Source organism: Streptomyces sp. NPDC002133 (assembly GCF_040296405.1).
Lineage (GTDB): Bacteria > Actinomycetota > Actinomycetes > Streptomycetales > Streptomycetaceae > Streptomyces.
On record NZ_JBEOXF010000023.1, the window covers coordinates 1 to 57,671 of the forward strand.

Annotated in this window: 53 protein-coding genes and 2 tRNA genes (1 of these 55 running past the window's edge); 34 read left to right on the top strand and 21 right to left on the bottom strand. The window is 68.3% G+C overall.

Annotated features, from left to right (window positions below; all coding sequences use genetic code 11):
* Positions 1–92: 92 nt before the first annotated feature.
* From rplI to rpsF, 4 genes are all read right to left on the bottom strand, one after another.
* Entirely contained in the window at positions 93–539 is a 447-nt protein-coding gene (gene rplI / locus ABT078_RS21865) for a 50S ribosomal protein L9 (protein ID WP_351230175.1), read from the bottom strand.
* A 17-nt stretch (positions 540–556) separates the two neighbouring features.
* On the bottom strand, positions 557–793 hold the full coding sequence (gene rpsR, locus ABT078_RS21870) for a 30S ribosomal protein S18 (RefSeq protein WP_003956534.1): 237 nt from the start codon (positions 791–793) through the stop codon (positions 557–559).
* Positions 794–865: 72 nt separating this feature from the next.
* Positions 866–1,450, bottom strand: a complete 585-nt coding sequence (locus tag ABT078_RS21875; protein WP_351230177.1) for a single-stranded DNA-binding protein — start codon at positions 1,448–1,450, stop codon at positions 866–868.
* A gap of 73 nt (positions 1,451–1,523) precedes the next feature.
* On the bottom strand, positions 1,524–1,814 hold the full coding sequence (rpsF, locus tag ABT078_RS21880; protein WP_004950685.1) for a 30S ribosomal protein S6: 291 nt from the start codon (positions 1,812–1,814) through the stop codon (positions 1,524–1,526).
* 283 nt (positions 1,815–2,097) lie between these two features.
* Here rpsF and ABT078_RS21885 point away from each other — a divergent pair, with 283 nt between their 5' ends.
* From ABT078_RS21885 to ABT078_RS21895, 3 genes are all read left to right on the top strand, one after another.
* The gene (locus ABT078_RS21885; RefSeq protein WP_351230179.1) at positions 2,098–2,412 is read left to right on the top strand and encodes a hypothetical protein; all 315 of its coding nucleotides are present in this window, start codon (positions 2,098–2,100) and stop codon (positions 2,410–2,412) included.
* Between the two features lie 139 nt (positions 2,413–2,551).
* Positions 2,552–3,670, top strand: coding sequence for a lipid II:glycine glycyltransferase FemX (locus ABT078_RS21890; RefSeq protein ID WP_351230181.1), 1,119 nt, complete (start codon positions 2,552–2,554; stop codon positions 3,668–3,670).
* 65 nt (positions 3,671–3,735) lie between these two features.
* Entirely contained in the window at positions 3,736–4,767 is a 1,032-nt protein-coding gene (locus ABT078_RS21895; RefSeq protein WP_351230183.1) for an alanine racemase, read from the top strand.
* A gap of 179 nt (positions 4,768–4,946) precedes the next feature.
* Here ABT078_RS21895 and ABT078_RS21900 read toward each other — a convergent pair whose 3' ends face one another.
* A complete protein-coding gene (locus ABT078_RS21900) occupies positions 4,947–6,461 on the bottom strand; it encodes a glycosyltransferase family 87 protein (protein ID WP_351230185.1) in 1,515 nt (504 codons plus the stop codon).
* A 132-nt stretch (positions 6,462–6,593) separates the two neighbouring features.
* Positions 6,594–9,320 carry a transglycosylase domain-containing protein gene (locus ABT078_RS21905; RefSeq protein ID WP_351230187.1) on the bottom strand — a complete coding sequence of 909 codons (2,727 nt, stop codon included), beginning with the start codon at positions 9,318–9,320 and terminating at the stop codon, positions 6,594–6,596.
* A 360-nt stretch (positions 9,321–9,680) separates the two neighbouring features.
* Between ABT078_RS21905 and ABT078_RS21910 the strand changes: the two genes are divergently transcribed.
* The 3 genes from ABT078_RS21910 (at position 9,681) to ABT078_RS21920 (ending at position 12,876) form a co-directional block, all read left to right on the top strand.
* Positions 9,681–10,397 (top strand): PadR family transcriptional regulator, encoded by a 717-nt coding sequence (locus tag ABT078_RS21910; protein WP_351230189.1) that lies wholly within the window; start codon positions 9,681–9,683, stop codon positions 10,395–10,397.
* A 52-nt stretch (positions 10,398–10,449) separates the two neighbouring features.
* Positions 10,450–11,532 (top strand): inositol-3-phosphate synthase, encoded by a 1,083-nt coding sequence (locus ABT078_RS21915; RefSeq protein WP_351230191.1) that lies wholly within the window; start codon positions 10,450–10,452, stop codon positions 11,530–11,532.
* A gap of 93 nt (positions 11,533–11,625) precedes the next feature.
* Positions 11,626–12,876: an MFS transporter gene (locus tag ABT078_RS21920; protein ID WP_351230193.1), complete on the top strand. Its 1,251-nt coding sequence runs from the start codon at positions 11,626–11,628 to the stop codon at positions 12,874–12,876.
* A 95-nt stretch (positions 12,877–12,971) separates the two neighbouring features.
* Here ABT078_RS21920 and ABT078_RS21925 read toward each other — a convergent pair whose 3' ends face one another.
* Positions 12,972–14,438, bottom strand: a complete 1,467-nt coding sequence (locus tag ABT078_RS21925) for a CCA tRNA nucleotidyltransferase (protein WP_351230195.1) — start codon at positions 14,436–14,438, stop codon at positions 12,972–12,974.
* A gap of 178 nt (positions 14,439–14,616) precedes the next feature.
* Here ABT078_RS21925 and ABT078_RS21930 point away from each other — a divergent pair, with 178 nt between their 5' ends.
* From ABT078_RS21930 to trxA, 7 genes are all read left to right on the top strand, one after another.
* A complete protein-coding gene (locus ABT078_RS21930) occupies positions 14,617–16,914 on the top strand; it encodes a DUF6049 family protein (RefSeq protein ID WP_351230197.1) in 2,298 nt (765 codons plus the stop codon).
* Between the two features lie 45 nt (positions 16,915–16,959).
* Positions 16,960–19,158 (top strand): murein biosynthesis integral membrane protein MurJ, encoded by a 2,199-nt coding sequence (murJ, locus tag ABT078_RS21935; RefSeq protein WP_351230199.1) that lies wholly within the window; start codon positions 16,960–16,962, stop codon positions 19,156–19,158.
* Positions 19,159–19,279: 121 nt separating this feature from the next.
* Positions 19,280–21,001, top strand: a complete 1,722-nt coding sequence (locus ABT078_RS21940) for a protein kinase family protein (RefSeq protein WP_351230201.1) — start codon at positions 19,280–19,282, stop codon at positions 20,999–21,001.
* A 31-nt stretch (positions 21,002–21,032) separates the two neighbouring features.
* A complete protein-coding gene (sigM, locus tag ABT078_RS21945; protein WP_351230204.1) occupies positions 21,033–21,737 on the top strand; it encodes an RNA polymerase sigma factor SigM in 705 nt (234 codons plus the stop codon).
* On the top strand, positions 21,734–22,654 hold the full coding sequence (locus ABT078_RS21950) for an RsmA family anti-sigma factor (RefSeq protein ID WP_351230206.1): 921 nt from the start codon (positions 21,734–21,736) through the stop codon (positions 22,652–22,654). The genes sigM and ABT078_RS21950 overlap by 4 nt, the downstream gene beginning before the upstream one ends.
* 126 nt (positions 22,655–22,780) lie before the next feature.
* A complete protein-coding gene (gene trxB / locus ABT078_RS21955) occupies positions 22,781–23,746 on the top strand; it encodes a thioredoxin-disulfide reductase (protein WP_351230207.1) in 966 nt (321 codons plus the stop codon).
* Positions 23,747–23,801: 55 nt separating this feature from the next.
* On the top strand, positions 23,802–24,143 hold the full coding sequence (trxA, locus tag ABT078_RS21960) for a thioredoxin (protein ID WP_351230209.1): 342 nt from the start codon (positions 23,802–23,804) through the stop codon (positions 24,141–24,143).
* A gap of 91 nt (positions 24,144–24,234) precedes the next feature.
* Here trxA and ABT078_RS21965 read toward each other — a convergent pair whose 3' ends face one another.
* The 9 genes from ABT078_RS21965 to rpmH all read right to left on the bottom strand — a co-directional run bounded on the left by ABT078_RS21965 (position 24,235) and on the right by rpmH (position 31,093).
* Positions 24,235–24,852 carry a GNAT family N-acetyltransferase gene (locus ABT078_RS21965; RefSeq protein ID WP_351230211.1) on the bottom strand — a complete coding sequence of 206 codons (618 nt, stop codon included), beginning with the start codon at positions 24,850–24,852 and terminating at the stop codon, positions 24,235–24,237.
* 301 nt (positions 24,853–25,153) lie between these two features.
* Complete coding sequence (locus ABT078_RS21970) at positions 25,154–26,251, bottom strand: ParB/RepB/Spo0J family partition protein (protein WP_351230213.1); 1,098 nt, start codon at positions 26,249–26,251, stop codon at positions 25,154–25,156.
* Positions 26,248–27,324, bottom strand: coding sequence for a ParA family protein (locus ABT078_RS21975; RefSeq protein WP_351230215.1), 1,077 nt, complete (start codon positions 27,322–27,324; stop codon positions 26,248–26,250). The genes ABT078_RS21970 and ABT078_RS21975 overlap by 4 nt, the downstream gene beginning before the upstream one ends.
* Positions 27,325–27,607: 283 nt before the next feature.
* Positions 27,608–28,324 (bottom strand): 16S rRNA (guanine(527)-N(7))-methyltransferase RsmG, encoded by a 717-nt coding sequence (gene rsmG, locus ABT078_RS21980; protein ID WP_351230218.1) that lies wholly within the window; start codon positions 28,322–28,324, stop codon positions 27,608–27,610.
* Positions 28,325–28,428: 104 nt separating this feature from the next.
* The gene (locus tag ABT078_RS21985) at positions 28,429–28,938 is read right to left on the bottom strand and encodes a Jag family protein (protein WP_351230220.1); all 510 of its coding nucleotides are present in this window, start codon (positions 28,936–28,938) and stop codon (positions 28,429–28,431) included.
* 14 nt (positions 28,939–28,952) lie between these two features.
* Complete coding sequence (gene yidC / locus ABT078_RS21990) at positions 28,953–30,239, bottom strand: membrane protein insertase YidC (protein WP_351230222.1); 1,287 nt, start codon at positions 30,237–30,239, stop codon at positions 28,953–28,955.
* Positions 30,240–30,242: 3 nt separating this feature from the next.
* Positions 30,243–30,569 (bottom strand): membrane protein insertion efficiency factor YidD, encoded by a 327-nt coding sequence (gene yidD, locus ABT078_RS21995; protein ID WP_351230224.1) that lies wholly within the window; start codon positions 30,567–30,569, stop codon positions 30,243–30,245.
* Positions 30,566–30,937, bottom strand: coding sequence for a ribonuclease P protein component (rnpA, locus tag ABT078_RS22000; protein WP_351230226.1), 372 nt, complete (start codon positions 30,935–30,937; stop codon positions 30,566–30,568). The genes yidD and rnpA overlap by 4 nt, the downstream gene beginning before the upstream one ends.
* An 18-nt stretch (positions 30,938–30,955) precedes the next feature.
* Positions 30,956–31,093: a 50S ribosomal protein L34 gene (gene rpmH, locus ABT078_RS22005; protein WP_005482975.1), complete on the bottom strand. Its 138-nt coding sequence runs from the start codon at positions 31,091–31,093 to the stop codon at positions 30,956–30,958.
* A 369-nt stretch (positions 31,094–31,462) separates the two neighbouring features.
* Between rpmH and dnaA the strand changes: the two genes are divergently transcribed.
* The 9 genes from dnaA (at position 31,463) to ABT078_RS22050 (ending at position 44,116) form a co-directional block, all read left to right on the top strand.
* Complete coding sequence (gene dnaA, locus ABT078_RS22010) at positions 31,463–33,229, top strand: chromosomal replication initiator protein DnaA (RefSeq protein ID WP_351230228.1); 1,767 nt, start codon at positions 31,463–31,465, stop codon at positions 33,227–33,229.
* A 943-nt stretch (positions 33,230–34,172) separates the two neighbouring features.
* Positions 34,173–35,303 (top strand): DNA polymerase III subunit beta, encoded by a 1,131-nt coding sequence (gene dnaN / locus ABT078_RS22015; RefSeq protein WP_351230340.1) that lies wholly within the window; start codon positions 34,173–34,175, stop codon positions 35,301–35,303.
* Positions 35,304–35,426: 123 nt separating this feature from the next.
* Positions 35,427–36,305 (top strand): phosphogluconate dehydrogenase (NAD(+)-dependent, decarboxylating), encoded by an 879-nt coding sequence (gene gnd / locus ABT078_RS22020; RefSeq protein WP_351230230.1) that lies wholly within the window; start codon positions 35,427–35,429, stop codon positions 36,303–36,305.
* Positions 36,306–36,399: 94 nt separating this feature from the next.
* A complete protein-coding gene (recF, locus tag ABT078_RS22025; protein WP_351230341.1) occupies positions 36,400–37,521 on the top strand; it encodes a DNA replication/repair protein RecF in 1,122 nt (373 codons plus the stop codon).
* A complete protein-coding gene (locus ABT078_RS22030) occupies positions 37,518–38,054 on the top strand; it encodes a DciA family protein (protein WP_351230232.1) in 537 nt (178 codons plus the stop codon). The genes recF and ABT078_RS22030 overlap by 4 nt, the downstream gene beginning before the upstream one ends.
* Positions 38,055–38,504: 450 nt before the next feature.
* A complete protein-coding gene (gene gyrB, locus ABT078_RS22035; protein WP_351230234.1) occupies positions 38,505–40,574 on the top strand; it encodes a DNA topoisomerase (ATP-hydrolyzing) subunit B in 2,070 nt (689 codons plus the stop codon).
* A 41-nt stretch (positions 40,575–40,615) separates the two neighbouring features.
* Positions 40,616–43,252, top strand: coding sequence for a DNA gyrase subunit A (gene gyrA / locus ABT078_RS22040; RefSeq protein ID WP_351230236.1), 2,637 nt, complete (start codon positions 40,616–40,618; stop codon positions 43,250–43,252).
* 111 nt (positions 43,253–43,363) lie between these two features.
* Positions 43,364–43,957, top strand: a complete 594-nt coding sequence (locus ABT078_RS22045) for a DUF3566 domain-containing protein (RefSeq protein WP_351230238.1) — start codon at positions 43,364–43,366, stop codon at positions 43,955–43,957.
* A gap of 82 nt (positions 43,958–44,039) precedes the next feature.
* A tRNA-Ile gene (locus ABT078_RS22050) sits at positions 44,040–44,116 on the top strand.
* Positions 44,117–44,171: 55 nt separating this feature from the next.
* Here the strand turns inward: ABT078_RS22050 and ABT078_RS22055 are convergent.
* Entirely contained in the window at positions 44,172–44,516 is a 345-nt protein-coding gene (locus ABT078_RS22055; RefSeq protein WP_351230240.1) for a hypothetical protein, read from the bottom strand.
* 582 nt (positions 44,517–45,098) lie between these two features.
* Between ABT078_RS22055 and ABT078_RS22060 the strand changes: the two genes are divergently transcribed.
* The 3 genes from ABT078_RS22060 (at position 45,099) to ABT078_RS22070 (ending at position 48,707) form a co-directional block, all read left to right on the top strand.
* The gene (locus tag ABT078_RS22060; RefSeq protein ID WP_003958712.1) at positions 45,099–45,233 is read left to right on the top strand and encodes a DLW-39 family protein; all 135 of its coding nucleotides are present in this window, start codon (positions 45,099–45,101) and stop codon (positions 45,231–45,233) included.
* Positions 45,234–45,450: 217 nt separating this feature from the next.
* Complete coding sequence (locus tag ABT078_RS22065; protein ID WP_351230242.1) at positions 45,451–47,397, top strand: vWA domain-containing protein; 1,947 nt, start codon at positions 45,451–45,453, stop codon at positions 47,395–47,397.
* Positions 47,394–48,707: a hypothetical protein gene (locus ABT078_RS22070; RefSeq protein WP_351230244.1), complete on the top strand. Its 1,314-nt coding sequence runs from the start codon at positions 47,394–47,396 to the stop codon at positions 48,705–48,707. The genes ABT078_RS22065 and ABT078_RS22070 overlap by 4 nt, the downstream gene beginning before the upstream one ends.
* Before the next feature lie 9 nt (positions 48,708–48,716).
* On the opposite strand, the gene ABT078_RS22075 is transcribed toward ABT078_RS22070, so the two are convergent.
* Both ABT078_RS22075 and ABT078_RS22080 read right to left on the bottom strand, forming a co-directional pair.
* Positions 48,717–50,135, bottom strand: a complete 1,419-nt coding sequence (locus ABT078_RS22075; protein ID WP_351230246.1) for a serine/threonine-protein kinase — start codon at positions 50,133–50,135, stop codon at positions 48,717–48,719.
* A 76-nt stretch (positions 50,136–50,211) separates the two neighbouring features.
* On the bottom strand, positions 50,212–50,760 hold the full coding sequence (locus ABT078_RS22080) for a helix-turn-helix domain-containing protein (protein WP_351230248.1): 549 nt from the start codon (positions 50,758–50,760) through the stop codon (positions 50,212–50,214).
* Between the two features lie 141 nt (positions 50,761–50,901).
* Here ABT078_RS22080 and ABT078_RS22085 point away from each other — a divergent pair.
* Positions 50,902–50,974, top strand: a tRNA-Ala gene (locus tag ABT078_RS22085).
* Between the two features lie 410 nt (positions 50,975–51,384).
* The gene (locus ABT078_RS22090) at positions 51,385–51,780 is read left to right on the top strand and encodes a DUF6344 domain-containing protein (RefSeq protein ID WP_351230250.1); all 396 of its coding nucleotides are present in this window, start codon (positions 51,385–51,387) and stop codon (positions 51,778–51,780) included.
* A 274-nt stretch (positions 51,781–52,054) separates the two neighbouring features.
* On the opposite strand, the gene ABT078_RS22095 is transcribed toward ABT078_RS22090, so the two are convergent.
* Positions 52,055–52,753: a DUF5324 family protein gene (locus ABT078_RS22095; protein ID WP_351230252.1), complete on the bottom strand. Its 699-nt coding sequence runs from the start codon at positions 52,751–52,753 to the stop codon at positions 52,055–52,057.
* A 208-nt stretch (positions 52,754–52,961) separates the two neighbouring features.
* On the opposite strand from ABT078_RS22095, the gene ABT078_RS22100 reads away from it, so the two are divergent.
* Entirely contained in the window at positions 52,962–53,495 is a 534-nt protein-coding gene (locus ABT078_RS22100; RefSeq protein WP_351230254.1) for a peptidylprolyl isomerase, read from the top strand.
* A gap of 119 nt (positions 53,496–53,614) precedes the next feature.
* A complete protein-coding gene (locus ABT078_RS22105; RefSeq protein ID WP_351230256.1) occupies positions 53,615–54,514 on the top strand; it encodes a rhomboid family intramembrane serine protease in 900 nt (299 codons plus the stop codon).
* 266 nt (positions 54,515–54,780) lie between these two features.
* On the opposite strand, the gene crgA is transcribed toward ABT078_RS22105, so the two are convergent.
* Positions 54,781–55,038 (bottom strand): cell division protein CrgA, encoded by a 258-nt coding sequence (crgA, locus tag ABT078_RS22110; RefSeq protein ID WP_351230258.1) that lies wholly within the window; start codon positions 55,036–55,038, stop codon positions 54,781–54,783.
* 138 nt (positions 55,039–55,176) lie between these two features.
* Between crgA and ABT078_RS22115 the strand changes: the two genes are divergently transcribed.
* The 5 genes in view from ABT078_RS22115 to ABT078_RS22135 are tightly spaced (at most 56 nt apart) and all read left to right on the top strand, a layout consistent with a single transcriptional unit that may run on beyond the window.
* Positions 55,177–55,944 carry a DUF881 domain-containing protein gene (locus tag ABT078_RS22115; protein ID WP_351230260.1) on the top strand — a complete coding sequence of 256 codons (768 nt, stop codon included), beginning with the start codon at positions 55,177–55,179 and terminating at the stop codon, positions 55,942–55,944.
* 21 nt (positions 55,945–55,965) lie between these two features.
* On the top strand, positions 55,966–56,682 hold the full coding sequence (locus tag ABT078_RS22120) for a class E sortase (protein WP_351230261.1): 717 nt from the start codon (positions 55,966–55,968) through the stop codon (positions 56,680–56,682).
* A 56-nt stretch (positions 56,683–56,738) separates the two neighbouring features.
* The gene (locus ABT078_RS22125) at positions 56,739–56,900 is read left to right on the top strand and encodes a hypothetical protein (protein WP_189549781.1); all 162 of its coding nucleotides are present in this window, start codon (positions 56,739–56,741) and stop codon (positions 56,898–56,900) included.
* Positions 56,897–57,535: an aminodeoxychorismate/anthranilate synthase component II gene (locus ABT078_RS22130; protein WP_351230263.1), complete on the top strand. Its 639-nt coding sequence runs from the start codon at positions 56,897–56,899 to the stop codon at positions 57,533–57,535. Before ABT078_RS22125 ends, ABT078_RS22130 begins: the two co-directional genes overlap by 4 nt.
* Positions 57,532–57,671: the 5' end (the start) of a class E sortase gene (locus ABT078_RS22135; RefSeq protein WP_351230265.1), read on the top strand. 1,054 nt of this gene lie beyond the right edge of the window; only the first 140 of its 1,194 coding nucleotides appear in the window; it begins with the start codon at positions 57,532–57,534; the stop codon falls past the right edge of the window. Before ABT078_RS22130 ends, ABT078_RS22135 begins: the two co-directional genes overlap by 4 nt.

Consider the following 57,671-nt stretch of genomic DNA (forward strand, 5'->3'; position numbering starts at 1 on the left):
ACCCCACTCTTTTGGCCCTCGTTACACTAAAACCCCCCCCCGGCCCCCCCCCCGGGGGGGGGGCCCCCCTCTCATGCTCTGCGAGCAGTCGCTCAGGCGGCGACGACCTCGACGCCGAGGTTGGCGGCAACCTCGGGGTGCAGACGCACGGACACCTGGTGCGAGCCCAGGGTCTTGATCGGCGAACCGAGCTCGACGCGACGCTTGTCGACGTCCGGGCCACCGGCGGACTTGATCGCCGAGGCGATGTCGGCCGGGGTGACCGAGCCGAAGAGGCGGCCAGCGTCGCCGGAGCGAACGGCCAGACGCACCTTCACGGCCTCGAGCTTGGCCTTGATCTCGTTGGCCTGCTCGATGGTCGCGATCTCGTGGATCTTGCGAGCGCGACGGATCTGCGCGACGTCCTTCTCGCCACCCTTGGTCCAGCGGATCGCGAAACCGCGCGGGACCAGGTAGTTGCGAGCGTAGCCGTCCTTGACGTCGACGACGTCACCAGCAGCACCGAGGCCGGAGACCTCGTGAGTGAGGATGATCTTCATGTGTTGGTCACCCTCCCTTAGCGCGCGGTGGACGTGTAGGGCAGCAGCGCCATCTCACGGCTGTTCTTGACGGCCGTGGCGACGTCACGCTGGTGCTGCGTGCAGTTGCCGGTCACGCGACGGGCACGGATCTTGCCGCGGTCGGAAATGAACTTCCGCAGCATGTTCGTGTCCTTGTAGTCCACGTACACGGTCTTGTCCTTGCAGAATGCGCAGACCTTCTTCTTCGGCTTGCGCACAGGCGGCTTCGCCATGGTGTATCTCCTGTGTGATCAAGAAGTGGGGGTACGAGCTGCCCCTGGGCCGGATCCCGGTGGGACCGATCCCTAGAAGGGAGGCTCGTCCGAGTAGCCGCCGCCGGAGCCTCCGGAGCCTCCGCCCCAGCTGCCACCGCTGCTGCCCTGCTGCTGGCCGCCGGCCGGTGCGCTGGTGGCCCAGGGGTCGTCGGCGGGAGCACCGCCGCCACCCTGCTGGCCACCGCCGCTGGGACCGCCGCCCCAGTTACCGCTCTGCTGGCCGCCGCCGTAGCCGCCCTGGCCACCGCGACCGGTGGTCTTGGTGACCTTGGCCGTGGCGTTCTTGAGGCTGGGGCCGACTTCCTCGACATCCAGCTCGTAGACCGTGCGCTTGACGCCCTCGCGGTCCTCGTAGGACCGCTGCTTCAGCCGGCCCTGCACGACGACGCGCATGCCTCGCTGGAGCGACTCGGCGACGTTCTCCGCCGCCTGACGCCAGACCGAGCAGGTGAGGAAGAGGCTCTCGCCGTCCTTCCACTCATTGGTCTGACGGTCGAAGGTGCGGGGAGTGGACGCGATGCGGAACTTCGCGACCGCCGCACCGGACGGGGTGAAGCGCAGCTCGGGGTCGTCGACGAGATTGCCGACGACCGTGATGACGGTCTCGCCTGCCATGGGTGAACCTCTCGGCGGGATTGCTTCTGGCTGCTTGCTGCTACTCGAACCCGATGACCTCTGAGCTAGGTGCTCAGTGGGTCTCGGGACGGAGGACCTTGGTCCGGAGGACCGACTCGTTCAGGTTCATCTGGCGGTCGAGCTCCTTGACGACCGCAGGCTCGGCCTGCAGGTCGATGACCGAGTAGATGCCCTCGGGCTTCTTCTTGATCTCGTAAGCGAGACGACGACGGCCCCAGGTGTCGACCTTCTCCACCTTTCCGTTGCCCTCACGGACGACGGAGAGGAAGTTCTCGATCAGCGGGGAGACAGCGCGCTCCTCGAGATCGGGGTCGAGGATGACCATCACCTCGTAGTGACGCATGTGGAACCCACCTCCTTTGGACTCAGCGGCCACGGTCGTTCCGTGGCAGGAGGGTCGTGATGCGTGAGCATCGATGTCTACGAGTAAATCAGGCCCCACTGACAATCGGCCTCGCTGAGCGAGAGATCGAGTGCTGGCCTGGGCAGACACCGGTGCAGACCGTACACAGTACCCGCAGACCCGCTTCCGGTTGAAATCCGCCTGCAGGTCGCCGCACTCTGGAACCCATCGGTGTGGGCGGCGTCACAGTGCGCCGCCTTCCGGGAATGCCAGGAGGTGCTTCATGGCACAAACACAAACGAATCCCACCGGCTCTCTCTTCGCCACGGACGGCAAGCCCCATCCCCTGCAGGACGCCCTGATGGTGGCGACCCTGGTCCTGGGCGTTGTGGCCTTTGTGTCCGCGCAGTTCAGCAGCCTGCACCTGCTCAGCTCGTGGTCCGGCCTGATCGGCATCCTGACCGGTGGGTACGGCCAGTTCATCTCGGTCACGACCCGCGAACGTTTCCTGACGATCATCGGGCTCGGCGCCGCTGCCATCGGCTTCTTCCTCGGGATGGCGCACGGCGGGCTCTTCGGGGGCCTGATCGGCTACTAGCCTCCGCTTCCCGGCGGGCCATGCGGGGCGGGCGGTCTGGGGGCATCCCCCAGAAGGTGGTCTCCAGGCCCAGTAGGCTTCGGCGCGAGAGCCGGAGCCCCTGTACCCAGGGGAACACACCTGCCGAGGAGCGCCCCGCATGAGCCTGACCCTGAGGACCATCAGCCGAGAGCAGCATCTGGCATACATCCAGAGCCTGCCTTCGGCGAGTCACTGCCAGGTCCCGGCATGGGCGGACGTCAAGACGGAGTGGCGCTCCGAGAACCTCGGCTGGTTCGACAAGAGCGGTGAGCTCGTCGGAGTCGGTCTCGTCCTCTACCGTCAGCTGCCCAAGATCAAGCGTTACCTGGCGTATCTGCCCGAGGGCCCGGTGATCAACTGGTACGCCCCGAACCTGGACGACTGGCTGCAGCCGATGCTGGCCCACCTCAAGAACCAGGGCGCCTTCTCGGTGAAAATGGGCCCGCCGGTCGTCATCCGCCGCTGGGACGCCCCGGCGATCAAGGCGGGCATCCAGGACCCGGATGTGAAGCGACTGCGCGATGTCGAGGCCACCCACATCGAGCCGCGCGCCTTCGAAGTGGCGGACCGGCTCCGCAAGATGGGCTGGCAGCAGGGCGAGGACGGCGGCGCCGGCTTCGGTGACGTCCAGCCCCGGTACGTCTACCAGGTGCCGCTGGCGAACCGCTCGCTCGACGACGTCCTCAAGGGCTTCAACCAGCTGTGGCGGCGGAACATCAAGAAGGCCGAGAAGGCGGGCGTCGAGGTCGTCCAGGGCGGCTACGACGACCTCGCCGAGTGGCAGCGGCTGTACGAGATCACGGCCGTGCGGGACCGCTTCCGGCCGCGCCCGCTCTCGTACTTCCAGCGCATGTGGACGGTGCTGAACAACGAGGAACCGAACCGCATGCGCCTCTACTTCGCGCGGCACAACGGCGTGAACCTGTCGGCGGCGACGATGCTCGTCGTCGGCGGGCATGTCTGGTACTCGTACGGCGCCTCCGACAACATCGGGCGCGAGGTCCGGCCCTCGAACGCGATGCAGTGGAGGATGCTGCGCGACGCCTACGCCATGGGCGCCACCGTCTACGACCTGCGGGGCATCAGCGACTCGCTCGACGAGACCGACCACCTCTTCGGGCTCATCCAGTTCAAGGTCGGCACCGGCGGAGAGGCCGTCGAGTACGTCGGTGAATGGGACTTCCCGCTGAACAAGCTGCTGCACAAGGCGCTCGACATCTACATGTCGCGCCGCTGATTCTTCCGTAACCTCCCTCATATCTCTGATACACCGCTGCCACCAGAAAGGTTCCGGTCCCGGCCATGGCGCTCACCCTCTACGTCGACACCGCGCGCTGGCGGGCGCACCAGAAGTCCGTGATCGACCAGTTCCCGGGCCTCGTACCGGTCTGCAAGGGCAACGGCTACGGGTTCGGCCATGAGCGGCTCGCCGAGGAGACGACGCGCTTCGGCTCGGACATGCTCGCCGTCGGCACGACGTACGAAGCGGCCCGGATAAAGGACTGGTTCAGCGGCGACCTCCTCGTTCTCACCCCGTTCCGGCGGGGCGAGGAGCCGGTGCCGCTGCCGGACCGGGTCGTCCGCTCCGTCTCGTCGGTCGACGGGGTGCACGCCCTGGTGGGCGCGCGCGTCGTCATCGAGTGCATGAGCTCCATGAAGCGCCACGGCGTCTCCGAGCAGGAACTGGGCCAGCTGCACGCCGCGATCGAGGACGTACGCCTCGAAGGCTTCGCGCTGCACCTGCCGCTGGACCGCACGGACGGCTCCGACGCGGTCGAGGAGGTCATCGGCTGGATGGACCGGCTGCGCGCCGCCAGGCTGCCGCTGCACACCATGTTCGTGAGCCATCTGCGCGCCGAGGAACTGGCCCGGCTGCAGCAGCAGTTCCCGCAGACCCGCTTCCGCGCGCGCATCGGCACCCGGCTGTGGCTCGGCGACCACGAGGCGACCGAGTACCGCGGCTCCGTCCTCGACGTCACCCGCGTCACCAAGGGCGACCGCTTCGGCTACCGCCAGCAGAAGGCCGCGTCGGACGGCTGGCTCGTGGTCGTCGCCGGCGGCACCTCCCACGGTGTCGGTCTGGAGGCGCCGAAGGCCCTGCACGGCGTCATGCCGCGCGCCAAGGGCGTCGCCCGCGCGGGCCTGGCCACGGTCAACCGCAACCTCTCGCCGTTCGTCTGGGCGGGCAAGCAGCGCTGGTTCGCCGAGCCGCCGCACATGCAGGTCTCGATCCTGTTCATCCCCGCGGAGACCGAGGAACCGAAGGTGGGCGACGAGCTCGTCGCCCATCTGCGCCACACCACCACGCAGTTCGACCGCCTGGTCGACCGCTAGGCGACCCGACACGAGGCTCCGGGGACCACGGCGTGGCCGTGGTCCCGGTTGGCCCTCGGACCGCCCCGGTTCCCCGCGGTTCCACGCGCGGAGAACCGCTCGCGCCGGGTCCCGGTGAACTCGCCGCGGTACCGGTGAACCCCCGCCGGGCAGTACCGATGACTCCCGCCGCGGCCCTGTCAGCCCGCCGTGGGCCCTGCGGGCCCTGTGGCCCCCGACATGCCCCACTCCACCCGCGGCCCCTCCACCGCGTGCGCCGCGTGCCGCGGCGGATGCGCGGCCCGGCCGAGCACGAACGCGTCCGGAGCCCGGTCCAGCACCCCGCCCGAGGGATCGTCGGACCCGTCCTGGCGTACGACGTCGCGCTCCGGCATCAGGACGTCCCGGACGACCAGCGCGCACAGGTAGAGCGTCCCCAGCAGATGCAGGGCGATCGCCAACTGGTAGCCCTCCGGCGGCAGGCCCTGGTGCTTGTCGCCGCTCGTCGTGTACGCGAGGTACATCCAGATGCCCAGGAAGTACATGACCTCGCAGGCCTGCCAGATCAGGAAGTCCCGCCAGCGCGGCCGGGCGAGGGCGGCGAGCGGGATGAGCCACAGCACGTACTGCGGTGAGTAGACCTTGTTGGTGAGGATGAACGCCGCCACGACGAGGAAGGCGAGCTGCGCGAAGCGCGGCCGGCGCGGGGCGGTCAGCGCCAGCGCCGCGATGCCCGCGCACGCCAGGATCATCAGCAGCGTGGCGTATGTGTTGACGGCGTCGACGTCCATCTGCTCGCCCGTACGCTGCGTGATGATCAGCCAGAAGGAGCCGAAGTCGACCTGCCGCTCCTGGCTGAAGGTGTAGAACTTCTTCCACCCCTCGGGAGCAAGCAGCATCACCGGCAGGTTCACCACCAGCCAGGCGCCTGCCGTGCCCAACAGGGCCGCCCCGTACGCGCGGTACTTGCCGGCCCTCCAGCACAGGACGAGCAGCGGTCCGAGCAGCAGCACCGGATAGAGCTTGGCCGCGGTCGCCAGCCCGATGAGGATGCCGAAGGCCAGCGAACGCCCACGGGACCACATCAGCATCGCCGCGGCCGTCAGGGCCACCGCGAGCAGATCCCAGTTGATCGTCGCGGTGAGGGCGAACGCGGGCGCCAGAGCGACCAGCAGCCCGTCCCAGGGGCGCCTGCGGTGGGTGCGGGTGACGCAGACCGCGATGACGGCGGCGCAGACCAGCAGCATGCCGGCGTTGACCATCCAGTACATCTGCTCCCGCTGCTGGACGGAGCCGTCGAAGGGCAGCGTCAGCCAGGCGGCGACCTGCATGAACAGCCCTGTGAGGACCGGGTACTCGAGGTACTCCATGTCACCGCCGAGCCGGTCGAAGTACGGCACAAGGCCGTCGGCGAAGCCTCGCCCGAGGTAGAGGTGCGGGATGTCGGAGTAACAGGCGTGCGTGTACTGCGAGCCGGCACCGCGGAACCATGCCCACTCGTAGCAGGGGATCTTCTGCACCATGCCCAGTGCGAACATCCCGATCGCGACCAGCGCGACGACCCGTACGGGCGTCAACCAGCTGCTGCCGACCCACGCGAAGCGGCCCAGCGGACCGCCGATCAGCTCACTGCCGGCCGCGGCGACCTCGTCCCGCTGTGTGGGACGCACCACCGGCTGGTCCTGGCGCACGCTCGTCTTCTCTGGGCTCGGCATACGCACATCCTGCCGTACGGGGCTGTGCCGAGGGGTGGCGGTGAGGCCGGACGCTGCCGGCGCGAACGCAACCGGCCTCCCCGACGGGATTCGTCCGTCGGGGAGGCCGGTGTCAGCAAGCGACTCGGAGCGTCAGCTCTCCGATCCTCCGAGCCAGCCGCTGCCGTTGCCGTTGCCGTTGCCCCCATTGCCACCGTTGGTCGTGCTCGGTGAGGGGCTGGTGGTCACGCCACCGTCCGTGGCACCGCCGTCCGTGGTGCCACCCGTATCGGTCCCGACGTTGGTCCCGCCGTTGTCCTGGCCCTTGGTGGGCGTGCAGTTCCAGTCGAACCGCCCGCAGGTGTTGCCGGGGTCGGGCGTCTCGGAAGGAATCCCCGAGGGCGTCTCGGACGGCGTCTCGGACGGGCTCTCCGAGGGCGTCTCGGTCGGCGTCGGGGTGGGGCTGGGCTGGCCGCCGCCGTAGACGGTCTCGGCGTCGAGGGGCTCCGGCTCCGGGAAGGGGATCACTTCCTCCTTCTCCAGCGCCCCCGACATGTACATCCTGAAGATGTCGGACGGGAACGACGCACCGTGGATCTTCTCCTGGCCACCGGTCCCGAACATCTTGAGGAACTCGCGCTTCTTGTTCTCCGCGTTGTCGTCCAGGCGGTACATGTCGATCGCGGTCGCCAGCTGCGGCGTGTACCCCACGAACCAGGCGGACCTGTTGCCGTCGGTGGTACCGGTCTTGCCGGCGACTTCACGGCCCGGGACCTGGGCGTTGGCGCCCGTGCCCTTCTCGACGACATCCGCCAGCACATCGGTCACATTGCTCGCGATGGCGGACGGGAAGGCCGACTTGGCCTTGTCCTCGTGCTCGTAGATCGTCTTGCCGCGCCGCTCGACCTTGGTGACCGAGTACGGGTCGCGCTGCTTCCCCTCGGCCGCGAAGGTCGCGTACGCCCCTGCCATACGGATGGCGCTGGGGGAGGAAATGCCGAGCGAGAACGACGGAACGTTGGCCTTGACCAGGCTGTTCTCCCGCAGACCGGCCTTGATCGCCATCTGCCTGACATTGTCGATGCCGACATCCATGCCCAGCTGGGCGAAGGGCGAGTTGGCCGATTCGATCATGGCTTCGCGCAGGGTGATGTCCTTGTACGACTTCTGGCCGTCATTGGTCTGCAGCCACTCCTCGCCCTTCTCGTTCCGCCAGACACTCCCGTCGTAGTTCTTGATCTTGAGCTTGTTGACGCCGTTGTACTTGCTCGTGTCGGGGTCGACCCGCCTGCGGCTCTCCGCCCCCTGGTCCCTACCGAGCTCGGGTTTGCGCACACCGTCCTGCATCGCGGCGGCAAGCACGAAGGGCTTGAAGGTCGATCCGACCTGGGCACCGGTCTCGTCGGCGTTGTTGGTGAAGTGCTCGGTCGCGTTCTCACCACCGTAGATGGCGACGATCGCGCCGGTCCTCGGATCCACCGAGGCGCCGCCGAACTGGACATGGGTGTCCTTGTCCGGGCGCTTCTTCGGGTCGATGTTCTCTTTGTAGACCTTCTGGACGGACTCCTCGAGCAGTTTGACCCTCTCCTCGTCGAAGGTCGTGTGGATCTCGTAGCCGCCCTTGGTCAGGTCGTCGGTGGTGATGCCGTCCTTGTTGCTGTTCACGAAGTTGGACTTGGCCAGGTCGACCAGATAACCGATCTGACCACTGAGCTGCGCGTTCTTCGCCTGCTTCTGGAGCTCGGGGAACGCCGTGTACTTGGCCCGCTCCGCAGCGTCGAGGTGCTTGTCCTTGACCATCTCGTCGAGGATCCACCGCCAGCGCTTGGTCGCGCGTTCGGTGTTCTTCTCCTTGGTGGCCCCTACCGGGTCGATCCCCGGTGCGCCGGCCGGGTCGTAGTACGTCGCGCCCTTGAGCAGCGAGGCAAGGACCGCGGACTGGCTGGCGTTGAGGTCCTTGGCGTCCTTGTTGAAGTACGTGCGAGCCGCGGCCTGGATTCCGTACGCACCGCGCCCGTAGTACGAGGTGTTCAGGTAGCCCGCCATGATCTCGGACTTGTCCAGCTGTGTGCCGACCCGCATGGAGATGAACAGCTCCTTGAACTTACGGCTGAGGGTCTGCTCCTGGCTCAGCCGCGTGTTCTTGACGTACTGCTGCGTGATGGTCGAGCCGCCCTGGGTCTGACCGCCCGTCGCCATGTTGAAGACGGCACGGGCAATGCCCATCGGGTCGACGCCCGAGTCGGTCAGGAAGGTCTTGTTCTCCGCCGAGATCACCGCCTGCTGCATGTCCTCGGGGATCTGCTCGATCCCGACGATCTGCCGGTTGACCTCACCACCGGTGGCGGCCATCTGCGTGCCGTCCTGCCAGTAGTAGACGTTGTTCTCCGCTTCCGACGCGAGATTGGGGTCGGGCAGCCCCACCATCGCGTACGCGATGGTCCCCGCCGCCATCAGGCTGCCGAGGAAGGCCACGCAGAGCCCGGTGACGAGCTTCCACGACGGCACCCAGCGCCGCCAGCCGTACCTGTCGTGGCGCGGATAGTCGATCAGCCGCTTCTTGCCGGGGCCGCCGCCCCGCCCTCGGCCACCCGGTCCGCCGTGGCCACCGCCTCCGCCACGTCGCCCACCGCCGTGGCCTCCGTAGCCGGCTCCACCGCCCTCGGCGGCCCTTCTGCGGCCCCCACCTCCGCGTTGCGCGGCGCGCCGGGCCTCGGCGCGGCCGCCGTACGGCTGCTCCTGCCCGTACGCGTCGGATGGGGATCCTGTGCTGGCGCCCCTGGGGGCTGCGCGGCGGCCTGAGGGCTGCTGGGCGCCGCGCCTGGCCGCGGCACGTCCGCCACCCTGGGGCTGCGGCAGTTTGCGACGGTGCTCGCTCATGGAACGACTACTCCTCGGGCAGGCATGAACGCCTGGAAGCGGCAGTTGAGATCCGGTCCCCCGCAATGAATACGGACGAGCCCGGCGACGGGCTCATCCGTGATGCATCCAGGACGATGACGCTCCCTGGCGTCACACGGTTCCCGGTGGTCTGCATGCCGCACAGACTACGCAGGCGCAAAAACCAACCATGGACGTAATTCACCTCAAATCAGGCATCTCAATTGCTGCGAATTGACGATGTGACGCCGGTCACTACGCCCCCTCTTGTCGCGGCGGGAGCGCCGCTCTATCGTCTGGATGTATCGAATCGATACATCAGAGCGGCATAAGAGCCGAGGAAGACGGAGGAGGCGATCGATGAGCAGGCGCTCCGGCATCCTCGAGTTCGCTGTTCTCGGCCTGCTCCGTGAGGCTCCTATGCACGGATACGAGCTGCGCAAGCGGCTCAACACGTCGCTGGGGATCTTCCGGGCTTTCAGTTACGGGACGCTCTACCCCTGCCTCAAGACGCTGGTCGCCAACGGCTGGTTGATCGAGGAGCCGGGCAGCGCTCCCGAGGACGCCCTCGCCGCCTCTCTCGCAGGCAAGCGGGCCAAGATCGTCTACCGGCTCACGGCGGAAGGTAAGGAGCACTTCGAGGAGCTCCTCTCCCACACCGGCCCGGACACCTGGGAGGACGAGCACTTCGCCGCCCGGTTCGCCTTCTTCGGGCAGACGGAGCGCGAGGTAAGGATGCGGGTGCTGGAGGGCCGGCGCAGCCGGCTGGAGGAGCGCCTGGAGAAGATGCGCGCCTCTCTCGCCCGCACTCGCGAGCGCCTCGACGACTACACGCTTGAGCTGCAGCGGCACGGTATGGAATCCGTGGAGCGCGAAGTGCGCTGGCTGAACGAGCTCATCGAGAGCGAGAGAGCGGGGCGGGACCAGCGACGGTCTCCTTCCGCCGGGGGCGACGCTCAGCAGGACCACACATCTGCAGAGGGCGGCCTGCCCCGGCACCGGGGCGAAGTGGCCCCCGAGGGGAGCGCCTCCGGGCACCCCGACGCGCCGGATCCGTCCGATGACACCACCAAGTGAGGCCTTGCATCCACGCAGGGTCTCGTACGAGAACAAACAGGGAGCAACCGGAATGGGTTCGGTTCGCGTAGCCATCGTCGGCGTGGGCAACTGCGCCGCCTCGCTGGTGCAGGGCGTCGAGTACTACAAGGACGCCGACCCGGCGGCCAAGGTGCCGGGTCTGATGCACGTCCAGTTCGGCGAGTACCACGTCCGGGACGTCGAGTTCGTCGCCGCCTTCGATGTCGACGCGAAGAAGGTCGGCCTCGACCTCGCGGACGCCATCGGTGCCAGCGAGAACAACACCATCAAGATCTGCGATGTGCCGTCCTCGGGCGTGAAGGTCCAGCGTGGCCACACCCTCGACGGTCTGGGCAAGTACTACCGCGAGACCATCGAGGAGTCCTCCGAGGCCCCGGTCGACATCGTCCAGGTCCTCAAGGACAAGCAGGTCGACGTGCTCGTCTGCTACCTGCCGGTGGGCTCCGAGGACGCCGCGAAGTTCTACGCGCAGTGCGCCATCGACGCCAAGGTCGCCTTCGTCAACGCTCTCCCGGTCTTCATCGCCGGCACCAAGGAGTGGGCGGACAAGTTCACCGAGGCCGGTGTCCCGATCGTCGGCGACGACATCAAGTCGCAGGTCGGCGCGACCATCACGCACCGTGTCATGGCGAAGCTGTTCGAGGACCGGGGTGTCATCCTGGACCGCACGATGCAGCTGAACGTGGGCGGCAACATGGACTTCAAGAACATGCTCGAGCGTGAGCGCCTGGAGTCCAAGAAGATCTCCAAGACGCAGGCCGTCACCTCCCAGATCCCGGACCGGGAGCTCGGCGAGAAGAACGTGCACATCGGCCCGTCGGACTACGTGGCCTGGCTCGACGACCGCAAGTGGGCCTACGTCCGCCTGGAGGGCCGTGCGTTCGGTGACGTCCCGCTGAACCTGGAGTACAAGCTCGAGGTGTGGGACTCCCCGAACTCCGCGGGTGTCATCATCGACGCCCTGCGGGCGGCGAAGATCGCCAAGGACCGCGGCATCGGCGGCCCGATCCTGTCGGCATCCTCGTACTTCATGAAGTCCCCGCCGGTTCAGTACTTCGACGACGAGGCGCGTGAGAGCGTCGAGAAGTTCATCAAGGGCGAGGTCGAGCGCTGACGAGACGGCGCACCGACCGCTTGTCCTGACGGACACGAGAGGGTCCCCGTGGCTTGTGCCCGGGGACCCTCTTCCTGTGTGACGCTTGCGCACATGCCTGTCGTACGTGATCTGCGCGTACTCCTGCGCCTGACGAACTTCCGCCGACTGCTCACCGTTCGGCTGCTCTCCCAGTCGGCCGACGGCGTCTATCAGGTGGCGCTCGCCACATACGTCGTCTTCTCACCGGAGAGGCAGACCTCGCCCGGCGCAATCGCCTCCGCGATGGCGGTGCTACTGCTGCCGTACTCACTTGTCGGCCCCTTCGCCGGCGTCCTGCTTGACCGCTGGCGGCGCCGCCAGGTCTTCCTCTACGGCAATCTCCTCCGAGCCGTACTCGCCGCCGGCACCGCGGTGCTGATGGTCACCGCTGTCCCCGACTGGCTCTTTTACGCCTCGGCGCTCTGTGTCACGGCCGTGAACCGCTTCATCCTGGCCGGGCTGTCAGCTGCACTGCCGCGCGTGGTCGACGAGAAGCGGCTCGTCATGGCCAACTCCATCTCACCGACCGCGGGAACACTTGCCGCAACCGCAGGCGGAGCGCTCGCTGTCGCCGTACGCGTGACCATCTCCGGATCCGACGCGGTGGTGGTGCTGCTGGGGGCCGCACTCTATCTCTGCGCCGGACTCGCCTCCCTGCGTATGGGACGGGAGCTGCTCGGCCCCGATCCGGAGCTCGTGCAGTCACGGCTGGGTGCCGCGGTCGCCTCGACGCTTCGCGGTCTTGTGGGCGGACTGCGCCACCTGGCGGAGCGGCGGGTCGCCGCCCGCGCCCTTGGCGCGATGACACTGCTCCGCTTCTGCTACGGATCGCTGACCGTGATGGTTCTCATGCTCTGCCGGTACGCATGGTCGGAGACGGAATCGGAGGGGCTCGCTCTGCTCGGCCTCGCCGTAGCAATCTCGGGCGCTGCCTTCTTCGCCGCGGCCGCCATCACCCCGTGGGCTGTGGGCCGGCTCGGTGAGTACGGCTGGGTCGCGACCTGCGCAGGAGTGGCTGCGGTTCTCGTACCGGCACTCGGGTTGCCCTTTACGCCCGCCCCGATGCTCATCGCTGCGTTCGTCCTCGGGGTCATCACCCAGGGAGCAAAGATCGCCACCGACACAGTCGTGCAGACTTCCGTCGATGATGCCTTCCGCGGCCGGGTCTTCTCCCTCTATGACGTGGTGTTCAACGTCGCCTTCGTCGCTGCCGCGGGTGTGGCGGCCCTGATGCTGCCCCCGGACGGCAGATCCGTGCCGCTCGTCCTCTCGGTGGCCGCCCTCTATGGCCTCGTGGCGACGGCCATGGCCCGTTGGCGCTAGGGGTGATGTTTCACGTGAAACATCACCCCCCGATCAACCGGCCCTGCGGTGTTTCACGTGAAACATCACTCGCGTGAAACGCGACACGGCCGAACTCAGCCCTGCTCGCCCCACCACTCCTTGAGCGCGGCAACGGCCGCCTCGTGCTCCATGGGCCCGTTCTCCAGCCGTAGCTCCAGGAGGGCCTTGTACGCCTCGCCGACCACGGGACCGGGGCCGATTCCGAGAATTTCCATGATCTCGTTTCCGTCCAGGTCGGGGCGGATCGAGTCCAGCTCCTCCTGCTCCTTGAGCTGGGCGATGCGGTCCTCGAGTCCGTCGTAGGCGCGTGACAGCGCACTCGCCTTCCGCTTGTTCCGCGTGGTGCAGTCCGAACGGGTCAGCTTGTGCAGCTGCTCCAGTAGCGGGCCCGCGTCCCTCACGTAGCGCCGCACCGCCGAATCCGTCCACTCGCCGGTGCCGTAACCGTGGAAGCGCAGATGCAGTTCAATCAGCCGAGAGATGTCCTTGACCATGTCGTTCGAGTACTTGAGTGCTGTCAGCCGCTTCTTGGACATCTTGGCTCCCACCACCTCGTGGTGATGGAAGGAAACCCGTCCGTCCGATTCGAACCGTCGGGTCCTCGGCTTGCCGATGTCGTGAAGCAGCGCGGACAGGCGCAGCACAAGATCGGGACCGTTCTGCTCCAGCTCGATCGCCTGATCCAACACGGTCAGTGAGTGCTCGTACACATCCTTGTGGCGGTGGTGCTCATCGCTCTCGAGTCGGAGCGCCGGCAGTTCAGGGATGAAGTGTTCGGCAAGACCGGTATCGACCAGGAGCGCCAGGCCCTTCCGCGGGTGCGCGGAAAGGATCAGCTTGTTGAACTCATCACGGATCCGCTCGGCGGAGACGATCTCGATCCGGTCCGCCATCTCCTTCATCGCGGTGACCACATCGGGAGCCACCTCGAAGTCCAGCTGGGCTGCGAAACGTGCGGCCCGCAGCATGCGCAGCGGGTCGTCCGAGAAGGATGCCTCGGGAGTGCCGGGAGTGCGGAGCACGCGCGCCGCGAGATCCTCCAGGCCGCCGTGCGGGTCGATGAACTCCTTCTCCGGCAGCGCGACGGCCATCGCGTTCACGGTGAAGTCGCGGCGGACGAGGTCCTCCTCGATGGAGTCTCCATAGGACACCTCGGGCTTGCGCGACGTTCGGTCGTACGCCTCGGAGCGGTACGTCGTGACCTCGATCTGAAAGCGCTGGGGAGCGCCTCCGACGTGGGCGTCCTTCTGGCACCCGACCGTGCCGAACGCGATGCCCACTTCCCACACCGAGTCCGCCCACGGCCGGACGATCTTCAAAACGTCCTCAGGGCGGGCGTCGGTAGTGAAGTCGAGATCGTTACCGAGCCTGCCGAGCAGCGCGTCCCGCACCGAGCCACCGACCAGGGCCAGGCTGAATCCAGCCTCCTGGAACCGGCGGGCCAGGTCATCGGCGACAGGGGACACCCGCAGCAGTTCACTGACCGCGCGGCGCTGCACATGGCTCAGTGCAGTGGTGTTGTCTTCGTTGGCGTTCGGCACAACAGAAAAGGGTACGTGCCCGCGTCGACCCGGGCTTCCCTGTTTTCGGTGCCCTCGCCACCCTTCCGATCTTGTGGAGCAGTCCCCAGCACTTCGCCACAGCGCACCTCGTTACCATGCGTGGACACACCTAGCGACACCCACCAACGGCAACAGACGACAAGGGACGGACGAACGCGTGGCCGAGGCGGCAGAATTCCAGGGGATGGGTCCCTCTCCTGCCCGCCGGTGGCTGCGGCGCACAGCCGCCCTCATCGCGGGAACACCACTGCTGGCCGCTCTGGTCTGGGTACCGGCGGCCTCACCCGCGCACGCCGCGGAGGACGCCACCGGCTCCCGAACCGTGGACGTGTCTCTCGAGTCGTTGACTCCCAGCGCCCCTGTGAAAGACGACACCCTCACCATCACGGGCACCGTGACGAACAAGGGCAAGGAACCGATCACGGACGCGCAGGTCGACCTGAGGGTCGGGCCGCGGATGTCCGGGCGCCCGGAGATCGATGAGGCCTCCCGGCGCACCGGCTTCTCGTCGGGCAGCGACGCCGGGAAGCTCGGCGACCCGTACGCCGTCAAGCTCCCCAAACTGGCGGCCGGGATAAGCGAGGACTTCGCGCTGACCGTTCCGGTCGGCGAGCTCGGGCTCGACAAAGACGGTGTGTACCAGCTCGGGGTGTCGCTCTCCGGCCAGACGCCGAGCGAACCGTACGAACAGGTGCTGGGCATCGAGCGGACCTTCCTGCCCTGGCAGCCGGAGGCCGCCAAGAAAAAGACCCAGCTCACGGTTCTCTGGCCGCTCATCTCCACGACGCATCTGTCCGCCGAGACCGGCTCGGACGAACAGCAGACGCCGATCTTCGAGAACGACACCCTGGCCGCCGAGCTCGCCCCCGGCGGCCGGCTCGAGCAGCTCGTCTCGCTCGGCAGCGAGCTGCCCGTGACCTGGGTCATCGATCCGGATCTGCTGGCCACTGTGGACGCGATGACCCGGAACTACCGGATCAAGAACGGGACGGACGGCACGATCGCCGGTCGGAACCAGGCCGTGGCCAAGAAGTGGCTGAGCTCGCTCGAAACGGCGGTACAGGGGGGCAAGGTCGTCGCGCTGCCGTTCGCCGACCCCGATCTGGCCTCCCTTGCGCACCGCGGGAAAGAGGTCTCCGGGTCCCTCAGCCAGCTTCAGCCGGCCACCGCGGTGGCCGAGACGACCGTCGAGACGATCCTCCACGTGAAGCCGTCCATAGATTTCGCCTGGCCGGTGGAGGGCGCGATCGACCCATCGATCGTCGATGTCGCGACCTCGGCGGGGGCCCACAAGATCATCGCTCGTAGCGACAGCCTCCGGGAGACCGGCTCGGTGTCGTACACGCCGTCCGCGGCACGGCCCATCGGCGGCGGTACGACGGCCGTCGTCGCGGACGAACGGCTCTCCACCGCCTTCCAGGAGGACATGGCCAAGGCCGGGAACTCGACCCTGGGGGTTCAGAAGTTCCTCGCGCAGACGCTGGCGTTGACCCTTCAGGCGCCGGACAAGCAGCGCAGCATCGTGGTCGCCCCGCAGCGCACCCCGTCGGCCTCCCAGGCTCAGACGATGGCGAGCGCACTGCACGGCCTTGCCGGTCAGCGCTGGACGCAGCCTCTCGACCTGATCGCGGCCGCGGCAGCGAAGCCCGACCCGGATGCCACCACCGACGTGCCCCGCGCCTCTCGGTACCCGGACCGGCTCCGGGCGCGGGAGCTGCCGGTCCAGACCTTCCAGGACATCAAGGCCACCCAGGAGACCCTCGACAACTTCAAGGTGATCCTGACCGCACCGGACCGGGTGGTGACCCCGTTCGGCAATGCCATCAGCCGGGAGATGTCCACGTCCTGGCGCGGCAAGGCGAATGCCGCGGCCGACTACCGCAGAGGTGTACAGAGCTTCCTGGAGGACCTCAGCACGGAAGTGCGGCTGATCCAGAAGTCGGCCGTGACCCTGTCGGGCCGTAGCGCCACCATCCCTGTGACCGTGCAGAACAAGCTTGTCCAGGGGGTCGACAACCTCGTTCTCCGGCTGAAGTCCTCGAACCCCACGCGCCTCGAACTCGGCGAGGACAATGCCGTCGCCGAGCAGCAGATCAAGATCGAGGGCGGGCACAGCCAGTCGGTGAAGTTCACCGCCGCGGCCAATGCCAACGGTCCGGTCCAGGTGACGGCACAGCTCTACACGACGGACGGCAAGCTGTACGGCGGCCCGATGACCTTCACGGTCAGGGTTTCCGAGATCACCCCGACCGTGATGCTCGTCATCGCGGGCGGCGTACTGTTGCTCGTCCTCGCGGGCGTCAGGATGTACACCCAGCGCAAGCGCGCTGCTGCGCGTGAGGCCGTCGCCGTGCCTGATGAGGGCGACGCCGCCGAGCAGCCGAGTGACCCGGCACCGGACACCGAACCGGAAAGCGGGGACCCGTCGGGCACGGGTGAGAAAGTGGACCGTTGAGCGATGTCGTGGCCGGTCGGCCGGGGACGATGAGGTGGGGTAACCATGAACGCGCCGTACGACGGTGACCGTGGGCAGGGCGCGGGCGACACCGCGCCCTTCCCGGGGGCTCCGTACCCCGCGCCAGGTCCGCAACAGGCGGGGCAGTCGGCGGCGGGCCACGTGCCCACGCCGTCGCCCGAGCCCGCCACGGATCCGTACGTCGACGACGCGTACGCGCACGACCCCTACCGGGAACGGGACCTCGCTGCCCAGGACCCCGTGTCGGAGGCGCTCTATGACCGTGCAGCCCACCCGCCGCCACCGCACGGCACCTACCCGCAGCCGCAGCCGCTGTATCAGCAGCCTCCCGCCCAGCAGCATGCGCCGGACCCGCGTATCTGGGCCCAGACCCCGCCGCCCGAGCCGGACGGTCCGTCGCGGCGTCTGCCCTACGGGGACGACACCGGAACTGTCCAGTTCACCGGCGTAGACGAGCTTGTTACCAGGGCCGGCGAGGACGAGCCCGAGCCTGACGCGTTCGCTCACCTCTACCGCGACCAGCAGGGATCCGGTCAGCCACCGGCGCCGCCTGCACCGGCACCCGCACCGGCACCCGCACCGAAGAAGGCGGGCGGCAGGGCATCGGGGCTGCTCAAGTCCAGCGCGGTGATGGCGGCCGGCACGCTGGTGTCGCGCCTCACGGGCTTCCTCCGCAGCCTGGTGATCACCGGTGCCCTGGGCGCCGCCCTGCTCGGTGACGCCTTCACGATCGCCTACACCCTGCCGACGATGATCTACATCCTCACCGTCGGCGGTGGCCTCAACTCGGTCTTCGTACCGCAGCTCGTACGCGCCATGAAGAACGACGAGGACGGCGGCGAGGCCTACGCCAACCGGCTGCTGACCCTCGTGATGGTCGCGCTCGGCGCCATCGTGGTCATCGCCGTGTTCGCCGCGCCGCTGCTGATCCAGCTGATGTCGTCCACCATCGCCAATGACCCGCCGGCGAACAGTGTCGCGGTCACCTTCGCCCGCTACTGCCTGCCCACGATCTTCTTCATGGGTGTACACGTGGTCATGGGCCAGATCCTCAACGCCCGTGGGAAGTTCGGCGCGATGATGTGGACCCCGGTCCTGAACAACATCGTCATGATTGTCACCTTCGGCCTGTTCATCTGGGTGTACGGCACGTCCGCCGAGTCCCAGATGAGCGTGCAGACGATCCCGCCGGAGGGCGTCCGGCTGCTCGGCATCGGCACCCTGCTCGGGCTGACCGTCCAGGCGCTCGCGATGATCCCCTACCTCCGCGAGGCGGGTTTCCGCTTCCGTCCCCGCTTCGACTGGAAGGGCCACGGGCTCGGCAAGACGGTCAAGCTCGCCAAGTGGACGGTTCTGTTCGTCCTCGCCAACCAGGCGGGCGTCCTCGTCGTCACCCAGCTCGCCACCGCCGCCGGTGAGGCCTCGGGCAAGGACGGGGCCGGTTTCCTGGCCTACTCCAACGCACAGCTGATCTGGGGCATGCCGCAGGCCATCATCACCGTCTCGGTCATGGCCGCCCTGCTGCCCCGGATCTCCCGCGCCGCACACGATGACGACCCGGGTGCCGTCCGCGACGACATTTCCCAGGGGCTGCGCAACTCGGCCGTCGCGATCGTCCCTGTCGCCTTCACCTTCCTGGCGCTGGGCGTCCCGATGTGCACCCTGCTCTATGCCTCCAGCGGCGTTCAGGCCGCGCAGTCCATGGGCTTCATCCTCATGGCGTTCGGCCTCGGCCTGATCCCGTACTCGGTGCAGTACGTCGTGCTGCGTGGCTTCTACGCCTACGAGGACACCCGCACGCCGTTCTACAACACGGTCATCGTGGCCGCCGTGAACGCGGTCGCCTCGGCCACCTGCTACGTCGTGCTCCCTGCCCAGTGGGCCGTGGTCGGCATGGCCGCCTCGTACGGTCTCGCGTACGCCGTCGGTGTCGGCATCGCCTGGCGCCGGCTGCGCAATCGTCTGGGCGGCGACCTCGACGGAGCTCATGTGGTCCGCACCTACGCCCGGCTGTGCCTGGCGTCCGTCCCCGCAGCTCTCGCGGGCGGCGCAGTGAGCTTCCTCCTGCTGAAGACCATGGGCCAGGGAGCCTTCCCCTCGCTCGTGGCGCTGGTCGCGGGCGGTACGGTCCTGCTCGGTGTCTTCTTCGTCGCCGCGAAAAAGATGAGGATCGAGGAGCTGAACGCCATGGTCGGCATGGTCCGCGGTCGTCTCGGGCGCTAGAACCCGGTCGTTCGCGCACAACCATCGTCCGCCACTGTGTGTCGTGCATAGCGCCGGACTGTGGGCACAATTGGCTTGGCTGTTGGATATGGCGCAACGGATGGGGAGGCAGGGAACGACGGTGGCGGAACGTAGCACGGCTGCCGTCGACGTGGCCGACAACAGCGGTGACGACCCGCTGGCCGCCAAGGCGGACAAGGCCACGACCGACGGGGTGGCGGAAGCCGACAACACGGCGGAGAAGAGCGCCGACGACACGGGCAGCGAGCGCAGGGACAGCGAGCAGCCCACCATCACAACGCCCGAGCTGCACAGCGGCCACAAGCTCGCGAGACGCTACAGGCTCGAGGAGTGCGTCACCCGTCTGGACGGATTCAGCAGCTGGCGAGCGGTCGACGAGAAACTTCGCCGTGCCGTGGGTATCCACATCCTGCCCGCCGACCATCCGCGGGCGCGCTCCGTTCTCGCCGCGGCTCGCTCGGCGGCGCTCCTCGGCGATCCGCGCTTCGTCCAGGTACTGGACGCCGTGGAGGAAAACGATCTCGTCTACGTCGTCCACGAGTGGCTGCCCGACGCCACGGAGCTCACTGCGCTGCTGGCCGCCGGGCCCATGGAGGCCCACGACGCGTACCAGCTGGTCAGCCAGCTCTCTCAGGCCATGGCGGCGGCGCACCGTGAAGGCCTGGCCCATCTGCGGCTCACCCCCAACACGGTCCTGCGCAGCTCGACCGGCCAGTACCGGGTCCGTGGCCTCGCCGTGAACGCCGCGCTGCGTGGCATCAGCGCCGACCGTCCGCAGCGCACCGACACGGAGGCGATCGGCGCCCTCCTCTATGCCGCGCTCACCCAGCGCTGGCCGTACGAGAGCGACGCCTACGGCCTCTCCGGACTGCCCAAGGGCGTGGGCCTCATCGCCCCCGACCAGGTGCGCGCGGGAGTCCACCGCGGACTCTCGGAGCTCGCGATGCGTGCTCTCGTCAACGACGGTGCCACTGCATCACGGCAGGAGCTGCCCTGCACCACTCCGGACGAGCTGGCGAAGGCGGTCGCGGCCATGCCTCGCATCCGGCCTCCGGAGCCCGCGTTCACCCCACCGCCGGAGTACCAGCGCACCACGTACCAGCAGGGCACGTACGGGCGTCCCACGGCCCATGCCGGGGCTGCCGCGACCCAACCCGTGCCGGCTCCGCCCGCGCCGCTGGAGAGCCGCACAGGCAAGGCTCTCAAGTGGGCCGTGGCCTCGCTTCTCATCGCCGCGCTGGGCCTGGGTAGCTGGCAGATCGCCGACAGGCTCCTCGACCACGACACGCCCCCCAAGGACCCGGGAAACACCAAGACCACCGACGACGAGCAGAACGACAAGTCGACGGCGCCGGTGCCGCTGGCCATCCAGAGCGCCGAGGAGTACGCCCCGGACGGCAGTCCTCAGAATGCGGCGGACGTCGGCAACACCTACGACGACGACACTTCGTCGTACTGGCGCACCAAGCGCTTCTTCGAGGGGCCCGAACTCGCCCCATACAAGCAGGGCGTCGGGATCGTCTATGACCTCGGTACGGAGCGAGATGTCAGCGCAGCGTCGATAGCGCTCCGGTACACGGGTGGCCACACGGCTATCACGCTCTATGCCGCGGATTCGCTTTCGCCGTCCGGCGCGGTCGACTCCATGAAGAAGATTTCGACTGGTCAGACCAGCAACACGTCACTGAAGCTCACAGCCGAGAAGCCGGTGAAGAGCCGATACGTTCTGCTGTGGATGACCGCCGTCCCGAACGCGCCGCAGGATGACTTCAGCGCCTCGGGCTACAAGCAGGGCATCACGGACGTGAAGTTCACCGGCTGACATCAGCGAGACGTGGGGAGGGGGCTCACCGTTGGACAACGCCACACTCGGCGGCGCAAGCGACCAGGAACTCCTGGAGCAACATGTCGCCGGCGATCCGGACGCCTTCGGTGAGCTTGTGCGGCGGCACCGCGATCGCCTCTGGGCCGTCGCCCTGCGGACGCTGGGGGACCGCGAGGAAGCGGCCGACGCCGTCCAGGACGCCCTTGTCTCGGCCTTCCGGGCCGCACACACCTTCCGGGGCCAGTCCGCAGTGACGACATGGCTCCACCGCATCACCGTCAACGCCTGTCTCGACCGGGCCCGGAAGGCCGCGTCCCGCAAGACGTCCCCCGTCGACGACACAGAGCGGCTGGAGCAGCTTCTCGAGCCTCACGAGTCCGCCGAGGCGCCTGCGGAGCGCAAGGACCTCCACCGCGAGCTGCTGGCCGCCCTGGCCAGGCTGCCTGCCGATCAGCGGGCGGCGCTGGTGCTGGTCGACATGCAGGGCTATCCGGTGGCGGAGGCCGCGCGGGTGCTGGACGTGCCTACGGGAACCGTGAAGAGCCGCTGTTCACGGGGGCGGGCGCGATTGCTCCCGATGCTCACTCATCTGCGTGGCGAGGCAGGGGATAACAGCGGTCACGGCGGGGGAAGGAACCGGACGCGAGGGACATCCGTCCCACCCGCGTCGGGAGCAAGGGATGCAGGACCGAGTGATCCTGCTGCTGTGAAGGGCGGAGGTGGGCGCGCGTGACCTCCACGACCGGCACGGCTCAGCACCCGGATGTTTCCGAGATCTCCGATCTCACCGAAGGCCTGCTGTCACCATCCCGCCAGGCTGCCGTCAGGGAGCATCTGGACGGCTGTGCCCTGTGTGCCGATGTACGAGCTTCCCTGGAGGAGATCCGCGGCCTCCTGGGGACGCTCCCCGGTCCGCCGCGCATGCCCGCCGACATCGCTGGACGCATCGACGCCGCCTTGGCGGCCGAGGCACTGCTGAGCGCCACCGCGCCGGACGACGAGTTGACCGATGTTTCACGTGAAACATCGATCCCTGAGCCGCAGAGCGAAAGCGCCCCTGCGGACCGCCCCGCAGGACATCCCCGCGCGGCCACGGGTCCCGGCCGGAACCATGTTGCCCGGCGTCGGCGCCGCACCGCCGTTCTGAGCGCGGCCTTCGGGGTCGCTGCCGCCGGGGTGAGCATTCTGCTCCTCCAGTCCATCGGCACGGGCGGAAACCAGGCAGAGACCAAGAGCGGTGTCAGCGCCGCAGACACCGCCTCCGATTTCTCGGAGGACCGGCTCGCCGCACGCGTACACACCTTGCTGGCCTCTTACGGCGCTGCGAAGGACAGCTCACAGGACCGCACCAAGCCCGCACCCCGCATGGAGACGGAGTCCTCCGCCGACAGCGACGCGAGCCCTCGTTCCCCGATGCGCACGCCGACCGCCGCCGTCCCCGCCTGTATCCAGAAGGGCACTGGTCGTACCGATCCGGCCCTTGCGGTCGACCAGGGCACCTACGCAGGTAACGAGGCCTATCTCGTCGTGCTGCCGCACCCCAGCGACAGTTCTCAGGTTCAGGCCTATGTCGTCGAGGCGGCATGTGTCGACGCCGCGCCGTCCGGCAAGGGCGAACTCCTGCTGACCCACGCCTACCCTCGACCCTGACACTGCCGCCATGCCGCATGGCCTCCGCGGGAATGCATGCCCCGTAGGATCCGTTGGGCGGGGTGGGAGTCGTTAAGCCCGCCCCAGTAGGCAGTAGGCCAGTCTGCAGAGACGAGGAAGAAACCCGTGAGCGACGTCCGTAATGTGATCATCATCGGCTCCGGGCCGGCCGGCTACACCGCTGCGCTGTACACCGCGCGCGCGTCGCTGAAGCCGCTGGTGTTCGAAGGCGCCGTCACCGCCGGTGGTGCGCTCATGAACACCACCGATGTGGAGAACTTCCCTGGCTTCCGCGACGGCATCATGGGGCCGGACCTGATGGACAACATGCGGGCGCAGGCCGAGCGCTTCGGTGCCGAGCTCGTCCCGGACGACGTCATCGCCGTCGACCTGACGGGCGAGATCAAGACGGTCACGGACACGGCAGGCACCGTTCACCGCGCCAAGGCCGTGATCGTCACGACCGGCTCCCAGCACCGCAAGCTGGGACTGCCGAACGAGGACGCGCTCTCCGGTCGCGGCGTCTCCTGGTGTGCCACCTGCGACGGGTTCTTCTTCAAGGCCCAGGAGATCGCCGTTGTCGGCGGCGGCGACACCGCCATGGAGGAGGCCACCTTCCTCTCGCGCTTCGCCAAGTCGGTCACGATCGTCCACCGCCGCAACAGCCTTCGGGCCTCCAAGGCCATGCAGGAGCGTGCCTTCGCCGACCCGAAGATCAAGTTCGCCTGGGACAGCGAGGTCGCCGAGATCCACGGAGACCAGAAGCTCTCCAGTCTGACGCTGCGCAACACCAAGACGGGAGCGACCTCCGAGCTGCCCGCCACCGGCCTGTTCATCGCGGTCGGCCACGACCCGCGCACCGAGCTCTTCAAGGGTCAGCTGGAGCTGGACGACGAGGGCTACCTGAAGGTCGACGCCCCCTCGACGCGTACCAACCTTTCCGGTGTCTTCGGCGCTGGTGACGTGGTTGACCACACCTACCGACAGGCCATCACCGCTGCAGGCACCGGCTGCTCCGCCGCCCTGGACGCCGAGCGCTTCCTCGCCGCCCTCGCGGACGCGGAGAAGGCCACGGCAGCGGCAACGGTCTGACCGATCTGACTTCTACGACCCCACACCCCACACCCCGCAAGTTAAGGAGGCCGCCGTGGCCCTGAAGAACGTAACTGACGCCACCTTCGAAGAGGACGTACTCAAGAGCGACAAGCCCGTGCTTGTCGACTTCTGGGCCGCCTGGTGCGGCCCGTGCCGCCAGATCGCCCCGTCCCTGGAAGCGATCGCGGCCGAGCACGGCGACAAGATCGAGGTCGTCAAGCTCAACATCGACGAGAACCCGGCCACGGCTGCCAAGTACGGCGTGATGTCCATCCCGACGCTGAACGTCTACCAGGACGGCGAGGTCGCCCAGACCATCGTCGGCGCCAAGCCGAAGGCGATGCTCGTCCGTGAGCTCGATGCCTTCATCGGCGATGAGGTCGCCAAGGCCTGAAGCGCCGCGCTTTGTTTCACGTGAAACACGAATGGGCCAACCCTGTGGGGTTGGCCCATTCGTCGTCCGGGGCGCGGACGGCGCCGACGGCTCACAGCGGCCGAAGCGCCGGTTCCTTCTGTACGGCTCCCAGAAGCCGGTCGAGTGCCAGCTCCACGTCCTCCTTCCAAGAGAGCGTGGTGCGCAGCTCCAGCCGGAGCCTCGGATGGATGGGGTGCGGCCGGACGGTCTTGAAGCCGACCGCAAGGAGATGATCGGCAGGCAGCACACAGGCCGGCTCGGTCCAGCGGGCGTCGCCGAACGCCTCGATCGCCTTGAAACCCCGACGCAGCAGATCCTTGGCGACGGTCTGCACCATCACACGCCCGAGCCCCTGCCCCTGATAGCCGGGCATGATCCAAGCGGTCATCAGCTGCACGGCGTCCGGCGAGACCGGGCTCGTCGGAAACGCCGTGGAGCGCGGCACATAGGCGGGCGGTGCATAGAGCACGAACCCGACCGGAACCTCGTCGACATAGACGATGCGGCCACAGGATCCCCACTCGAGCAGGACGGCGGAGATCCATGCCTCCTTCTCCAACTCGGGTCTGCCTGCTTTTACTGCGGCTTCTCCGCTGACTGGATCAAGCTCCCAGAAGACACACGCTCGGCAGCGCCTGGGGAGGTCTGGAAGGTTGTCCAGTGTGAGCGGTACGAGCCGACGGCCCATGAAGGCTGCTCCTCACTTGCTTGGACTGCCGCGCCAAGGGCAGCGGACAGCGTGCTCCGTTCCCGGAGCAGGCTGCCGATGAACCCGCCGACCGCGCCAATGCTCAGGCCGGCTGTCAGTAGCTGGCTGCGGCTCACCGATCGCATGGCTCGCCTTCCTCTGAGATGGGTAAAGGTGGATGCGCCATACCAGAACGCATCGTATCCACCCAGCGAGGACACGCATACTGTGAGACGGCAAAGGGCGGATCGTGTTCCGCCGAGTGCCGGACACGACCCGCCCTGATGACTGTGCAGAGGTCTCAGACCTCCTCGGCCTCCGCGACTTCCTCGGAGAGTCCCTTCTCCATGCCCCGCCCCTCTCCGGGAGCGAGCGTGCCGAGGATCCGGTCCAGATCCTCTATCGAAGCGAACTCAACGACAATCTTCCCCTTCTTCTGACCGAGGTCGACCTTCACCCGGGTCTCGAAGCGGTCCGACAGGCGCGACGCCAGATCGGAGAGCGCCGGCGACAGACGGGTGCCGGCCCGTGGTCCCTTCGACTTCAGGGCGTTCGAAGGCCGCGAACCCATCAGGGTCACAATCTCCTCGACGGCACGCACCGACAGACCCTCGGCCACGATGCGGTGTGCCAGCCGGTCCTGCTCCTCGGAATCGTCCACCGAGAGCAGAGCCCGAGCGTGACCGGCAGAGAGCACTCCCGCGGCAACGCGGCGCTGGACCGGAGGTGAAAGGCGGAGTAGTCGCAGCGTGTTGGACACCTGCGGACGAGAGCGCCCGATCCGGTCGGCCAGCTGGTCATGCGTGCAGTTGAAGTCCTTGAGCAACTGGTCGTAGGCGGCGGCCTCCTCCAGCGGGTTCAGCTGCGCCCGGTGGAGGTTCTCCAGGAGGGCATCCAGGAGAAGCTTGTCGTCCTCCGTGGCCCGCACGATCGCCGGAATGCTCTCCAGACCCGCCTCACGGCAGGCCCGCCAGCGGCGCTCACCCATGATGAGCTCGTACCGGTCCGGGCCCAACTGGCGCACGACGACAGGCTGAAGAAGACCGACCTCCTTGATGGAGGTGACCAGCTCGGCGAGCGCATCCTCGTCGAAGACCTCACGCGGCTGCCGGGGGTTGGGTGTGATGGCGTCCAGGGGCACCTCGGCGAAGTACGCCCCAGCCGGGGACACGACGTCGAGCACCGCCTCCGGCTCGGGCTCGGCGGCCCGCGGCTCCGGCGTCACAGGCCCCGGCGGCAGCGTGGCCACCTTGGCCGCGGCCACACCGCGCTCCGCCGTGAGAACCGGGCCGGCTCCCGACGCCGGGCCCGCCCCGTCGGAAGCCACCGACTTCTCCTGTGGAGCGGCCGGGATCAGTGCACCGAGCCCACGCCCCAATCCTCTACGTCGCTCGCTCACTGGATCCCCTCCGCCATGCTCTGCTGATTGTTCTGGCTGACAACATGCGCAGCCGGAGCATCGTAATGGACCCCGACCCCACGCAGCGCGATCTCACGCGCGGCCTCAAGATACGACAGCGAGCCGCTGGAGCCCGGGTCATAGGTAAGCACCGTCTGCCCATAGCTGGGCGCCTCCGAGATGCGCACGGAACGAGGAATGCTCGTCCGCAGCACCTCATCACCGAAGTGGCTGCGCACCTCGTCCGCCACCTGCGAGGCGAGCCTGGTCCGGCCGTCATACATCGTGAGCAGAATCGTCGACACATGCAGAGCGGGGTTGAGGTGACCCCGCACCAGGTCGACGTTGCGGAGGAGCTGCCCCAAGCCCTCGAGTGCGTAGTACTCGCACTGGATGGGGATCAGCACCTCGGCACCCGCCACGAGGGCGTTGACGGTCAGCAGGCCGAGCGACGGCGGGCAGTCGATGAGGATGTAGTCCAACGGCTGCTCATACGACTGGATCGCCCGCTGCAGTCGACTCTCCCGTGCCACCAGGGACACCAGCTCGATCTCCGCACCGGCGAGATCGATGGTGGCTGGGGCACAGAAGAGGCCTTCGACGTCCGGGACCGGCTGAACCACTTCGGAGAGCGGCTTGCTCTCTACCAGGACGTCATAGATCGAGGGGACTTCGGCATGGTGGTCGATCCCCAGCGCCGTGGAGGCGTTGCCCTGCGGATCGAGATCGATCACCAGAACACGGGCGCCATGCAGTGCCAGCGAAGCGGCAAGGTTGACCGTCGTGGTCGTCTTGCCCACTCCGCCCTTTTGGTTGGCGACCACCATGACGCGTGTCTGCTCAGGTCGGGGAAGACCTTCGCCGGCACGGCCCAGAGCCTCCACCGCCAGTTGGGCAGCACGACCAATGGGGGTGTCGTCCATCGGGGGCGGTGTTTCACGTGAAACATCCTCCCCCGTTGACTCGGTACGGGGACCTGGGACCGGATCGGTCATCGGTCCCGCGATATTGGCGTCGGACCGCAAGGATTCACTCTCCTCGACTTCAGACTCGCGATGAACAGAGCCTGCCATGCCTTGGGGGTCGTGAACCAGCGAGGCCGGTGGTTCTGTGGAGGAATCCACCTCTGTGGACAATTCCATAGCCCTCGCGAGGGGCCTACGGTCACGGGGAGTGGCAGCCGCGCGACCGCGGCTGATGATTCCTTGCAGCAGTGAGCGACGTTTCACGTGAAACACGATGCACGGGCCGCACGGTCACATCGTTACGACACTCCGAAATGCGTACGTATGGGGACGCAGGTCAACAACCGGCTGGCAAGATCAAGAGAGGCGGAAGGCTGCGCGCCGTAAGACCTCAACGCCGTCGGCGGCTGCGTCCCGTCCTGGCAGCCTTGGCCCGCTTGGCCGCAAAGCGCACGCCACCGGGACTTTCCCCGACCTCGACCCGCACCACGGTGGAAAGCGGATCCACGATGCCCTCCCCGACATGGAGCACGGAAGTGTCCACGACCCCCAGTTTACTGAGGGCTGCTCGGGCACCGTTGAGCTCTTCCTCCGCGGTGTCGCCCTTGAGTGCCAGCATCTCACCGTAGGGGCGCAGCAACGGCACACCCCAGCCCGCCAGCCGGTCCAGCGGAGCCACCGCACGTGCTGTCACCACATGCACCGGCGGCAGCGTTCCAAGGACCTCCTCGGCACGACCCCGCACGACCGTGACATGGTCCAGTCCGAGCAGCTCGACGACTTCCTGAAGAAAATTCGTGCGACGCAGGAGCGGTTCAAGAAGCGTGATCTTGAGATCGGGACGGACGAGGGCCAGCGGGATACCCGGAAGGCCGGCACCGGAGCCGACATCGCAGACGGTGACACCTTCCGGAACCACCTCGGAGAGCACGGCGCAGTTCAGCAGATGCCGCTCCCACAGCCGCGGCACTTCACGCGGACCGATCAGGCCGCGCTTGACTCCCGCGTCCGCGAGCAGCTCCGCGTACCGAACGGCCTCAGGGAAGAACTCACCGAACACCGTCCGCGCCGCCTCGGGCGCCTGGGGAAGCTCTGCTGCCTCCGTCACCGGAACCGTCCTTCCATACCGCGCTACCGCGCTGTGGTGGCTGACTACAGGCTGACAAAGTTCGGCCCCGCCTGCGAACAGACGGGGCCGAGGGAACAATCAGGTCAGGCCGGGAGCACGACGACGAAGCGCTGCGGCTCCTCGCCCTCGGACTCACTGCGCAGACCGGCGGCCGCGACCGCGTCGTGCACAACCTTGCGCTCAAACGGAGTCATCGGCTTCATCCTCACCGGCTCACCGGTGTTCTTGACCTCGTCCGCGGCCTTGGCTCCGAGCTCGGCGAGCTCGGCACGCTTCCTGGCCCGGAAACCCGCGATGTCCAGCATCAGGCGGCTGCGGTCCCCGGTCTCCCGGTGCACCGCGAGGCGCGTCAGCTCCTGAAGTGCCTCGAGCACCTCGCCGTCGCGGCCCACGAGCTTCTGCAGCTCCCTGCTGCCCGAGTCACTGATGATCGAGACCGCGGCCCGGTCAGCCTCGACGTCCATGTCGATGTCGCCGTCGAGATCGGCGATGTCGAGCAGGCCCTCGAGGTAGTCAGCGGCGATCTCCCCCTCCTGTTCCAGGCGGGTCAGGGTGTCGCCACCCTCGGCGGCGGAGGTGGTGCCTTCCGTCACGGATGGACTCCTTCTTACTTCTTGGACGACGGGTGCTTGGGCCGCTGCTGGCCCTTGCGCTGTCCGGACTTGGCTTGGCGGGCCGGGGCAGGGGCGGTCTTGCCCGCGGGCTTCGGCTTGGCGTCCTGCGGCTCGTCCCGCTTCTCCAGCGAGGGCTTCGACGTGCTCGCTGTATCCGACACGCTCGACGTGGAGTCCTCCTGCTGAGCCCCCCCGACCTGTGCAGCAGCGGCCTGGCGCTGGGCCTTGCTCTGGCGCTTGGGCTGCTGGCGCCTCGCCGAGGCACCTCCCTCGGCCTCGGCGGTGACGGTGTCGCTCTTGACGACCGTGCCGTCCGACTGGGCGGCGAAGCCCGCCTTGGACAGGGCGGCGATGAACTTGCGCTCGTTGTCATTGCGGTCGGCGCCCTTGGCGACGATGGCCTGGACGACGTTGCGCTTGCGGCGGCCACGCACCTCGCCGTGGGCCGTGATGCCGTTCAGCAGACGCTGCAGGTAGTTGTCCTGCGCCTTGGAACCCGGGGTCGGGTTCTGGTTGATCACGTACATCTGCTGGCCCATGGTCCACACGTTGGTGGTCAGCCAGTAGACGAGAACACCGACGGGGAAGTTGATGCCCGTGACGGCGAAGATCAGCGGGAAGATGTACATCAGCATCTTCTGCTGCTGCATGTACGGAGTCTTGACCGTGAGGTCGACGTTCTTCTGCATCAGCTGGCGCTGTGTGTAGAACTGCGACGCCGACATCAGGACGATCATGACCGCGGTGACGATGCGGACCTCGGTCAGGGAGGCGTTGAGCGCCTCGACCTTCTCCGGGCTGTCCATGAACTTCGCGGCGATCGGAGCGCCGAAGATGTGGGCCTCACGGGCGCTGTCCACCAGGCTCTGGTTGAGGACGCCGATCGTGTCACCGGAGGCAATCTTGCTCAGCACGTGGTACAGAGCGAAGAAGAACGGCGACTGCGCCAGGATCGGAAGGCACGAGGACAGTGGGTTGGTACCCGTGTCCTTGTACAGCTTCATCATCTCTTCGGACTGGCGCTGCCGGTCGTTCTTGTAGCGCTCCTGGATCGCCTTCATCTTCGGCTGGAGCGCCTGCATGTTCCGCATCGACTTGATCTGCTTCACAAAGAGCGGGATCAGACAGATACGGATCAGCACCACCAGCGACACGATGGACAGTCCCCAGGCCCAGCCCGTGTCGGGGCCGAAGATCGCCCCGTACAGCGAGTGGAACTGGACGATGATCCAGGAAACAGGTGTGGTGATAAAGCTGAAGAGACTGGCAATCGTGTCCACTAATCAGGCTCCTTGAGCATTGGGCGAGGTCTCTGCGGCCGGGCTGGTCTCAGGGGGGTGCCCGCCCTTGCCGCCGCGCAGGTAGTCACGCAGCAGCTCGTGCCAACGAGGTCGTCTACGCGGCGGAACATGGTCCACACCACCCGGCGACCACGGATTGCACCGCAGGATGCGCCAGGCGGTCAGGGCCGTGCCCTTCACCGCACCGTGCCGGTCGATGGCCGTATACCCGTAGTGAGAACACGACGGGTAGTACCGGCAGACAGGCCCGAGCAGCGGGCTGATCGTCCACTGGTACAGCTTGATAAGAGCCAGCAGCGGGTATTTCATCGCGCGCCCCCTCCCAGCAGCCGCTGAAGAGCGGCGTCCAGGTCTCGGGCCAGCTGTGCATGGTCGGCGTCACCTGCTCCGGGCAGCGCCCGTACGACCACCAGGCTACCGGGGGGCAGCTCGGACAGTCGTTCGCGTATCAGGTGACGCAGTCTCCGCTTCACCTGGTTACGAGTGACCGCGCCACCTACTGCCTTGCTCACGACGAAACCCGCACGCGTCGGGGGAGCGCTCTCCCCAGGCGCGTGCGGGTCCGTTGCACCGCTGCGTAGATGGACGACGAGAAACGGGCGTCCTGCCCGGCGTCCTCGACGTACCGCGGTCGCGAAATCCTCGCGCCGCCTCAGCCGATTCTCGGTAGGCAGCACGTCATGACCTGTTAACGATCAGGCGGACAGGCTCGCGCGACCCTTGCTGCGGCGGTTCGCCAGGATGGCTCGGCCGGCACGGGTACGCATGCGCAGGCGGAAGCCGTGGGTCTTCGCACGACGACGGTTGTTCGGCTGGAAGGTGCGCTTGCTCACTCGGGGGCTCCAGAAATGATTCGTGTGGTGGCGGGGCATCGCCTGGCTGTCACCGTGCGCCCACGAGTAGCTCGCAATACGCCCGAGTGCACCGCTTCACAATCACTGATCGTGATCTTTGCCCATCGGAGGCAGGCGGCAGCAGCCATCGACAACTCGACCTGGTTACGGTACGCGCGGCTACGCCATTCGGTCAAACCAGCGTCCCGGCGCGGCTCGCTGTGCACAGGCTGTGGACAACAACTTGAACCACGCGGGTCGGCCTGACTACCGTGACTAAACTCGAATTCCTTTCCTACCCGCCTGCCGGGCCTGACCGACCCGTCCCGAGAACCACACATTCGTGGGACCTGTGAGAGAGCGTGCCTTGTGGCTGACGTACCTGCCGATCTTGCCGCAGTGTGGCCACGAGTGCTGGAGCATCTCCTCGGAGAGGGCCAGCAGGGGATCGAACCGAAGGACAAACAGTGGGTCGAGCGCTGCCAGCCACTCGCACTCGTGGCCGACACCGCGCTCCTCGCCGTCCCCAATGAGTGGGGCAAGCGCGTCCTCGAGGGCCGGCTGGCCCCCCTGATCAGCGACACCCTCAGCCGCGAGTGCGGCCGTCCGATCCGCATCGCGATCACCGTCGACGACTCCGCTGCCGAGCCGACCCCGCCGCCGGCCCCGCCCGTGCAGCAGCACCGCTACCAGGGCCCGCAGCACGACGAACCGCGCCAGGGGGACACGTACGACAGCTACGGCCACCGGCCCACGAGCGACGACGGACTGCCGACGGTCCGCCCCGCGTACCCCGCCTACCAGCAGCAGCGCCCCGAGCCCGGGGCCTGGCCGCGCACCCAGGAAGACCTGTCCTGGCAGCAGCCTCGGCACGGCGGGTTCCAGGAGCGCGACCCCTACGCCACGGGACGTCCCCCGCAGCACGACTACCGGTCGCCGATGCCCGAACGCGGGCAGTACGACCAACCGCGCCCCGACCGGCACGAGCTGCCGGAGCGTCAGGGACCGCGGCACGGCGGCCCGCCGGTCGGTGGTGGGCCCGGCGGTGGTGGGCCCGGCCCGCTGGGCGCGCAGCCCGCACCGGCGCCCGGTCCCGGTGAGCCGCATGCCCGGCTGAACCCCAAGTACCTCTTCGACACCTTCGTCATCGGCGCGTCCAACCGGTTCGCGCACGCGGCCGCCGTCGCGGTGGCGGAGGCTCCCGCAAAGGCGTACAACCCCCTCTTCATCTATGGGGAGTCGGGCCTCGGCAAGACCCATCTTCTCCATGCCATCGGGCACTACGCACGCAGCCTCTATCCGGGCACCCGGGTGCGGTACGTGAGCTCCGAGGAGTTCACCAACGAGTTCATCAACTCGATCCGCGACGGCAAGGGCGACGCGTTCCGCAAGCGCTACCGCGATGTGGACATCCTGCTCGTCGACGACATCCAGTTCCTCGCGAGCAAGGAGTCGACGCAGGAGGAGTTCTTCCACACCTTCAACACGCTCCACAACGCGAACAAGCAGATCGTGCTGTCCTCGGACCGGCCGCCCAAGCAGCTCATGACGCTGGAGGACCGGCTGCGCAACCGCTTCGAGTGGGGTCTGACCACCGACGTGCAGCCGCCGGAGCTGGAGACACGGATCGCGATCCTCCGTAAGAAGGCGGTGCAGGAGCAGCTCAACGCCCCGCCGGAGGTGCTGGAGTTCATCGCCTCCCGGATCTCGCGCAACATCCGCGAGTTGGAGGGCGCACTGATCCGGGTCACGGCCTTCGCGAGCCTCAACCGCCAGCCGGTCGACCTCGGACTCACCGAGATCGTCCTCAAGGACCTGATCCCCGGTGGCGAGGACGCCGCCCCGGAGATCACCGCGAGCGCGATCATGGCGGCGACCGCCGACTACTTCGGGCTGACCGTGGAGGACCTCTGCGGGTCCTCACGCAGCCGGGTGCTGGTCACCGCACGCCAGATCGCGATGTACCTCTGCCGCGAGCTCACAGACCTGTCGCTGCCGAAGATCGGTGCGCAGTTCGGCGGCCGCGACCACACGACGGTGATGCACGCCGACCGGAAGATCCGCGCGCTGATGGCCGAGCGACGCTCGATCTACAACCAGGTCACCGAGCTCACCAACCGCATCAAGAACGGCTGACGCGGGCTTCCGGGCCGCCGCCGCAGGCGCCCGGCACCGTCGGGACGCGTACTTCCACAGGACGGCACAGCGAGCTGTGCGGACGACGCCGAAGGGCGCCTCGGGACGGATCCCGGGGCGCCCTTCGGCGTTCCGTGCCATCGCCGCGCCACCGCGCCGCCATGGACTCGCCATCGTCCTGTTCGAATACGTACCGCTTTCAGTCCGTTCTCCACAGAAGTGCGGACGATCTTCCGTCCACAGCCTGGGGACTCCCGAGTTGTCCAGATTGCGTCCACAGGGGCGGTCGCCTGGAGTTGATCACGCCAGGTCAGCCGGTTGTGGATTTGTGGCCAACCGGGCTCCACAGACTGTGGACGGACAACCCGTCCACAGGGCGCGATCCAAGTTGTCCCCACCCGGCCCACAGGCGAGGCCATGTTGCCCACAGCTTCTCCACACCGCTGTCCACTGTTCGGCAACGAAACGCCGAAGGTCACCGGACAGAGTGAAAGGCGTCACACCAAGGGGCTGGATTGGGCTGTGGGGAACCTGGGTAAAGCTGGGGACGGCACTGGGGAGAAGTCCCTGTGGCCTGTGCATCGGGTGTGCAGAACTTTCGGGCGTCCACAGAGAACCCAGGTTGTCCACTGCTCGCACCCACAGGGCCGGTGGACAAAAAATCGGGTCTGACCTGCGTGGATGGCGTTATCCACGGTTTCCACAGGCCCTACTACTACTCCCACTCTGAGTTACCGGGGAATTCGCTTCGAAGGGGGCCCTGTGCACAACTCGGTGCCGGAGCTCCGGCTGCCTCTTGTCTCGACTTGACCCCGAGCAGCACCGAGTGTCGGTGCGGTGCGTCAGACTGGTCTCCGGCAATCGGCCCCTGGCTCCGGCTGGGGACCCCATGCCGACGACGAAGGCCGGCAGGGCGAGCGAGCAACAGCAGGAGGCGGTTCCGGTGAAGATCCGGGTGGAGCGCGATGTACTCGCGGAGGCGGTGGCGTGGGTGGCCAGGAGCCTCCCGGCGCGTCCGCCGGCGCCCGTTCTCGCGGGCCTTCTTCTGAAGGCGGAGGACGGCGTTCTCAGCTTCTCCAGTTTCGACTACGAGGTCTCGGCGAGGGTCTCGGTCGAGGCGGAGGTCGAGGAGGACGGGACGGTTCTCGTCTCCGGCCGCCTCCTTGCCGACATCTGCCGCGCCCTCCCCAACCGGCCGGTCGAGATTTCCACAGACGGTGTACGGGCGACGGTCGTCTGCGGCTCCTCGCGCTTCACACTCCACACCCTTCCTGTGGAGGAGTACCCGGCGCTGCCGCAGATGCCGACCGCGACCGGCACCGTCCCCGGCGAGGTGTTCGCGTCCGCCGCCGCCCAGGTCGCCATCGCCGCCGGCCGTGACGACACGCTGCCCGTCCTCACCGGTGTCCGGATCGAGATCGAGGGCGACACGGTCACCCTGGCGTCCACCGACCGCTACCGCTTCGCGGTCCGCGAGTTCCTGTGGAAGCCGGAGTCCGCGGACGCCTCCGCGGTCGCCCTGGTGCCCGCCAAGACGCTCCTGGACACCGCCAAAGCGCTGACCAGCGGTGACACTGTCACCCTGGCGCTCTCCGGCTCCGGCGCCGGCGAGGGTCTGATCGGTTTCGAGGGCGCCGGCCGCCGCACCACCACGCGGCTGCTGGAGGGCGACCTGCCGAAATACCGGACTCTCTTCCCCACCGAGTTCAACTCGGTCGCGGTGATCGAGACCGCCCCGTTCGTCGAGGCCGTCAAGCGTGTCGCCCTCGTCGCCGAGCGGAACACTCCGGTGCGGCTCAGCTTCGAGCAGGGCGTGCTGATCCTGGAGGCCGGCTCCAGCGACGATGCACAGGCTGTGGAGCGCGTGGACGCCCAACTGGAGGGCGACGACATCTCGATCGCCTTCAACCCGACGTTCCTGCTCGACGGTCTGAGCGCCATCGACTCGCCGGTGGCCCAGCTCTCCTTCACCACCTCCACCAAGCCCGCGCTGCTCAGCGGCAAGCCGGCGATGGACGCCGAGGCGGACGTGGCGTACAAGTACCTGATCATGCCGGTCCGGCTGAGCGGCTGACCTGCTGAAAGCAGCCCCAGGCCGTGTGCCGCCCGAGCGGCTGACCCCACAGGTGTGCACCCGCGTCCGGGCGTAGGCTCGGACGCGGGTACGAAAATGCACACGACGCAAAAGGAAACTCTGATGGAGCTCGGTCTCGTCGGCCTCGGCAAGATGGGCGGCAACATGCGCGAGCGCATCCGCCGCGCAGGCCACACCGTCATCGGTTACGACCGCAACCCGGATCTCGCCGATGTCCACAGCCTCGAGGAGCTTGTTGCCAAGCTCAAGGGTCCCCGTGTCGTGTGGGTGATGGTGCCGGCGGGCGCCGCGACGCAGTCCACCATCGACGAGCTGGCCGCGCTCCTGTCCCCCGGTGACATCGTCGTCGACGGCGGCAACTCCCGCTGGACGGACGACGAGAGGCACGCGGTCGAGCTCGGCATCAAGGGCATCGGTTTCGTCGACTGCGGTGTGTCGGGCGGAGTGTGGGGCCTGGAGAACGGCTATGCGCTGATGTACGGCGGCGACGCCGAACACGTCACCAAGGTGCAGCCGGTCTTCGACGCGCTCAAGCCCGAGGGCGAGTTCGGCTCGGTGCACGCGGGCAAGGTCGGCGCCGGCCACTTCGCGAAGATGGTCCACAACGGCATCGAGTACGCCATGATGCAGGCCTACGCCGAGGGCTGGGAGCTGCTCGAGAAGGTCAGCTCGGTCACCGATGTCCGTGAGGTCTTCCGCTCCTGGCAGGAGGGCACGGTCATCCGCTCCTGGCTCCTCGACCTCGCGGTCAATGCGCTGGACGAGGACGAGCATCTGGACAAGCTGCGCGGCTACGCGGAGGACTCCGGCGAGGGCCGGTGGACCGTGGAGGCCGCCATCGACAACGCGGTACCGCTGCCCGCGATCACCGCTTCGCTGTTCGCGCGGTTCGCGTCCCGCCAGGACGACTCCCCGCAGATGAAGATGATCGCCGCCCTGCGCAACCAGTTCGGCGGGCACGCGGTCGAGAGCAAGAAGTAATCCACAGGCTGTTGGCAAGGCCGGTCGCCGACGGCGGGCAGCCGGCCGCAGGCAGTAAGCAGTGAGAGGCAAGCCGGGGGAGGTCGGCGTCGATATGCACGTGACGCATCTGTCGCTGGCCGACTTCCGCTCGTACGCCCGGATCGAGGTCCCGCTCGACCCGGGCGTCACCGCGTTCGTGGGGGCGAACGGGCAGGGCAAGACCAATCTGGTCGAGGCCGTCGGCTATCTCGCGACCCTCGGCAGCCATCGGGTCGCGTCCGATGCGCCGTTGGTGCGGATGGGGGCGGACCGGGCTGTCATCCGTGCGGCAGTCACCCAGGGCGAGCGGTCCCAGCTCATCGAGCTGGAGCTCAATCCGGGCCGGGCGAACCGGGCTCGGATCAATCGGTCCTCGCAGGTCAGGCCGCGGGATGTGCTCGGGATCGTACGCACTGTGATGTTCGCGCCAGAGGACCTGGCGCTGGTGAAGGGCGATCCGGGCGAGCGGCGGCGCTTCCTGGACGAGCTGGTCACGGCGCGTTCGCCGCGGATGGCCGGGGTGCGGTCGGACTACGAGCGCGTGCTCAAACAGCGCAACACGCTGCTGAAGTCGGCGGCGATGGCGCGGCGGCACGGCGGGCGGTCGATGGATCTGTCGACGCTCGACGTGTGGGACCAGCATCTGGCGCGCGCGGGAGCGGAGCTGCTGGCTCGGCGGCTGGATCTGATCGCGACGCTCCAGCCGCTCGCCGACAAGGCGTACGAGCAGCTGGCGCCGGGGGGCGGGCCGATCGCGCTCGAGTACCGAGGGTCGGCGGGCGGGGACGTGCACACCCGTGAGGAGCTGTACGAGCAGCTGATCGCCGCGCTCGCGGAGGTGCGCAAGCAGGAGATCGAGCGGGGCGTCACGCTCGTCGGACCGCACCGTGACGAGCTGCTGCTCAAGCTGGGCGAGATGCCGGCGAAGGGATATGCGAGCCACGGTGAGTCCTGGTCGTACGCGCTCGCGCTGCGGCTCGCCTCGTACGACCTGCTCAGGGCAGAGGGAAACGAACCGGTGCTCGTCCTCGACGACGTCTTCGCCGAACTGGACGCCCGGCGGCGTGAGCGGCTTGCGGAACTGGTGGCTCCGGGTGAGCAGGTGCTGGTGACGGCGGCTGTGGACGACGATGTCCCGGGGGTGCTGGCGGGTGCTCGGTACGCCGTAGCGGACGGGGCGGTGGAGCGCGTATGAGCGAGAACGAGGCGGTCGGGCCTCCTGAACCGTCCGGGGTGGACCTGGCCCGGGTCGCGCTGCGCGCGGCCAAGGAGCAGGCTCGGGCGCGGGGCGCGGCCGCGCAGGAGAAGCGGCAGGCCACACGTGGTGGCGGACTGCGCTCCGGTGCGCGTGCGGACGGCCGGGATCCGCTGCCGCTCGGCTCGGCGATCAATCGGCTGATCACCGAGCGGGGCTGGGAGACGCCTGCGGCGGTGGGCGGCGTGATGGGGCGCTGGCCGCAGATCGTGGGCGAGGACCTGGCGAAGCACTGTGTGCCGCTGCGGTACGACGAGGACCCGGACGAGCGGGCGCTGACGGTCCAGTGCGACTCGACGGCGTGGGCGACGCAGCTGCGACTGCTGGCGCCGCGGCTGGTGGCCCGGCTGAACGAGGACCTGGGGCAGGGGACGGTCCGGCTGATCAAGGTTCTCGGCCCCGGCGGCCCCGCGCGCCGGTACGGGGCGCTGCGTGCCCCGGGGAGCACGGGCCCCGGCGACACATACGGCTGATTTTCCTCACCTCGCCCTCCCCGAAGCGGGGCCCGGCCCGGGCCCGCGCTCGGCCCAGGCCCCCGGGTCCCGAGCCCGCTTGGCTGCGTCAACGCCGGCCCGGGCCGGTCGACGCCGCACCGGCGCGGCGCCTCGGCGGGGCCCTGTGCCCCGCCCCGGCGCGCCCGTTGAGCTCCCCGGAACGTACGTGGCTCATGAGGCGTCCCTCACCGTAGCCGGAGGTTGACAGGCCGAAGCGCTCAATGCCCGCGTGAGCCTCTTGGAGCCCCTTCCCGAATATGGGGAGTCGGTCGGCGCCCGTTCAGGGCGGCACATGCGGACTCAGGTACCGGCAAACCCCCATTCGTGTCGGCGGTACCGGTAGACTGGTAGAGAATCCCGCCCGATGGACGGGACACGTCGATTAATGCCGAACGACGCAGCCGCTCCCGCGTTCGCGGAGAACGGCTCGTGCTGTGCCAGAAAGGGCGCTTCGTGGCCGATTCCGGCAACCCCAACGAGAACATTCCTTCCACTGCTGCCGAGGGGAACGGCGAGTCCACCTCGTCGTACGACGCCAGCGCGATCACCGTCCTCGAGGGTTTGGACGCGGTCCGCAAGCGGCCTGGCATGTACATCGGCTCGACCGGTGAGCGCGGTCTGCACCACCTTGTGCAAGAGGTCGTCGACAACTCCGTCGACGAGGCGCTGGCCGGCCACGCGGACACGATCGACGTCACGATCCTGGCCGACGGCGGCGTACGCGTCGTCGACAACGGCCGAGGCATCCCGGTGGACATCCACCCGGTGGAGAAGAAGCCGGCCGTAGAGGTCGTCCTCACCGTGCTGCACGCGGGCGGCAAGTTCGGCGGCGGCGGCTACGCCGTCTCCGGTGGTCTGCACGGCGTGGGTGTGTCCGTCGTCAACGCGCTGTCCACCAAGGTCTCCGTGGAGATCAAGCGCGATGGGTACCGCTGGACGCAGGACTACAAGCTCGGCGTGCCCACCGCCCCCCTCGCCAAGCACGAGCCGGTCGGGGACTCCGGCACCACGGTGACCTTCTGGGCCGACCCGGACGTCTTCGAGACCACCGAGTACTCCTTCGAGACGCTCGCGCGCCGCTTCCAGGAGATGGCCTTCCTCAACAAGGGCCTGACCCTGACGCTCACGGACGAGCGCGAGTCGGCCAAGGCGACGATGAACGCCGACGACCCCGACGCCGAGGCGGCGGAGGAGCAGCCGGCGAGGACGGTGACGTACCACTACGAGGGCGGCATCGTCGACTTCGTGAAGTACCTCAACTCCCGCAAGGGCGAGCTGATCCACCCGACCGTGATCGACGTCGAGGCCGAGGACAAGGAGCGGATGCTCTCGGTCGAGATCGCGATGCAGTGGAACTCCCAGTACACCGAGGGTGTGTACTCCTTCGCGAACACGATCCACACGCACGAGGGCGGTACGCACGAGGAGGGCTTCCGTGCCGCGCTGACGGGACTCGTCAACCGGTACGCGCGCGACAAGAAGCTGCTGCGCGAGAAGGACGACAACCTCACCGGTGAGGACATCCGCGAGGGTCTGACGGCCATCATCTCCGTCAAGCTCGGCGAGCCGCAGTTCGAGGGCCAGACCAAGACCAAGCTGGGCAACACGGAGGCGAAGACCTTCGTGCAGAAGGTCGTGCACGAGCACCTCTCCGACTGGTTCGACCGCAACCCCAACGAGGCCGCGGACATCGTCCGCAAGTCGATCCAGGCGGCCACCGCCCGGGTCGCCGCCCGCAAGGCACGCGACCTGACCCGCCGCAAGGGCCTGCTGGAGAGCGCCTCTCTGCCGGGCAAGCTCAGCGACTGCCAGTCGAACGACCCCACCAAGTGCGAGATCTTCATCGTCGAGGGTGACTCCGCCGGCGGCTCCGCCAAGTCCGGCCGGAACCCGATGTACCAGGCGATCCTGCCGATCCGAGGCAAGATCCTGAACGTCGAGAAGGCGCGGATCGACAAGATCCTGCAGAACACCGAGGTCCAGGCGCTGATCTCGGCCTTCGGCACCGGAGTCCACGAGGACTTCGACATCACCAAGCTCCGCTATCACAAGATCATCCTGATGGCGGACGCCGATGTCGACGGCCAGCACATCAACACGCTGCTGCTGACGTTCCTCTTCCGCTTCATGCGACCGCTGGTGGAGGCCGGGCATGTCTTCCTGTCCCGCCCGCCGCTCTACAAGATCAAGTGGGGCCGGGACGACTTCGAGTACGCGTACTCGGACCGCGAGCGCGACGCACTCGTCGAGCTGGGCAAGCAGCAGGGCAAGCGGATCAAGGAAGACTCGATCCAGCGCTTCAAGGGTCTCGGCGAGATGAACGCCGAGGAGCTGCGCATCACCACCATGGACATCGAGCACCGCGTCCTCGGCCAGGTCACCCTGGACGACGCCGCGCAGGCCGACGACCTGTTCTCGGTGCTGATGGGCGAGGACGTCGAGGCGCGACGCTCGTTCATCCAGCGCAATGCCAAGGACGTCCGCTTCCTCGACATCTGAGTCGGTCTCAGCTGACCGCACGAAAGGACTGAAGACCAGCAATGGCCGACGAGAACACTCCCGCGACCTCCGCCACCACGGGAACCGAAGAGGACGACCAGCAGGTGCGGATCGAGCCCGTCGGGCTCGAGACCGAGATGCAGCGTTCGTACCTCGACTACGCGATGTCCGTCATCGTGTCCCGCGCGCTGCCCGACGTACGGGACGGCCTCAAGCCCGTCCACCGCCGCGTCCTGTACGCGATGTACGACGGCGGCTACCGGCCCGAGAAGGGCTTCTACAAGTGCGCCCGCGTCGTCGGTGACGTCATGGGTACGTACCACCCGCACGGCGACTCCTCGATCTACGACGCGCTGGTCCGCCTCGCGCAGCCGTGGTCGATGCGGATGCCGCTGGTCGACTCCAACGGCAACTTCGGTTCCCCGGGCAACGACCCGGCCGCCGCCATGCGGTACACCGAGTGCAAGATGATGCCGCTGTCCATGGAGATGCTCCGGGACATCGACGAGGAGACCGTCGACTTCCAGGACAACTACGACGGCCGTAACCAGGAGCCGACGGTCCTGCCGGCCCGCTTCCCGAACCTGCTGGTCAACGGCAGTGCCGGTATCGCCGTCGGTATGGCCACCAACATTCCGCCGCACAATCTGCGCGAGGTCGCGGCCGGTGCCCAGTGGGCGCTGGAGCACCCGGACGCCAGCCACGAGGAGCTCCTCGACGCGCTGATCGAGCGGATCAAGGGCCCGGACTTCCCGACCGGTGCGCTGGTCGTGGGCCGCAAGGGCATCGAGGAGGCGTACCGCACCGGCCGCGGCTCCATCACGATGCGCGCGGTCGTCGAGGTCGAGGAGATCCAGAACCGCCAGTGCCTGGTGGTGACCGAGCTTCCGTACCAGGTCAACCCGGACAACCTCGCGCAGAAGATCGCCGACCTCGTCAAGGACGGCAAGGTCGGCGGCATCGCCGACGTCCGTGACGAGACCTCCTCCCGCACCGGCCAGCGCCTCGTCATCGTGCTCAAGCGCGACGCCGTCGCCAAGGTCGTCCTCAACAACCTGTACAAGCACACCGACCTGCAGACGAACTTCGGCGCCAACATGCTGGCGCTGGTCGACGGTGTGCCGCGCACGCTCTCCCTCGACGCCTTCATCCGCCACTGGGTGACGCACCAGATCGAGGTCATCGTCCGCAGGACGAAGTTCCGGCTGCGCAAGGCCGAGGAGCGGGCTCACATCCTGCGCGGTCTGCTCAAGGCACTCGACGCGATCGACGAGGTCATCGCGCTGATCCGGCGCAGTGACACGGTCGAGGTCGCGCGTGGGGGCCTCATGGGCCTGCTCGAGATCGACGAGATCCAGGCGAACGCGATCCTGGAGATGCAGCTGCGCCGGCTGGCCGCCCTGGAGCGCCAGAAGATCGTGCAGGAGCACGACGAGCTGCAGGCGAAGATCAACGAGTACAACCAGATCCTCGCCTCTCCGGAGAAGCAGCGCGGCATCGTCAGCGAGGAGCTGTCCGTCATCGTCGAGAAGTTCGGCGACGACCGGCGCTCCAAGCTGATCCCCTTCGACGGTGACATGTCCATCGAGGACCTGATCGCCGAGGAGGACATCGTCGTCACCATCACGCGCGGCGGCTATGTGAAGCGTACGAAGACGGACGACTACCGCTCGCAGAAGCGCGGCGGCAAGGGTGTGCGTGGCACGAAGCTCAAGGAAGACGACATCGTCGACCACTTCTTCGTCTCGACGACGCACCACTGGCTGCTGTTCTTCACCAACAAGGGCAGGGTCTACCGGGCCAAGGCGTACGAGCTTCCCGACGCCGGCCGGGACGCGCGTGGCCAGCACGTCGCCAACCTGCTGGCCTTCCAGCCGGACGAGCAGATCGCCGAGATCCTCGCGATCCGCGACTACGAGGCCGCGCCCTATCTGGTCCTCGCCACCAAGGCCGGGCTGGTCAAGAAGACCTCGCTGAAGGACTACGACTCCCCGCGCTCGGGCGGCGTCATCGCGATCAACCTCCGGGAGACGCAGGACGGCAGCGACGACGAGCTGATCGGCGCCGAGCTGGTGTCGGCGGAGGACGATCTGCTGCTCATCAGCAAGAAGGCGCAATCGATCCGGTTCACCGCGACGGACGAAGCCCTGCGGCCCATGGGCCGTGCGACGTCCGGCGTCAAGGGCATGAGTTTCCGTGAGGGCGACGAGCTGCTCTCGATGAATGTGGTCAGGCCCGGTACTTTCGTGTTCACTGCCACCGACGGCGGGTACGCGAAGCGGACCGCTGTCGACGAGTACCGCGTCCAGGGCCGCGGTGGCCTCGGAATCAAGGCCGCCAAGATCGTGGAGGACCGCGGTTCGCTCGTGGGCGCGCTGGTGGTCGAGGAGAGCGACGAGATCCTCGCCATCACGTTGTCCGGTGGTGTGATTCGTACGCGAGTCAATGAAGTCAGGGAGACGGGCCGTGACACCATGGGCGTCCAACTGATCAACTTGGGCAAGCGCGATGCCGTGGTCGGTATCGCCCGCAACGCCGAGGCCGGTCGCGAGGCCGAAGAGGTCGACGGGGTGGCGGGCGCCGAGGACGGTGTCGCGGTCGACGAGTCGGTCGAGGCTGCCGAGACCGCCGCCGAGACTGGCCGGACCGGCGAGGGCACGGAGCCCTCGGCCGAGTAGCACGAGGAGCAGAGCGTGAGTGGAGCCACGGGTGCCGGATCGGCCGCCGGCGGAGCAACTGCTGGACCGAACGGCACCCCTGGCTCCGCCACGGACTCCCAGGGGGTTACGGTGACGGACACCCGGGGGCCGCAGCCCCCGTACGAGACCTACGGCGGGGAGCAGCCGGTGCAGCAGGGAACGCAGCCGTACCACCCGCCCCAGGCGTACCCCTCGCCCCATGGTGGCGCGGGTACGCAGGGGGGCCAGCAGCACACCGGTCAGCCGGGGCAGGCCGGAGGGTCTGCGGCCGCCGCCGTCCGCCGGCCGCGTACCGGCGCGACCACCCAGCCGCGGACCCGTAAGGCGCGGTTGCGGGTGGCCAAGGCCGACCCGTGGTCGGTGATGAAGGTGAGCTTCCTGCTCTCCATCGCGCTGGGCATCTGCACGATCGTCGCGTCCGCCGTGCTGTGGATGGTCATGGATGCCATGGGCGTCTTCTCGACGGTCGGCGGCACGATCAGCGAGGCCACCGGGTCGAACGAGAGCAACGGCTTCGATCTGCAGTCGTTCCTGTCGCTGCCGCGCGTGCTGATCTTCAGCTCGGTGATCGCCGTCATCGATGTGGTGCTGGTCACGGCGCTGGCGACGCTCGGCGCCTTCATCTACAACATCTCCGCCGGGTTCGTGGGCGGCGTCGAGCTGACGCTCGCCGAGGACGAGTAGACGAAGCCCTGGGGGGTTAGGAACCGATTTTGGGACTGCCCCCCACGTGCGCTAACCTTCAGGGGTCAGCGCGCAGCGCGGCGGGGCTATAGCTCAGTTGGTTAGAGCGCATCCCTGATAAGGATGAGGCCACAGGTTCAAATCCTGTTAGCCCCACCAGCTCAAAGACCCCCAACCGATCATGGTTGGGGGTCTTTGACATCTCCGGCTGACATCAGCCGATGAGCGGATCTTCGAGAAGATCGGCGAGCATGGCCGCAGCCTCGCGCTCATCGTCACCCACAACGTGTGTGTAGACGTCCATGATCATGCTGATCCGGCTGCGCCGGAGGATTGCCAGGGCGCCGTCCTCGCCCAGCGCATCCCCGGCCGGGGTGAACTGCTGACGCTCGAAGTCGACGTCCTGCCGACGGAGGCCGAGGACTTCGCTCCGCCGAAGCCTCGGGACCAGGACCAGGACCAGGACAGCGACGCTGCCTGTCAGCAGCTCCTCGATGCGGGAGCGGTCGAGAGCGTTCGGCAGGACCCGGAGCACCTCGAAGCGCGTTGCGGCCGGCACTCCCTCGCCACGGCAGAGTGGCAGGCCCGCGCCCAGGACGGTGACCGGTGGGCCGCATCGCCCAGGGCCCCGGGCCCGGCTCCGCCGGCCGTTCCGCTGCGAGCGCCAACCGCGGTACACGTTCGCCCGCTGCAGCGCGAGCCCGAGAGCTTGCCCGAGTGATCCGCGTTGATGGCATTGGGCCGGGGGTCCGCCCGAAGAATCCGGCGACGGACCAAGCGTGGCGCAGGTCGCACCGAGGGTGACATCAGCGGTTGACGCCAACAGCTGCGAATCGGAGCGTCACCCGGCTACCTTTCGGCGGTCGCCGTCAGTGGGCCCCGGCTGCATCCCCTCGTATGTCCGGGACGTATCACCGACCTGATAGGGATGAGGCCGCTGGTTCAAAATCCTGTTGGTCCCCCGGTGTCGATCGGCCCGGACGGAGAGTCTCCGTCCGGGCCGATTTCGTATGACGACGGCGGGAGTTGGACCTTTCCGGGGCGTGAGCCCGCCCGGGCTCAGGTCACCGATCGGTATCGATCGGTGTGTATAGTCGGGCGCCAGAAGTCCTCATACGTCAAGGAAAGACGAGGTCGCGCGGTGAAGAAGCTTCTCCTGGTCGCACTGGCCGCCATCGGCGGGCTCCTCGTGTACCGCCAGATCCAGGCGGATCGCGCCGAGCAGGATCTGTGGACGGAGGCGACCGACTCCGTGCCCGCAGGTTCGGGTGTGTGAGACGCCAACACGTCTGAGTGACTGAGCCCCGGCCGCCGAGCGGCCGGGGCTCAGTGCTGCTTGCGCGCGCCGGCCTCCTCCCGGGGCGTGGGCTGCCTGCGCGTGCTGCGGTGGTCGCTGTCTGTTGCGGGACTGTGACACCGAGGCCCTTGAGTTCGCTTACGCAAATCAATAGGTTGCATGGGCAAAGTCGCGGACTTGTACGAGGGGGCAACGGGTGACAGCACGACTGCGGCGCCGCGCGACGGCGGCGCTCATCATCGGCGGGGCGGTGCTCGCACTGACAGCAGGACCGCTGCCGGCCGTGGCGGCGGTCGGCGGCACGGCGGCCGCGCCGCGTGTGGACGGGGCGAGCAGCCTGGTCATGGTGCTCGACTCCTCCGGCTCGATGGCCGACGACGACGGCACGGGACGCACGCGCATGGACGCCGCACGACAGGCCGTCGGCACCGTCGTGGACGCGCTCCCGGACGGCCACCCGACCGGCCTGCGCGTCTACGGCGCGGACCAGCCGAAGGGCTGCACCGACACCCGCCTCGTCCGGCCCGTGCGGGCACTCGACCGGGCGGCCGTGAAACAGGCCGTGGCATCCGTGCAGCCCAAGGGGGACACTCCCATCGGACTGTCGCTCCGGAAAGCCGCCCAGGACCTTCCCAAGCCCGCCGACGGGGCGATCGGCACGCGCACGATCCTGCTGATCTCCGACGGCGACGACAACTGCGGTACGCCGCAGCCCTGCGAGGTCGCCGAGCAGCTCGCGAAGGACGGCATCGGGCTGCGCATCGACACCGTCGGCTTCCAGGTCCGCGGAGCGGCCCGCAAACAACTGGAGTGCATCGCCGAGGCCGGCAACGGGCGTTACTACGACGCGCCCGACGCCGAGGCGCTGGCGCGCCAGCTCCAGCGTTCCGCCCAGCTGTCGGCGGACGGCTACCGCTTCCGTGGCGAGCGGGTCGAGGGCACGCCGGGGCGCACCGGGGCGCCCGCGCTCGTACCCGGGCAGTACCTGGACACCATCGGGCCCGGGGAGAAACGGCATTACGCCGTCGATCTCGACGACGCCTCCACGGTGAACTTCTCCGCGACGGCGGTGCCGCAGCCCGGGGCGGCGGTCGACACCTTCGACGCGCTGCGCACCAGGATCGCGTACGGCACGGACGCCTCCGGAGGTTCCTGCGAGTCCAGCACCGAGCACTTCTTCCAGAAGGAGGGCGCGACGACACTGACCTCGGCCGTCGCCCGCGTGCCGAGCGAGAAGGGCTTCGGGAGCTGTGACAAGGCGGCGCGCTACTGGTTCGTCGTCGAGCGCGAGAGCAAGAAGGGCTCGGACGCCGCACGATGGCCGCTGGAGCTGACACACGGCGTCGAGAAGCCCCTCACCAAGGGCGTCAGGCCCGCACGGTCGCAGCCCGAGTACGGAAAGGGCGGCAAGGAGGCGGCCCTGCCGCTCGGTGACCCGAAGGACGTGTCCGGCGGCACCGGGTTCAACGACGCCAGGGAGCTCGGCCAAGGCGTGTGGCGCGACCGGGTGCTGCCCGCGCAGACCCTCTGGTACAAGGTACCGGTCGGCTGGGGACAGCAGCTGCGCTACGACGTCGAGTTCGCCAACGAGCCGACCCTGGAACGGGGTTTCTCCTCGACCCTGTCGTACGGGGCCACCGAGGTCTACACGCCGACGCGGGCGCCCGTGGGCGGCGGCACCGCCGAGTTCGTCCCCCAGACGGTCTACAACGGGCGTCCCGCCGCGCTGAAGATGGGCACGGTCCCGGTCTCCTGGACCAACCGCCACGAGACGCACCCCAATGTCATCCCCGTGCACGACAAGGGCGACTTCTACATCGCCGTGACGCTCGGCGCCCAGGCCGCCGAAATCGCGGAGAACCCGGAGATCGGTGTGGTGCTGCGGGTGGCCGTGATGGGTGACGAGAAGGCCGGGCCGCAGCATGACGCCCCGCCGCGGGCGAGGAAGGCGGACAAGGGGGGTGATTCGGCCACGCGCGCAGACAGCGGTGGGACCGGCGGGGCAGGATGGACCGGCACTGCGACCGCCGCGGCGGCGGGCGGTGCGGTCGTCCTGATCGCGGGGCTCGTCCTCGTACGTGCACGGGCGACGCGGCACAGGGCGTCCACGGGCACGGACACGACAAGGGGAAGTGCGAGATGAGGCACCGCAGCAGGGGCCGGGTGACGCTGGCCGGGGTGGCGGCGATGTGCGCGGTGGCCGCGCTGCCGGGCGGGACCGCCTGGGCGGCCGGTGAGCCCCACCCGTACGCCTTCGACACCGACGCTCAGACGATCGAGGGCGCCGACAGCACGGCGAACGCCAAGGCGCTGACGAACGGTACGACATACCGTTCCTCGATCGGCCCGGACGGGAAGCTCAACTACCGGGTGAACCTGGACGCCGAGAAGAACGCGTATGTGTCGGTGGTCGCCGTCCCCAGGCTGGGGACGAAGTTCGCCTACGGCGACGGCATCAAGGTCAGCCTGCAGGACAGCCAGGGAAGCAACTGCAACAACAACGACGCCGTGGCCGGATCGGCCGCGTTCGCCAGGCCCTTCGCCGCCTACGCGTACCGCACGATCGAGAAGGACAGCTCGACCTGCCAGGAGGCCGGCGCGTACAACGTGCTGGTCGAGCGCATCGGCTCGGTCACCTCCACCCCCGAGGACTGGGAGCTGGAGATCCGCCATGTCACCGAGCCCGCGCTGAGGGCCGGCGGGCCGACCGGGGCACCCAGCGCATGGCCCTCCGCCTCGCCCGGCCTGCCCGGTGGCGGCTCGGAGGAGAGGGCCGGCGGCACGAGCTTCAACGACGCCGCCGAGATCTCCGAGGGCGAGTGGACCAGCCGGATGAAGGCCGGCCGCACGTACTTCTACCGGGTGCCGGTCGACTGGGGTCAGCAGATCTTCGCCACCGCGGCCATCGGCAGCGGATCCGGCGACGACTACGTGGGCAACGCGCTGACCATGCAGCTGTACAACCCGGTGCGCGGCTTCGTCGCCGCCGGCAGCACTGCGTACGACGGCAGACAGAAGCAGGCCGCGCTGGACCCGCTCCCGCAGGTGGCGTACGAGAACCGCTACGACAGCAGCGCCAAGGTCAACGGCATGCGGTTCGCGGGCTCGTACTACCTGGCCGTCAGCCTGAACCCCGAGCTGGGAGAGAAGTACGGAGAGGATTCCCTCGGCGTGACCCTGCGGGTCAACATCGAGGGCGATGCGAAGGCCGCGCCCGCGTACGCGGGACCCCTCGGCGACTTCGGAGTCTCGGAGGGCGAGAAGGCGGAGAAGAGCAGCACGATGAAGCTCGTCGGCGCCGCAGGCATCGGTGCGGGGACCGTGCTCGTGCTCGGGCTGGGGGCCTGGACGCTGCTCGCGCGGCGGCGCACGGCCGGGGCGCCGCAGGTACCGGCCGACGGGATCGCGCATCCGCAGTCCCAGTCCCGGTACGGACCGCCGGCCACCTGGTGACCGGCGCGGTCAGGCCTGGGTGAACGCCCAGATGCCGACCGCGAAGCACACCAGAGCCACGAGCAGCACCGGGATCGCCACCTTCGGGGGCGGTCCCGGCCGCTTTCGGGGAGCGCCGGGGACGGGCGCGTGGGCGACCGGTGGCGCCTGGACGGGAACCTGCGGGCCGTGAGCGGTGTATTGACGAGTAGGAGCCGATTCGTACGGAACAGCAGCCGTCCGGGCCTGGAAGAAGTCCGGTGCGGCGGAGTGATGGGGGGAGGCCGCGTGCGCGGGGACGGGGGGCTGAGTCGGGGACTGCTCCGGCGGCGGGGCGAGATGGAAGGACCCGGTCTCCGAGGCGAAGGGCATGGACGGTCCCGCCGCCGGCTGACCGTGTTCGGCCGGCTGTCCGGGCTGTGGTCCTGCCTGTCGCCCGGGCTGCCGTCCGGCGTCCTGTCCGGTGTGCTGGGTGTACGGATCGGGCTGTACGGGCGGCACGTGCGCGCCTTGGGTCCGCGGGTCCGCCAGTGGGGCGGCGGGCGCGGCCGAGGCCGCGGGAGCGGAGGTCACCGGGCCGTCGGGCCCGAAGCCGGGCGGCAACGGGCCGAGCTGGTCGAAGACCTCGACCGGCTCGTCGTCGAAGCCGGGCTCGGGGAGCAGTTCGACGGCGGAGGTCAGCGCCTTGCGCGCGCCCGTGGCCGTACGGAACCTGGCCTGCGGATCGGGCTGCAGCAGGCCCGCGATGACCTGCCACAGCGGCTCCGGAATGCCCTGCGGGGCGCCGGGGGTGCCGTGCGCGGCAAAGTGCTCCACCAGGGCGCGGGAGTCGGGCTTCTGACCCTGGAGCAGATAGAGCGCGACCAGCCCGACCGCGAAGAGGTCGGCGGGGAAGTCCGGCTCCGCGCCCATCATCTGCTCGGGCGCGAAGTAACCGGGCGTCCCCACGACGTAGTTCGTCTCGGTCAACCGCGGCTCGCCCTTGCGCATCGAGATACCGAAGTCGGACAGCCGCAGATGCGGCCGCCCGGTCCCGGTGGCCTCCAGCAGGATGTTGGCCGGCTTGATGTCGCGGTGCACGACCCCCTCCGCGTGCACCGCGGCGAGTCCGGACAGCAACTGGTCGAGCAGGGAGCAGACGAAGCGCGGCGGCAGCGGGCCGTAGTCGCCGATGACATGCGCCAGCGACCCGCCACTCACCAGATCCATGGTGAACAGGACCTTGTCGTCGTCCGCGGCCCAACTGGCCGGGGCGAGAACATGAGGGTGATCGATGCGCAGCGCCTGCTCGCGGACGAAGCGCAGCAGCGTGTGTGCATCGCTCTGCTGAAGGACCTTGGCGGCCACATAGCGCCGCCGCCGGTGGTCCCAGGCGCGCCAGACCGCGCCGACACCACCGCGACCGATGGGGTCGATCAGCTCGTACCGACCCGCGAAGACCTCACCCATTGCGCTGCGCCCGCTCCCAGTTCCCTGTTCCGGCGTTCTGCTGCCTCGTGCCCCGTCCGGCGTCCTGCCGACCCGTTCAGCTCTGGTGCGACTGGTAGTGGGCGACCGCCTCCGCGGTGCGCCCGGCGCCGTACACCCTGAGGAACTCTGCCAGTTCGGGGTGTGTCGGGGCGAGTGTGTCCGCCGCATCGATGATGTCGCCGGCCGCGGCCACCGACCGCAGCAGCGACTGGATCTCGCGGACCACCCGGCGCACCGTCGGCGCGCCCGAGCTGGTCGTGGTCTGACCGGTGCCGGTGAGAACGGATCCGCCCTGCGACTTCTTGATCTCGTCCATCCGGTCCGTGGCCTCCGCAGCGCTGATGCTCCCGTCGGCGACCTGCCCGGCCAGCTCCTGCAGGGCCTGGACGCGCTGGACGACGGCAGGGTTGCCGATCTTGGCCCGCTGGCCGCTCATCAGCTGGGAGAGCATCGGAGCCGACAGCCCGAGCACCGCCGCGAGCCGGGCCTGGTTCAGCCCCAGATCGTCGATCAGCCGACGGAAGAGCGCCCCCAGCGGCTCTCCGTACCAGCTCCGCTGGAGCTCTCTGGCTCTGGCGGTGGTCTCCTGCTGTGTCGCATCCATGCGCGTCTCCCCATCGCTTCCCCATGCGTCGGCTTCGCTGCTGCGAACCCGACGAGCATCCTACGGAGGGTGGTCGAATACCGGGAGTCCCAATCCTTTTGCGAGATCCCGGGGGTGACCGGGTACTCTGGTCTGCGTTCCGGGGCCTTAGCTCAGTTGGTAGAGCGCTGTCTTTGCATGGCAGATGTCAGGGGTTCGACTCCCCTAGGCTCCACCGGATGAATGCCCCTTTGACCTGCGGAATCGTCGGTCCGAGGGGCATTTCTGTGCCGCAGTCTCCGTGCCGGCCGCGTACCGGCCTTGCGGCGTCGCCGCCCTGATGGCGGGTCGGCTCGCCGAAATTCGCGCCACGGGACTGCCTCCGCCCTGAGTTGCGCGTCCGGCCCTCGGCCGGTACCGGCCGCGCACAACCCGTGCGGCACAAGGCTTTCACGGCCTCTGTAGGGCCCCCGCCCACGGCCCGGACGAGCGCTTCGACGAAAAGAAGGCCCAGAGCGCTCAGGGCCGTACGGGTGGTGTTCATCCGAAGATCTGTCGACCCGTGGCGTAGATCCCACGATTCCCGAGGTGCGTACACATCATGAGGAAGGTATGTAAAACGCCCTTACCCGAAAGCGAGGGGTCATGGCCGCCGCCGTCAAGGTCAAGAAGTTGTGGACCGCCTTCATCTCCCTGCTCATCGCACTGCTCGCCCCGCTGGGCTTCGCCCCCTCCACCTCGGCCGCACCGCAGTCGGCCGGCCGGCAGCCGGAGGAGCCCAGCGCACAGGACCGGCCGCGCACCGCGGCCACCGAGAGCGGGAAGCAGGTGAGAGTGGTCCGGCCCAGACAACCTCGGGACCGCTCCCTGCCGCCGACGATCAAGCAGCGCATCCGAGCAGAGGCCCACGGCACCTCACCGTCCGTACGCCATCGGCCCGCCGCGCCCGAATCCGAAGCCGACGCGCAGGACCCCGGCTCGACGGCCGACGCGAACTGGCCGTCGCCGGCCGACGCGAAGCTCGTTCAGGCGTCGGCATGAGGCGCCGGGAAGCCCTCGTCGCTCCCGGCGCCCGCTGCCCCGGTCGCCCCGCCCGTCCAGGTTGCTGCGCCCACCTCGGTCGCCACACCAGGACCGGCTGCTCCGCCCGGTCAGGCCGCCTCAGCCGCCCACGTACGGACTCCCGTGGCCGCTCACGTACGGCATCCGGTGGTGCCCCGCGCGCGGCATCCGGTGAGGTCCTGCGCACGGCACCCGGTGACCTGCTGCCTACGGCGCACAGCCGCGGTCGCAGCCATCCGCGTACGACGCCCGGTCAGCGACGGTCCTCGCGGTTCGCGTCCTCCTCGGACTCCGCCTGCTTCGCCTGAACCTCCGGGTCCAGCACCGCCTGGCCGCTTCCGTCGACCGACGCAAGCGGAGCGCCCGGATCCGAGACCTCGGTGGGAGCCGGCGGCTCGACCAGCCAGTCCGGGTTGGCCTGCTTGTCCCACCACTTCCAGGCTGCGAAGAGCCCGGCGGCCAGCACACCCAGGACGGCCGCACCCTTGGCGGCCCGGCCGCACTTGGCCCTCCGCTCGTTCCTCCTGGCCAGCTTCCGAATCTCCTTCGCCGAAACCTGACCGCCCAGCGCGGCCAGGGCAGCTGCAGATCGGGCCACGGCCTCCTGCCCCACGGGCTGGGCCACCGCCACGGCGCCCTCGATCCGCGGCTTCGTGTAATCCGCCGCCTGACGCGCGGCACTCCGGGTCATGACGGCGGCCCGGTGAGCTGCGTCGTCGACCTTCGGTGGCACATGCGGGGCCACACGAGTCCTGTACTGAACACGAGCTTGACGACGGGCCTCGTGCGCGGCCCTGGACATCTTCGGCGCGAGGTACTCACGAGCCTCGAGTGCATACTGAGCGGCCTGGTCCTTGGCCGTGTCGGCGTAGGGCGCCACCACTTCCGCGGCGTGCAGCACGCTTTCCTTCGCCGTACCGGTCGCGGCGCGCACGCTGTCCATGCGGGTCACGGGATCCTCCTCCTCGGTGGCGTTCGCGGGGGTCTGGGATGTTGTTCTCCCATGCAAGGCACAGTTCGCCTTTCCACCCATTTCGAAATCATGCCCGTTGCGCGCGAGCTCGGCATGCGGGACGGGCATCCGGGTCACGGTTTCCGTACCGGCGGCACTTCCGTGCAAGGATCGGAAGACGCGCGAGAAGACTTAAGGAAGGCACACCGTGGCCGAGCAGCTTTACGCCACCCTCAAGACCAGCCAAGGCGACATCACCATCCGGCTCCTGCCGAACCACGCGCCCAAGACGGTCAAGAACTTCACCGAACTCGCCACCGGTGAGCGCGAGTGGACGCACCCGGCGACCGGCAAGAAGTCCACGGACAAGCTGTACGACGGCACGGTCTTCCACCGCGTTATCGGCGGCTTCATGATCCAGGGCGGCGACCCGCTGGGCAACGGCACGGGCGGCCCGGGGTACGAGTTCGCCGACGAGTTCCACCCCGACCTCGCCTTCGACAGGCCGTACCTGCTGGCCATGGCCAACGCCGGCCCGGGCACCAACGGCTCGCAGTTCTTCATCACCGTGGCGCCGACCGCCTGGCTGACCCGCAAGCACACCATCTTCGGCGAGGTCGCCGACGACGCCGGCAAGAAGGTCGTGGACGCCATCGCGACCACCCGCACCAACCCGCGCACCGACCGCCCGGTCAACGACGTCGTGATCGAGTCCGTCGTGATCGAGACCCGCGAGAGCTGACCTCGCGAGCCGACCTCGCACGGGCCGACCGTGCGAGGCGCTCCCGCACGGGAACCTTTCCGCCCCGCCCGTCCGTAAGACGAGCGGGGCGAAGCACTGTCAGGAGACGAGGGGACCTCATGGATCAGGAGCCAGGAAGCCCGGGCCCGTCGCAGGACGCGCCGGGACCGCCCAGCTGCTACCGCCACCCGGGACGCGAGACCGGCATCAGCTGCACCCGCTGCGAGCGGCCGATCTGCCCGGAGTGCATGGTCAGCGCCTCGGTCGGCTTCCAGTGCCCCGAGTGCGTGCGCAGCGGCTCCGGCACGGGACACGCCCCGACCGCGAACCGGCCCCGCACGATCTCCGGAGCCACGGTCGCCTCCGGTGACCCCCGCCTCGTCACCAAGATCCTGCTTGGGATCAACATCGCGGCCTTCCTCGCCGTCGTCTCCACGAGCGCCCTCGTCGACCAGCTCGATCTGATCGGACTGGCGTTCAACCCCCAGCTGGCCCAGGTGGTCGGCGTCGCCGACGGCGAGTGGTACCGCCTGGTCACGGCGATGTTCCTGCACCAGGCGATCTGGCACATCGCCTTCAACATGCTGGGTCTGTGGTGGCTCGGCGGGCCGCTGGAGGCCGCGCTCGGCCGGCTGCGTTATGTGGCCCTGTATCTGCTCTCCGGGCTGGCGGGCAGCGCCTTCACCTATCTGCTCGCCGCTCCGAACCAGCCCTCGCTGGGCGCCTCCGGTGCGATCTGGGGGCTACTCGGGGCGACGATCGTGCTGATGCGCCGACTCAACTACGACCTGCGCCCGGTGATCGGGATCCTTGTGCTCAACCTGATCTTCACGTTCAACCCCTGGGGCGGCATTGCGTGGCAGGCCCATATCGGAGGCCTCATCGCCGGCACCGTCATCGCCTTCGGCATGGTGCACGCCCCACGTGAGCGACGGACCCTCGTGCAGTTCGGCACCTGTGCGCTCGTTCTGCTGACGATCATCGTGACCGTCGTCCTGAGGACCCAGTCGCTCACGTGAGCGCGAGCTTTCCCCAAAGTTGTCCACAGCGTGTGCCGGATCTTGTGCATCCCGTGGAGAACAACTGTGCCCCTTGTCCCTGAGCTGGGTCTTCCCAGTCAGGGCAAGGGGCGAGTCGTGAGCGCGGATGTCGCTGGAACGGCCGTCATAGTCACACCGGCGTCAATGCTCTCTGAGTTATCCACAGATCGTCAGACCTTTACCCACCGCTGTGGACAACGCTGTGGATAAACTCGGGGCAGAGCTTGACAGCCGCTACTGCGGGGTTACTTCCACTGCGTCGACACGGCGAAGCCGCCGGCGATGAAGCCGAAGCCGACGACGATGTTCCAGTTGCCGAGGGCCTCGATGGGCAGCCGGCCGTCGGTGACGTAGAAGACGACGATCCAGGCCAGCCCGATGAGGAACAGCGCCAGCATCACCGGCGCGACCCAGTTGCTGCTCGACAGCTTGATGTTGGTCGCCTGCTTCGCGGCCGGGGGCGGCGTGAAGTCGGCCTTCTTGCGGATACGTGACTTCGGCACGAGGGACTCTCCTGTCGATGCGCTGCGTGACCGCGCAGGTGAACTATGGCTGGCGCCGGTGGGGCGAGGGGGATCACGGCCTGCCCCGGGCGTCCGTTAGCGTAGTGCTTCCGCGGCCACCGTAGGAGTAAGGGTACGTTGAGCAATTCCGCCGACTCCCCCCACGGGCCGGTCCGCCGCTTCGCATGGCGGCCGGTCCGGCTGCTGACGGCTGCCGTTTTCGCGCTCGCCGGGCTGATCTTCGTCACCAGTTTCAACACGGCCAAGGGCACCAACCTCCGCACCGACGACTCGCTGCTGAAGCTGTCCGACCTGATCCAGCAGCGCAGCGAGAGGAACGCCGAGCTCGACGAGTCCACAGCGGCGGTCCGCAAGGACGTCGACACCCTGGCGCGCCGCGACGACGGGTCCACCAAGGCCGAGGACGAGGAGCTCCACGCCCTGGAGGAGGCCGCGGGCACCGAGAAGCTCAGCGGTCAGGCCGTCTCCGTCACCCTCAATGATGCTCCGCCGAACGCCCAGGCGGCCCCGGGCTACCCGGAGCCGCAGGCCAATGACCTCGTGATCCACCAGCAGGACCTGCAGGCCGTGGTGAACGCGCTCTGGCAGGGCGGCGCCGAGGGCATCCAGGTCATGGACCAGCGGCTGATCTCCACCAGCGCGGTCCGCTGTGTGGGCAACACGCTGATCCTCCAGGGCCGCGTCTACTCCCCGCCGTACAAGGTCACGGCGGTCGGCGACCCCGGCAGGCTCAAGCGCGCGCTGACCGCGTCGCCCGCGATCCAGAACTACCAGCTCTACGTCGAGGCCTACGGCCTCGGCTGGAAAGTCGACGAGCGCGAGGCGGTGACTCTCCCCGGCTACTCGGGCACAGTGGATCTCCACTACGCGAAGCCTGTGAGGTAGCTCCCGGGGAGGGATCGGCCGGTGTCGGTGCGGCGGGTGCGACTGGTGCGGCTGATCGTCAGGACGTTCAGCGAGCTGTGCATCACTGTGGGTACCGTGATCGTGACGTTCGTCGTGTACGTCCTGTTCTGGACCGGGGTGAAGGCCACGGACGCAGCGGACGGGCAGATCGACTCGCTGCGGGAGGAGTGGGTCCGGCTCCCTGTCGAGTCCCCGGCTCCGGCGGCCGGGGAGCCGGCGCCTCCTGCTCCTTCTCCGAAGGGGTACGTGAACGGGAAGCCCTTCGCCGTCATGTACATCCCCCGCTTCGGTGCGGGCTGGGACTGGCCGGTGCTGGAGGGCACGTCGACCGGGACGCTGAAGAAGGGCCTCGGCCACTATGCCGCCACCGCCCGCCTCGGTTTGACCGGGAACTTCTCGGTGGCGGGACACCGGCGCACGTACGGCGACCCGTTCAAGGACTTCCCGGAGCTCCGTCCCGGCGATGCGGTGATCCTCAACGACGGGACGACCTGGTTCACGTACCGGATCAAGCAGAGGCCCTATCGGACCGTCCCGGGGGATGTGGCCGTCATCGACCCCGTGCCGGGCCGGTCGGGCTTCGACGGGCCGGGCCGCTATCTGACGCTGACCACGTGTGATCCCGAGTGGGGCAGCAGCCACCGGCTCATCGTCTGGGCGCACCTCGACGCCACCCGGCCTGTGACGGACGGCAAGCCGGAAGCTTTCCACAGCTGACCCACTGGCCCCCGGCGACCTTTAGTCTGGTTGCGTACCGAACGGAAAGGGACAGCATGTACGGCTGGATCTGGCGTCATCTGCCGGGCAACGCATGGGTGCGGGCGCTCATCTCGCTCGTGCTGGCCCTCGCGGTCGTCTATGTGCTGTTCCAGTACGTCTTTCCCTGGGCGGAGCCGCTGCTTCCGTTCAACGATGTGACGGTGGACGGCCAGTGAGCGCGCGGATTCTCGTCGTCGACAACTACGACAGCTTCGTCTTCAACCTCGTTCAGTACCTGTACCAGCTGGGCGCGGAGTGCGAAGTCGTGCGCAACGACGAGGTGTCCACCGCGCATGCGCAGGACGGCTTCGACGGCGTGCTCCTCTCGCCGGGCCCAGGCGCGCCCGAACAGGCGGGAGTGTGCATCGAGATGGTCCGCCACTGTGCCGCGACCGGTGTGCCCGTCTTCGGCGTGTGTCTCGGCATGCAGTCGATGGCGGTGGCGTACGGCGGAGTCGTCGACCGGGCACCCGAGTTGCTGCACGGCAAGACGTCGCCCGTGCTCCACGAGGGCAAGGGCGTCTTCGCCGGGCTGCCGTCGCCCTTCACCGCGACGCGCTACCACTCGCTGGCGGCGGAGCCGCAGACCGTGCCGGACGAGTTGGAGGTCACGGCGCGCACGGAGGACGGCATCGTCATGGGGCTGCGCCACCGTGAACTGGCCGTCGAGGGCGTGCAGTTCCATCCCGAGTCGGTGCTCACCGAGCACGGACATCTGATGCTCGCCAACTGGCTGGAGCAGTGTGGTGACACGGGCGCGATCGGCCGCTCGGCAGGGCTCGCGCCGGTGGTGGGCAAGGCTCTGGCGTGAACGGCGAGGGGGGATCGCCGTGGCTTCGGGCCGAGGATGCGCCGACGCAACCCCACGGGCCCCAGGAGCCGCAGGAGTGGTACGACCCCGAGGGGTACCAGCGCGACTGGTACGGGGAGCAGGGGCAGCCCCGGTA

Excerpts from the sequence above, each read along its gene's own strand:
- gnd (WP_351230230.1), top strand. The coding sequence starts at position 35,427 with ATGGAGCTCGGTCTCGTCGGCCTCGGCAAGATGGGCGGCAACATGCGC.
- ABT078_RS22080 (WP_351230248.1), bottom strand. The coding sequence starts at position 50,760 with ATGGATGCGACACAGCAGGAGACCACCGCCAGAGCCAGAGAGCTCCAG.
- ABT078_RS22105 (WP_351230256.1), top strand. The coding sequence starts at position 53,615 with ATGGATCAGGAGCCAGGAAGCCCGGGCCCGTCGCAGGACGCGCCGGGA.
- ABT078_RS21915 (WP_351230191.1), top strand. The coding sequence starts at position 10,450 with ATGGGTTCGGTTCGCGTAGCCATCGTCGGCGTGGGCAACTGCGCCGCC.
- ABT078_RS21875 (WP_351230177.1), bottom strand. The coding sequence starts at position 1,450 with ATGGCAGGCGAGACCGTCATCACGGTCGTCGGCAATCTCGTCGACGAC.
- murJ (WP_351230199.1), top strand. The coding sequence starts at position 16,960 with ATGAACGCGCCGTACGACGGTGACCGTGGGCAGGGCGCGGGCGACACC.
- ABT078_RS21900 (WP_351230185.1), bottom strand. The coding sequence starts at position 6,461 with ATGCCGAGCCCAGAGAAGACGAGCGTGCGCCAGGACCAGCCGGTGGTG.
- ABT078_RS21920 (WP_351230193.1), top strand. The coding sequence starts at position 11,626 with ATGCCTGTCGTACGTGATCTGCGCGTACTCCTGCGCCTGACGAACTTC.
- ABT078_RS21910 (WP_351230189.1), top strand. The coding sequence starts at position 9,681 with ATGAGCAGGCGCTCCGGCATCCTCGAGTTCGCTGTTCTCGGCCTGCTC.
- recF (WP_351230341.1), top strand. The coding sequence starts at position 36,400 with ATGCACGTGACGCATCTGTCGCTGGCCGACTTCCGCTCGTACGCCCGG.
- ABT078_RS22125 (WP_189549781.1), top strand. The coding sequence starts at position 56,739 with ATGTACGGCTGGATCTGGCGTCATCTGCCGGGCAACGCATGGGTGCGG.
- yidD (WP_351230224.1), bottom strand. The coding sequence starts at position 30,569 with ATGAAATACCCGCTGCTGGCTCTTATCAAGCTGTACCAGTGGACGATC.
- gyrA (WP_351230236.1), top strand. The coding sequence starts at position 40,616 with ATGGCCGACGAGAACACTCCCGCGACCTCCGCCACCACGGGAACCGAA.
- ABT078_RS21905 (WP_351230187.1), bottom strand. The coding sequence starts at position 9,320 with ATGAGCGAGCACCGTCGCAAACTGCCGCAGCCCCAGGGTGGCGGACGT.
- ABT078_RS21965 (WP_351230211.1), bottom strand. The coding sequence starts at position 24,852 with ATGGGCCGTCGGCTCGTACCGCTCACACTGGACAACCTTCCAGACCTC.
- rpsR (WP_003956534.1), bottom strand. The coding sequence starts at position 793 with ATGGCGAAGCCGCCTGTGCGCAAGCCGAAGAAGAAGGTCTGCGCATTC.
- ABT078_RS21975 (WP_351230215.1), bottom strand. The coding sequence starts at position 27,324 with ATGGCAGGCTCTGTTCATCGCGAGTCTGAAGTCGAGGAGAGTGAATCC.
- ABT078_RS22070 (WP_351230244.1), top strand. The coding sequence starts at position 47,394 with ATGAGGCACCGCAGCAGGGGCCGGGTGACGCTGGCCGGGGTGGCGGCG.
- ABT078_RS21885 (WP_351230179.1), top strand. The coding sequence starts at position 2,098 with ATGGCACAAACACAAACGAATCCCACCGGCTCTCTCTTCGCCACGGAC.
- rpsF (WP_004950685.1), bottom strand. The coding sequence starts at position 1,814 with ATGCGTCACTACGAGGTGATGGTCATCCTCGACCCCGATCTCGAGGAG.
- ABT078_RS22075 (WP_351230246.1), bottom strand. The coding sequence starts at position 50,135 with ATGGGTGAGGTCTTCGCGGGTCGGTACGAGCTGATCGACCCCATCGGT.
- ABT078_RS22030 (WP_351230232.1), top strand. The coding sequence starts at position 37,518 with ATGAGCGAGAACGAGGCGGTCGGGCCTCCTGAACCGTCCGGGGTGGAC.
- rplI (WP_351230175.1), bottom strand. The coding sequence starts at position 539 with ATGAAGATCATCCTCACTCACGAGGTCTCCGGCCTCGGTGCTGCTGGT.
- ABT078_RS21890 (WP_351230181.1), top strand. The coding sequence starts at position 2,552 with ATGAGCCTGACCCTGAGGACCATCAGCCGAGAGCAGCATCTGGCATAC.
- ABT078_RS22090 (WP_351230250.1), top strand. The coding sequence starts at position 51,385 with ATGGCCGCCGCCGTCAAGGTCAAGAAGTTGTGGACCGCCTTCATCTCC.
- ABT078_RS21895 (WP_351230183.1), top strand. The coding sequence starts at position 3,736 with ATGGCGCTCACCCTCTACGTCGACACCGCGCGCTGGCGGGCGCACCAG.